This is a genomic window from Chryseobacterium sp. MIQD13 (assembly GCF_050496705.1).
GTDB lineage: Bacteria > Bacteroidota > Bacteroidia > Flavobacteriales > Weeksellaceae > Chryseobacterium.
In genome coordinates this window covers 1,037,375-1,095,045 of the sequence record NZ_JBNWAF010000001.1, presented here as the reverse complement: position 1 = coordinate 1,095,045, position 57,671 = coordinate 1,037,375, and the positions used below count along the sequence as shown (strand labels likewise).

The following is a 57,671-nucleotide window of genomic DNA, read 5'->3' as shown; positions in this document are numbered from 1 at the left end:
TATCTTCAGAGAAATAAAGATCGGTAATCAATATAAAATAGGGAATATTCAGCTGGGTGATCAGACTATCCGTGATATCCAGCTTGATCTGAGATCACTTGACAAGAATGTTACTTTAGTTATCATAAAATCTGCAAAAGTGGGAGAGAACCTGAAAGCTGAAGAAGTAGACAGAAAACTCAGAAAAATGTATAAAAAAATGCTGGCAGAAAAATTTAAAGCACTGTAAAAATGAAGATCCATCACATTGCCATTATTGGCTCAGATTATGAAATATCCAAGAAGTTTTATACTGAAATCTTGGGCTTAAATATTATCCGTGAAGTCTATCGGGAAGAAAGACAATCATACAAACTTGATCTTGCTATCGGAGATCATTATGTGATTGAACTGTTTTCGTTTCCTGATCCTCCACCAAGACCTTCCCGTCCCGAATCATGTGGTTTAAGGCATTTGGCATTCTCTGTAGAAAATGTACAAAGCAAAAGGGAAGAATTAGTTAAAAAAGGTCTTATCTGTGAAGATATTCGTATAGACGAATACACCGGAAAAGAATTTTTCTTTACCCAGGACCCGGATCAGCTTCCGCTGGAATTTTATGAAATGTAAAATTAAATTAGTGAGCGTAACCTGTAAAGAAGCTAACGGCCATAATAGCCAGTACTATTGAAGAAATGACTACATACACGTAGTCTTTTTCTTTTAAATACCCTATCAGTGCAAAAATGATTCTTACAAGAGGTGTGAAGATCAACAGCAATATTCCTAATTGGATAATAGCCATACCTTCTCCTTTACATAAAGAGCTCCAAAACATTCCCCATACTTTTTCAGAAGAAGAGCCCATGTCAAGAGAAGTATATTTTTCAGGCATTTTAAAACCTTCTGTAAAAAGCTTGATAAAACCTATCAATGACGTTATAACAGACAAAATAACGCCCAGTCTCAGAAGATTTCCTACCGAACGGTTCAGATCCACATCTGTAAAATTCTTTCTCATTATCTGAAGCTTTTATTGATACCGTTATACATCATATATACTGATAAGATGGTGATCACAATGGCAAAGAAGACTTTTAGTTTCTTTGTTTTGGATACCATCAGCGTTTTTGAACCAATGAAACTTCCTACTACCACACCAATCAATACCGGAGCTACAATTACGGGAATGATTTCACCTCTCTGGAAGTAAATCAGGGCGCTGGCTACAGCCGTTACACCGATCATAAAATTACTGGTCGTCGTAGAAACTTTGAATGGCAGCTTCATCATATTATCCATGGCAAGAACCTTCAAAGCACCGGAGCCGATTCCCAGAAGTCCGGACATGGCACCTGCAAACAGCATCATCAGGAATCCCGGAACTGTATTTCTTGCAGAATAGCTCTTTACAACTCCTTTATCCGGAAAAGTCCCGTACAGTTTCAGTTTTTCTTCAAGGCTTCCCTTTATCAGAGGTTCCTGGTGATCAGGTTTTCCCTTAAGGTTTAAAATAACCGTTAATAAAAGGATGCTGGCAAAAATAATTCCGATCGTATTGGGATTAAGCATTCCGGAAACCAGTGCTCCGATAATAGCTCCTGCGGTTGTCCCGATTTCCAGAAACATACCTATACGCATATTGGTAAAACCTTCTTTTACGAAAGCTACTGCGGCACCGGAAGATGTACCGATTACAGAAATTAAAGAAGCCCCAATGGCATAATGCATCGGAACGCCGAAACCCAGCGTCAGTAAAGGGATAATAATAACTCCTCCTCCCAAACCTGTAAGTGAACCTAAAAGACCGGCGGAAACTGCGCCGAGAAACAGAATGATGATTTCTGACATGCTACAAATATAAAACTATTGTAGTAGTCTGCCAAACGTTTAAAAAAGATAAATTTGACGTATTTTTGCAGATATGAAAAGTGAAATGAAATTATTTTATATCATTCTCGGTGCAACCCCCAAAGGAAGGAATATCGAACAGCATGACGTCTTTTTCGGAATAGCGGAAAATCTTAAAGATCTCGTTCCCGATATGAAAGATTTCTGGAAAGAAGCAGAAGGTAAAATTCATCTGGACTGCCATCAGGAAGTGAGATTTGCAGACGGATATGAGGTGAAAATTGTTGAAAAAACAAATCAGCCGTCTGAAGATCAGTTGTATTTTCTTAATCTGGGAGGGTACAAAAAAGGTTTTTTTGAAGAATTTCATGAACAGCATCTGATGGTTGGGAAATCAATGGGAGAGATTGTAAAGAGAGCAAAAGCTACGGAATTTTATGCCACAATGGGTTTTGAAGGAGCTGTAAGCCATATTGATGATAAACACGGTGTTGATATTGATGATATTCTTAATGTCAATGATATCCTTCCGGAAAAAATGAAAGAAAAATATTCCATTGTCCTAACAAAATCTGATGTTGAGAATCAGGAAAACCCAATTGGGCTTGGATATTTAAAGATTGATAAGGTTCAATAAACTTTCCTGCAAATAAATCTAATAGAAAAAATAAAAGTAAGAATGAAAATAGGAATTTTAGGAGGCGGACAGCTCGGAAGAATGCTGATACAAAGTGCACTGAAATATGATGACCAGTTTTATACGCTGGATCCGGCTTCTGATGCACCCTGCAACAGTATCTCACATTTTACACAGGGAAATTTCAACGATTATGATACTGTATTAAATTTCGGAAGAGATAAGGATGTTGTAACCATTGAAATAGAACATGTAAATGCTGATGCTTTGGCTGAACTAGAAAATCAAGGTATAAAAGTAGTTCCGAATTCTAAAATTATTAAAACAATTCAGCAAAAAATTCTTCAGAAACAGTTTTATAAAGCTCACGCTATTCCAAGCCCGGAATTTGAAGTGATGGACGGAAGTTCTGACGAAATTAAAATGCCGTTACCATTTGTACAGAAAATGAATACGGGAGGATATGACGGAAAAGGAGTTCAGGTAATCCGTACGGCTGAAGACATGAAAAATCTTTGGGTACAGGATTCTGTGATTGAAAAACTGGTAGATATCGACAAAGAACTTTCTGTAATTGTTGCAAGAAATGAGAACGGTGAAACAAAAGCTTTTCCTGTAACGGAAATGGTTGCCGACCCGAAGCTGAATTTGTTGGATTTCAACATCTGCCCGGTTTTCTTAACGGAAGAAATTCAAGGACAAATTAATTCTATCACAGAAAAATTCTTAAATGCAATTCATTCTCCGGGGCTTTTTGCTATTGAATTATTCCTTGATAAAAATGGAAAAGTATGGGTAAATGAAACGGCTCCAAGATTACACAATTCGGGACATCAAAGTCAGGAAGGTAATGCCAATTCCCAGTTTGAGCAGATGTACCGCGTAGTGAAGAATTTACCCTTAGCTGATACTGATACTCTTGGATACAGTGGAATGCTGAATCTTGTAGGAGCAGAAGGATATACAGGGAATGTAATCTATGAAGGAATGGATGAGGTACTTAAATTACCTAAAACATACGTCCATCTTTACGGAAAAACGGAAACCAAGCCCGGAAGAAAAATGGGACACATCAATGTGCTTGCAGATTCACGGGAAGAGCTTATGGAGAAGCTGGTGAAGGTAAAAAATATGGTGAAAGTTATTACTGAATAAACTTTAATATGAAAAAGATAGAAAAGAGCTGTAAAGATAATTACAGCTCTTTTGTTATTTTCAGAAAGAGAATATACACTTGCTTATGTCATACGCTTTATCAAATCAACTTGTTGTTGATTGTTTCTTTGCGTTCCTCAAATCTACAGTATGATAATTAAGCCTTTGTATGAAAAAAAATATCTCTCGCAGATTGAGCAGATTTTTTAAATGTAGGTTTAGATATTATTTTTTTAATTTTTCTATATGATTAAATGAAAAATATATTGATATTAAAATAAAATACGTATTTTCATAACGAAAAATCCTAAAATATAAAAATTAGGAAAAACATCAAAATACTATTTATTATGAAAAACTTAAAAAAAGTCTCAAGAGAAGCTTTAAAATCTGTAAAAGGAGGAATTACTCCGGAATGCGCACAATGGTGGAGCTCAGGGCAGCCATATTATTCAACTCAGGCAGCATGCCTTCAATCTCCAAACTTTGATCCTGAAATTAACTTTGGGTGTCATAATGCTTGCGGACGTTGGTATATACAATAAAGGTACCTGTTTGGTAGCTGAGGTCGGAAGATTTTTCTTCCGGCTTTTTTATTTAATGTCCTTTTCATCTGTTTTCTCAAAGACCTTCTTTTCTTCATTCCAGACAAAAGCCTTATAGTAAACACTTTCTTCTTCCGGAGACTCTTTACAGATACCTGCAATAAAAAGTCTGCTGCTTAGATCAAAAATTGCCCGGTCTTCTGCAAAGAGGCAGGAATTTTCTTCACCCAAAGGAAGGCTGTAAATTTTTCCATCGCGCACATCCATCATCATTCCCATGATACAGCTTGCCCCGCATCCGAAAATAACCGTGATATAATAGCTTGCAAAATCAGGAGTACCTGTTGCATAAGCTTCTTTAATTCTTGTTCTGAAATTGTATGCACCCTCATCACTGGAGAAATCCAGTTTTGCTTTTTTTATGAATTTGTAACTGGGTGAAGGGAATTTATTGAAAGTAAAATCATAAGCACCAACAGTAGGTTCTTTTTCCGGTTCTTCCGGCGGGGTATTTTCGGTTTCTTTTAAGCTGACTGTATCAGCTTTTATTTCTTCAGAAGCTTTAGCTGTAGCCGTATCTGTTGCAGAAAGCTGTGAAATCTTATTTTCAGCAGTATCTTTTTTTTCTTTGCATGAAAATAAGGTAAAAGCAACTATAGGTAATAGTATTATTTTGATTCTCATTGGTTGCATAGATTATGTTTTTTAGAAAGGCATAATGAGTGTTTTACCTTTATACTCACCCTTAACTATTTTGAAAAGAACAGCATATCCGCCGGCTCCATCAGAATTCACCATGTTAATATATAATGTTTCATTTTTCGGATCATAATAGCATGTGGCAAATTCAGTGTTGATATTGAACAGATTTTCAACCTCTTTTAGGGGAATTTGAAGTGTTTTTCCATTCATTTTTATGGAAATTAGCTTGTAATGAGTTTGAGGAATTGTTCCGTCGGTTCCCCATATATGCTGGCCCTTGAATTTATCTTCAATTTTTTGACCATTGTAGTCCGTGGAAGAAAAGAACTTCTTGTTTTCCTTGTAATTGAAGGGCTCAGATTCAATGATTATTTTGATATTTTTTGAATTAAAAACTGTCTTATTTTCACTGACAGCAGTTTGCGGAACAGATTCGTAGGATTCTAAAAACCGAATTCTTGAACTGTGAATATATCCGGAGAGCAGTTCCCCGTTTTTGTTTGTATAATCAGCATTTACCCAGTCTTTATTAGTTTCGTCAACGTTAAAAATATAAATAATTTCCTCTGAATTAATTTTTCCTACGATGCTGCTTTTCAGATCTGCATTTTTTCTCATATTCACATAGCCATCTTTGTCCACGATCTTTGCAAATTGGGAAAAAGACCACTGAAAGCTTAAAGCAGCAGCAAGCACAAATATTTTATCCGTTCTCAATATTTTTTTTATAAATTTAAACTAATTCTTATTATTTAAAGATCTTCTGAATCACATTCCCGATTTCCACAAAATCACCATGATTGCCTACAGAACGTATTTCCGGACTGTTTTCATCAAATTCTGAGAAAGGGAAAATCAACAGGTAGTTATTATCATTTAAATGCTTATTCAGCAGTTCGGGGATAAGTCTCATTCGTGGAATATAGGACTGCATACCTCGTTTGGCCATCAGAACAATCAAAGCTTCATCTTCTTTCAGTTTTGCAGCCGTTTTTTCACCGTCCTGCCAGGTGCTCATAATGATAAATTCTGCTTCTATATTGGCTTTTTTAATGATCCTCTGAAGAATATCCAAAATATTTTCAGGGGCATAAAATGTTATACTGGCACCGGAATTTCTTGCAATATTCCATACTCTCAGGAGAGCATGAAAGAAACCTGTTTCCTTATGGGCATTTTCCGGTATCATCACAGCATATTTTTTAATGGTGGAAAGAGGTTGTGCTGCATGATAAACCAATACGTTCACATCATCGTTCTGGAGATATCCGTTGTAAAGGTTGTAAACAAAAGAAGGAGAGAAGCCCTTTTCATCTTCCAGTCCGATGATAAGATCTGTAATATTCTGTTCCTTAATTACATTCTTCACTCCGTTAATCACATCATTATCATACCTTTTCAGGGCCTGTATTTTAACATCTGCGGCAGCGGCAGCATCTGTAGCCTGATGGAGAAGCTTTTCAGCATTTTTTACTGAAGATTCATTTTTGTCTTCGTTAATGACATTTAAGGCGAAGAGGTTTTCCGTATTCTCATGGGCTTTGATGAGGATACCCAGATTCACCATTCTTTCCACAGTTTCCTCATGATTGATGGCCAGAAGGATATTCTCTTCTTCATGGCTGTTTCCGGAAACGGTATCTTCATTATCACTTTCTGCAATCTTTTGTGCGCTTGCCATTGAAATAAAGGAAGATATTGTACAGGAAATAAGAATCAGAAGAATGCTTCCGTTCAGCACATGTTCATTTAGCAATCTTACCGGTTCACCAGTTTCGGTTTCGGAAAGAATAATATTGTATCCTACCATTACTGACGCCAATGTAGCTGCTGCCGAAGCTGAACTCAGCCCGAAGATGAGTTTTCCTTCGTCTTTGGTAAGTCTGAATGTTTTTTGAGTCATCACTGCTGAAAGATACTTCCCACCGATGGATGCAACAAGCATAATTCCTGCAACTTCCAGTGTCTCCCAGCTTTTAAAGAAAACTTTGAAATCAATAAGCATACCTACACTGATCAGGAAGAAAGGAATAAATATGGCATTTCCTACAAATTCCACACGGTTCATTAATGATGAGGTATGAGGAATAAGTCTGTTTAATGCCAGTCCGGCAAAGAATGCTCCTATAATGGCTTCTACTCCGGCAAGTTCAGCAAGCATTGCCGCCAGATAGATCATGACGAGAACAAAAATATACTGTGAAATTTTATCATCAACTCTTTTGAAGAACCAGCGTCCTATAATCGGGAATATGATCAGCACAATAAGGGCAAAGACAATAAAGGAAACGGAAAGTTTGATCCAAAATTCTGTACCTACATCCCCCTGTGACATTCCCACGATTACGGCAAGTACTAAAAGTGCCAGAATATCGGTAATCATCGTTCCGCCAACGGTAATATTTACCGCTTTATTTTTTGCAATTCCCAGTTTACTGACCAGCGGATAGGCAATCAGGGTATGCGAAGAAAAAAGACTGGCAAAAAGTATGGAAGTAAGAATCGAGAAATGAAGTAAATAATAACCTCCCAGATAACCCAGAATAAAAGGAACAATAAATGTGTAGAGCCCGAACGTAAGGCTTTTCCATTTATTCTTTTTAAAATCACCCATATCAATCTCTAATCCTGCAAGAAACATGATGTAAAGAAGGCCTGTGGTTCCCGTGACCACAATACTGCTGTCTCTGGCCAATACGTTGAAACCATTAGGTCCTATTACGGCTCCTGCAATGATGAGGCCCAGCAGATGCGGAACTTTAATTTTGTTTAAAAGCAGAGGAGCGGCAAGGATAATAACCAGTACCAACAGGAATTTTAAGACCGGGTCTTCTATAGGAAAACTCAGATTATGTATACTCAGTAAAATCATAGGTGTTTTTATTTGTTGGAACGTACTAATTCGACAGAAAATTTGGCTGTACAGCCATTATCGGTAATAATGGTTCTTGTTCCTTTCAGTTTGGTATCGGAAATATCATTAAGCAGAACATTCATTTCCACTTTTTTCTGCGAAGTGGAATCTGTTTTGAAGTTAAGCTTGATTTCGTTATTATCGAATTTTCCGGAATACACTCTCACCAGATTATTGTTATTGATGATTTTTGTTAAAAGATGAATAGAATCACTGTCGAATTCCCAGGTGTCCGTACGCTGATCACCCACTACATAATCACTGCAGTTGGATTCCGTACAGATGACTTTTCCATTCCACAGGCCTGAGATTTCTTCCGGCCACAATACGATCTTAACAGAATCTTTTTTTGAAAAAATGCTGTCTCTCATCTTTAAAAGAGACTGATATTCAGATTCTTTTTTTGCAAATATTTTTTCTTTTTCAAGTAGTTGTTTTTCCCTTTCCGTCAGATTTTTTTCCTTTTCCTTGTAATCACAACTGATCAAAAGTAGTGAGCCTGTAAAAAGAATGAAAAATGTGTTTTTAAGCATATTGTCAATGTTGAAGTAAACAATATAGTGAAAAATAGGGGAAATATAAAATTTACCTGTTTTGTGTACTTAATGGAGAAAATTTTTATTGAGATTGGGTTGTGTAAACCACCCCGTCAAAAATCCTTTGAATTTTTGCCACCCCTCCAAAGGAGGGGAATATGGAAGTAAATGTAATTACTTCTAGTTTCCGTTTTTTTATGCAATTTTCTGCTTTCTGAACATTTCCGGTTTATAGTTGATAATAAAAACCCCACAGATAATCATAATTGCAGCCAGAATAAATTTAAATGAAATCTTTTCATCCATAATCAGCCAACCCAGAAATATGGCAATAATAGTATTAACATAGGCTAATATTGAAACCTGTACCGGAGAAATTTTGGTTAGTGCGTAATGGAAGGCGAAAAATGCAGCAACAGAACCAAATACAGCCAGATAAAGCATTGCTGAAATACTTTTTAAAGTCCAGTTTTCAAAGTTATAGTTTTCTGAAAATAAAAAGGCGAAAATAACCTGTATAACTCCTGCAAACAGGAACTGATAAAAGAGATTCAGACTGATATTTCCACTTTGAATATTGAGTTTTTTCGTAAAAATAGTTCCCGAAGCCCATCCGGAAATAGCACAGAAAAGGAAGATCATTCCCATTCTGTATTGAGGGTTTGCAAGATCCTGTATGCCGTCCCAGAAAATAAAAATTATCCCACTAAAGCATAGCAGTACGCCTGCAAGAGCACGGAAACTGAATTTCTGTAAACCAACTGCAACACTTCCTAAAAATACTAAAATAGGGGAACAGGCACTAATTAATGAAGCCAGACTGCTGGATACGGTTTCTTCAGCAACAGTTGTCATTCCGTTTGCGACAACCAACATGAGTGAGGCAAAAATAACCTGATACCCCAGGTTTTTCCATCCAATCCATTTGAATTGCTTTTTTGAAAGAAGAATTGCAAGCATAATCATTGCTGCCAGAAACTGACGAATTCCCGCTACAAACCATGCCGGGATGGTTTCCACAGCTACCCGGATAGCCAAAAATGTTGTTCCCCAGACAACTGCAACAGTGAGAACGGCAAAAATAAGTTTATAATCTTTCAATGTGAATTTAGGTATAACGGACAAATATACCTGTTATGAAATAAAATGGATGGGTACAGTTGTTGCAATTTTTAAAGGTACAGAAGAGTTGATTATAGATTATGTAATTATAAAAAAAGAGTACATTAAAATGTACTCCTTTAATTTTTTAAGGTTGGAATCCTCCGCATGTGTCATAAGGGACGCATATCCATTTGCCGTTTCTAAAGCAAAGTTGGGATGAGCAGGCATCAATACCTCCTAATACTTTTTTTAGTTCTTCTTTTTTAAGCTTTTTTAAATTTTTCATTTTAAATAAATTTTATGTTGTTGGTAAAACAAATATTGGAAAAAAATAATAACAGTGTGTGAAAATTAACACAGTTTAACTCACTTGCCGGATATTTAATAAAGTGAAATATTTTTATCATTTATCAGTCTGTAAGAACCGGAGAGAAATGTATATTTTAAAAAAAGGTTATATTTCTTTATCTTTGACAATCTAATAAAAATTGAAGATGGTAGGAATTATTATGGGCAGCCAGAGCGATCTGCCAATTATGGAACAGGCTGCAAATTTTTTGAAAAGTCTAGATATTCCATACGAACTGACAGTAGTTTCGGCACACAGAACACCTGAAAGAATGTTTGATTATGCAAAGACAGCAAAGGAAAGAGGGCTTAAAGTAATCATTGCAGGAGCGGGGGGAGCTGCACATCTTCCGGGAATGGTGGCCAGCTGTACAACATTACCTGTGATAGGAGTTCCGATCTTATCCAGCAATTCTATTGACGGCTGGGATTCTGTATTATCTATTCTTCAGATGCCGGGAGGGATTCCTGTGGCGACTGTTGCTCTAAACGGAGCTTTGAATGCTGGAATTTTAGCAGTAAAAATTTTAGGAAGTGCAGATGAAGCAATTGCTGATAATCTTCAGAAATACCAGGATTCTTTGAAAGATAAAGTACTGGGAACTGTGGATGACATTAAAACGCAGCATCCTAATCAATATGATAAGTAGTAAAACAATGATCAATAAAAAACGCTCCGGATATGGAGCGTTTTTCTGTTATTCCTGAATCATATTATCCCTTGTATTTTTCTGAACGGAAATAGCTCCGAAAAGCGCGAGGAGAAACGCAAATGCATAAAACCCTTTTTCGCTTGGAAGTATGGTTGCATTCCAAAGCCCGATGGCAAGCAGTACAATAGAAGAAAGTGTTGCAAACCAACAGATACCATAATAAATGTCCGTAACCGGAATATTTTCTAACCTGTCACGAACAGCTTTCTGCAGGGAAACTACAGCAAACAAACCATAAAGAAGGATGGTGAAATAATATCCTTTTTCATTAAGCTGCATCTCTGCTCTGGCAAGACCAACAATAAAACCGATCATTCCTGCTCCCAATGCTACCCAAGATGCTGCTACGAATGCATTTGATACTCTTTGTTTTTTCATTAATTAAATGTTTTGTTTAAGGAGCTAAATATATTCATTTTTTCTAAGCTTAGTGATATTTATAGGAAAATATGGGTAAAATACGGAGATAAGATTGATAATAATGACTATCAGCTGGAAAGGTTTAAACCCGATAGGGTGTAAAAAGTGCTGAAAAAAAGACTCTTCAGAATTCTGAAGAGTCTTTTTATTATATAAGATTAAAAAATATTAATATCTGTAATACTCAGGCTTGAACGGCCCTTTTGCATCCACACCGATGTATTCAGCCTGCTCCGGAGAAAGAGTTTCCAGTTCAACGCTTAATTTTTTAAGGTGTAAAGCAGCTACTTTTTCATCTAAATGCTTAGGAAGCATATAAACTTCATTTTTATAAGCTGCAGAGTTGTTCCAAAGTTCGATCTGAGCAAGAGTCTGGTTAGAGAAAGAGTTAGACATTACAAAGCTAGGGTGTCCTGTTGCACATCCTAAGTTTACCAGTCTACCTTCAGCAAGGATGATTACTTCTTTACCTTCGATAGTATAGATATCAACCTGAGGCTTCACTTCAGATTTTGTCTGACCATAGTTTTTGTTTAACCAAGCCATATCGATTTCATTATCGAAGTGACCGATGTTACAAACGATAGCTTTATCTTTCATTTTAAGGAAATGCTCACCTCTTACAATGTTGAAGTTACCTGTAGTTGTGATGATAATATCAGCATTGTCTACAACTGTATCCAGTCTCTTAACTTCGTAACCGTCCATTGCAGCCTGAAGCGCACAAATTGGATCAATTTCAGTAACAGTAACGATAGAACCGGCTCCTCTGAAAGATGCTGCAGTACCTTTACCAACGTCTCCGTAACCGCAAACTACCACTCTTTTTCCTGCCAGCATAACGTCTGTAGCTCTTCTTACAGCATCTACTGCAGATTCTTTACATCCGTACTTATTGTCGAATTTAGATTTAGTAACTGAATCATTCACGTTGATTGCAGGCATTACTAAAGTTCCGTTCTTCATTCTTTCGTAAAGTCTGTGTACTCCTGTAGTGGTTTCTTCAGAAAGCCCTTTGATATCTTTTGTGAATTCAGGGTATTTATCGAAAACCATGTTCGTTAAATCTCCACCGTCATCAAGAATCATGTTTAACGGTTTTCTATCTTCACCGAAGAATAGAGTCTGCTCAATACACCAATCGAATTCTTCTTCGTTCAGACCTTTCCAGGCATAAACCGGAATTCCTGCAGCAGCAATAGCAGCAGCAGCGTGATCCTGTGTAGAGAAAATATTACAAGAAGACCAGGTAACTTCAGCTCCTAAAGCCACCAATGTCTCGATAAGCACAGCAGTTTGGATCGTCATGTGAAGACATCCGGCAATTCTTGCTCCTTTTAAGGGTTGGGATGGTCCGTATTCTTCACGGATAGACATCAGACCTGGCATTTCTGCTTCGGCAAGGGTAATTTCTTTTCTTCCCCATTCTGCTAGGGATATGTCCTTCACTTTGTAAGGAACGTATTGTGTTGTAGTACTCATATGTAATGAATAAATTTAAATTCAGTTGATAACGAAGTGCAAAATTACAATTAATAATTAAGATAAAAAAACGGCAGGCCAAGTTCTGGTTATGAGATTATACATGATTTAATATTATTTAGTCTTAATATAAATAATTATTTTTGTTCAGATAAATTTTATACTATGAATCATACAAATACTCAGGAAGAGGCCAACAGAAAAGCAAAGCCGGTTGCCCCAAAAGTAAAGGAGCTGATAGAACGTACCAAAAGTGTGATTTTGGCTACAACAGATGCTGAAGGAAATCCAAATTCAAGCTATGCGCCTTTTGTACAGGTAGATCATACATTATACATCCTGGTATCTTTTATGGCAAAGCATACTAAAAACCTTGCAGACGGGAGAAAAGCTTCTGTAATGTTTATTGAAGATGAATCTGCAACAAAACAGATTTACGCCAGAGAAAGATTAACAATCGAAGCTGCACCTTCACAGATAGAAAGAGATACTGAAACCTGGAATACAGTTGTTACCAGGTTAAAAGAAACACACGGGAAAGTGGTAGATGTCATTTCTGAAATGGGCGATTTTATTCTGATTGCTCTGCAACCTGTAAAAGGTTCTTATGTGAACGGATTTGGGAGTGCTTATTTCGTGGATCAGAATCTTGAAATTCTTGAGCATAGAAATGATGTGAACCATCAGACCAGATAAATAATGAAGAGGGAAGTGTGAAGATAGAAGTTTATAAAGAGTAAGTAAAGAAAATATCTGTTTTTAATACTTAAATTCTGTTTAATTAAAACCTAAAGCAGTTATTCGGCAGTCAGTAACCTCCATCTTCATGCTTCACGCTTCTGTCCTCTTTCAGCTTCCACATCTTTTCACTACTTTTATCGAATAAAAAAACGATGCCCCTTTACCGAGATTTTTCAGATGACAATGCCACAATTCTTGTATGGAAATATGATGAAAGTGAAGAACTTGATATCAATGAGCTGCTGGAGCCTGAAAATGCTGAAAAGGTAAAAGATTATCATCCCAAAAAGCTTCTGGAAGTACTCATGGTGCGTAAGCTTCTGAAGGGCTTAAAGCCTCATTCCAAAATATTATATAAAGAAAGAGAACCTTTTCTGTCACCTAAAGATGCGGAAATTTCCATTACCCATTCATTTCCTTTTGCTGCCATTGCAGTTTCCAAAAACAAAATAGGAATCGATATTGAAAAATTCAACCCGAAGATCTTAAGGGTTATTGATAAATTCACCTATGAAAATGAAAGAGGATTCATTCCTGAAGATCATTCTGCAGCATTCTATACTATTATTTGGAGTGTGAAGGAAAGTATGTATAAAATCCATCACTCAAAATACTGGTCCCTGAAAAAAAATTATGAAGTGAAGCCATTTGAGCTTAAGCATCTTCATAAGATAAGCTGCAGGGTTTATGACGATCAGTTTTCGGATGAGTTTAAAGCAAGAGTAGAATTTTTTGATGATTATTGTTTTACGATTGTGGAGGAATAGAATTGGTTTCGTTTCTGTATTTTTCAATTACTTTTCTCTGTTCTTTTGCTACATCATAGATAAGTTCCAGGATATCATGAATATTTTTCAGCTCTGTTAAATGTGAAATTTTATCAGGATCCCTTCTGTCAACAAGATCATTTTCTTCGATTTCCGTTTTTCTTTTCAGAAGCATATCTTCAATGGATGAATCTTCAGGCTCCAGACGGCTTTCCATCTTTAATGCTTCATTAATTTCATTTCCATTGAGTAAAACAGAGGTCTGCTGCATTTCTGCCTCTATCTTTCTGCTCCAGCTTTCGGCATCTATTTCAGGATATTTTTCGTTGTTTTTGGAGTATTGGGAAAGAGAAGCAGTATACGCTGTCATCAGGTGTGAAGTTGCTACAAACTGATGTACAACTTCCAGCTTTTTCTGTTGGTTTTTCGGCTCAGAGATCATTCTTTGAAAATTGTCCGAAAGATTGGCCAGTGAAATAATAGCATTTTTCCGTTTTACCTTATAATCCTCAATATCAAAATTTCCCTGTAAGAACTTGGAAATAACACTCTCAAAATAAATCAGATTATCTGTTGCAGACTTCTTCATTAAATCAAGATTCTGAGTGTGTTCCCACACGGGAAGTACAATATAGGAAACAGCAAAAGCAATCACTCCTGCGATAATAGTATCCAGAATTCTGTCTTTAAAGATTATATCTACATTTCCGGGACTTAAGAAATTAAAGCTGAGAAAAACATAGATTGTCATAAACAGCACAGCCCAGAAATAACGTCCTTTCAGAAAACTGAAACACATAATCATGCTCAAAAGCAAAATCGTAAATAAAATACCATTGATATGTATAAAATGTAAGATTGTATAGGCAATAACTGCTCCTGCAATAGTACCATAGAGACGGAGAAGGTTCCGCTTTTTGGTAATGGAGTAGGCGGGTTTCAATATCGCTGTGATGGTGATAAGTATCCAGTAAGTATGACCAAGCCCCAGGAAATCAAACATAGAAAAAAGATATCCTACAAGAAGGGCAGTAGTGATTCTTATTGCATGTCTGAAGTGAGAAGACGATAATGAAATATTATTCCTTAAAACTTTGAAATTAAGCTTCTCTTCATTAGGCATGAATTTTTTTAAATCTAATCCTGTGGAAAGACTTTTGGCCAGTTTCACATCCTGGGAAAATACTTTATAAATCTCATTGATCTCTTTTGTGATTTCGTTGATGCGCATCAGGATCTGACGGAGAATCATAAAATTTTCCAGGTTATCAGGATTCAGCTGTTTATTGCGTAACTCGAAATAATGATAATTCAGATTTTTCAGCTCAAGTTCCAGATCATATATGGGTTTGGCTCTTGTTCCTATTTGTAATGAAATTCCAATATTGGTAATTTCTTCGGCAAGCAGGTTGAGGTAATCGTGGATATTGACCAGGATCATGCTGTCTTCAAAACTCTGTTGCAGTTTCTGGTAATCACTTTCGGAAGTCATCAGTTTTTCATGAAGGTCCATAGAATTCAAAAACATCAGCATCAGTAGCCGGCTGGTTGTTGTGGACTCATTTACAATAGTCCTTGTTTTGAAGACTGTTTCTCTTGTTTCTTCCTGAAGGTTTTTGATACCAATCTGCTTGGCAATAACCTGAGTGGTTAATTTATCAAAGTCTGGATTTTTCTGATAATAGTTGGCTTTAATCTTTAAAAATTCAGCAAGCTGGAGATAATTTTCCCCAATCATCTGTCCTGCCAGTTTATAGGGCTGGATGGTCGTAACCACAAGGAAAATCAATAGAAACCAGATACAACCGGATGCGAAGATGAGCAGACTTTTAAAAATATTGCCTCCCGTAAGATGTCCATCGATAAAGATGGCAAGAACAACAAGAGACAATGAACCCACGGCAGCAAGCCTCTGTCCATAAACCCCGATGAGAGAAAAAAATATTCCGAATACAATGATCTCCGTTATGACCAGAACTTTAAAATTCATGACCAGACTGGCAATAAGTGCCACAAAAACAAAACAGACAATGGCAAATGTAAGTGCATTTCTCCTCCTGATAAATGGTCCGGGCTGATCACAAAGTGCTACGAAGCTGGTTCCGAGAGGAAAAAGGAAATATTCTTTCAGAATTCCAAAATGGGCGAGAACCAAACAAGGCAGAACAGTTGCCAGCGTAATTCTGATTGCAGAATATACGTATTGACTGGTAACGAATTTTTTGAGCTCTGCCGAATAGTTCATACTGCAAAATTAATTATTGGAAATAAGAAAAGCCTTATAAAAATGAGACTTTTGCAAACTTATCTATTATATTTCTGTAATAAATTGTCAATTGGTAATTGAGTAGTGCTCTAATGCAAATTTAATGCTGGAATTGTATTATTACCGTTGAAAAATGAATTGTAAATGTCAATAGTGAATTTATAGGGGTCTTAATAATTCATAACCAAAGCCAATTCACTATTGGCATAAAAAAAGCCTCATCATAATGAGGCTTTTTATACTGTATAATGTTCTTAATAATCTACATTAGATGTTTCATCACCAATGTTCCAGGTAAGACCGAAACGAAGTGTGTTATCTAAAGCTGTATTGATTTTTGACATATTGATCAGGTAAGAAACATCAAGTCCGAAAGAACGGTATTTTAACCCGATACCGGCTGTCGCAAACTGTCTTGCTCCCTGCTCTTCACTTTCGTGGAAGTAACCTGTTCTTACAGAAAATGCATTGTCATAAGAATATTCCAAAGCACCGCTGTACATGATACTGTTCTTATTTTTGAAAGATTTTCCAATTCCGGCAATAGGACCTACATTCGGAATTTCGTATCTAGGCTGTCTTGTATTTGGATCTATTCCTACATATTCCGATCCCGGAACCAGAATTTTTGAACCTTCCACACTAAGACCGATTCTGTTCATATCATCCAGGTACATATCATAACCAACCCCTAATCTGGCCATAGTAGGCAGATAAGATCTGGATTCTTCATTTCCTGTATAGTCTAATTTCGGACCTAAGTTCTGAATAGCGAAACCAGCATTCACTTTACCGTCATATCCTCCGAAGCTTGAAAATCTTGGAGAAGTATAGTATCCTGAAACATCTACTGCAAAACTGTTGGCAGCTTTAAGCGTAGTATCTGTGTTGAAACCTCCGGCTAAATCTGAACGGATGAATCTACCGGTAACAGCCATTGAGTATGAGTCAGAAAGTTTCAGACCATACGCAACGTCAATGGAAAATTCATTAGGTTTTGAGGTACCCATAGAAGTTACTTCTGAACCTACCAATTGGGTAAGGTCTACTTCACCCATATTGAAATAATAGATACTTGCAGAGATTGTAGATCTTTCTTCCTGTCCCAAAAATTTATGGAATGCACCATATAGTAAGAATACATCATTGGTAAGTTTTCCCATATATGGTGTATAGTTAAGACCTATGGAAGAACTTGTTCTGCTAAAAGGATATTTTGCCGCATTCCAGAATTGTGAAAATGCATCCGGTGAAGTTACCACCCCTTGGTCTCCCATACCTCCAGCTCTTGCATCTGGTGCAATTCTTAGAAAAGGAGCTCCGGTCAATACTGGATTTATTTTACTTAAATCTTGCGAATAGCCTAAAAAACCAGCACTTAAACCAAATCCCAAAAGCAGTTTAGTAGTTAAATTCATATGTTGTCTTTTATATATTATCAGTTTTTTATAAATATTATTATCTATGTATTATTTAATTTATTTCAAAAGTACCATTTTTTCTACAGCTGTAGCACTTCCTTTGCATTTTTCTTGATTTTGACTTTTTGCAAATATCTTAAAAATATACGTACCTTTTGCAACAGTTGCCCCAAAATCATCTCTTCCGTCCCATTCTATTGACTGGCGAGGTGTTCTAAAGCCCTGTAGGAACGGTTCTGCAACCACCGGCTGAGATAGTGTTCTTACTAATTTTCCTGTTATGGTATAAATCTGAACATTTACATCTAAAATATCATCGCAGTTATGTTCAAACTGGATGTATGTTTTATTGGTAAACGGATTCGGCCAGTTCAGCGGTCTGTTTATCACCAGATGTTGATCAGTTTCATCCTTAACTTCAAAATTTAACGTAGCAGTTGTGGAATTATTGTTTATGTCCCAAACTTTAAATGTTAATTGATGTTGCCCTATCGCAAGATTTCTGAAAGGGTAGGTTACATTTCCTTTCTGATAGTCGGCAAGACTTGGGCTCAGACATCCGTTTCCTTCTCCCGAAGTGAAGAAATCATTCAGTACAATAGTATTGATGATCTGGCCGTCAAGATAAACCGTAATATCGTGACCTACACCTGATCCGGTAGAGTTGATTCCTGTATCGTCCGTAACACAGGCTAAAAGCATAGGATTCTGGTTAGTGATTCCGCCGTCAGCAAAGTTGGTGTTATTCATATACAGTTTTACTTTTGGAGGTTCATTATCATTGATTCCGTTCGGGTTGATATCTCCCACCTGTACTGCCTGGTTATTGAATACATCTGTTGCCCTGTTATCTGCATATCCTAATATTCTTCCCTGTCCTACAGCATAGTTGATGTCTTTCGGAACATAGAATTCAACAGTAAATACTCCGTTTACAGCTGTTCCGGAAGCTTTAACAATAGCACTCCCTTCTTCTGTGTAATTCATAACAGGAGCTAAAACTCCGTCATTATTCAATGTTTTTTTATTTAATCTCTTATCAAAAATATTGATAGACACCCTTCCGTTGAAAGTTGTGTTTAATGTTCCGTTAGGATTGTTGATATGACCTTTCACCTTAATGAAATCCAATCCTCTGATCAATCCCGGAACGGGAGATTCAATATTATCTATAATAAGCTGTCTTTGAGGTCTGCTTAGTTTCATAGCCGGATCTCCAAGGAAATTAACCTTCAAGTGATCAATATTAGCTCCTTTTTGTTTTTTCGCAAGTAAATGGGCATATCCTAAAGTTTCAAAATCATCATTGGTCAGTTTGAAAATACTTTTGGTATAAATATCCGAGAAATTACGTCCGTAATCAACACCAATGGCACGGCTTGATGTGATCATAGCTGCGGCACCTCCCTGTTTAAGTTTAATGAACTGCTCTCCCGCAGAAGAAGTATTTGGCTCATCCCATAATGTAAACTCACAGGTAATGGTAGATACAAATGGAAATCTGCTGTATACATTGGAGAAGTTATTCGAATTCTGAATCTCAGTACTTGTAAGTACTCTTTCCTGAGCCCATCCGTTGATACCTCCGTGTCCGAAATAGAACAGGTAAAGACTGTTTCCTATATCATTTGAAATAGCCTGGGTCACCTGAGGAAATCTTTGTCCTGCAGCGGTACTTTGAGCAGGGAAAGCATCAAGATATAATTTTCTTACATTATATTCTTTAAGTTCCTGTTGGCCGGGCTGCTCAAAAATACTGGATAATGTATTATTGATTACTTCGTGGAAAGGGCTTCCGCCGTCTTTATCATCATCCACAACAAAATCAAGCTTCATACGCCATTCTCCGAAAGGAGAAGATTGCCCTGAAAGACCATTGTAATAAGCAAGGGTTTTACTGATCATATTGCCCGCCTCAGTTACGTTGGCAGCAGGAATTCTTCCTACAGGTATATCCGGTAGATTGTTTTCAATAGAAGATGAAGTCTGCGGCTGTGTCATTACAATATAATCATCCGTTACGAAAGAGCCGACAAAGTCTGCTGAATTTTCACCTTCGTAGCTGGAAACAACATTGGAATTACCGGAAATCCTGTTTTTGTAATCATAAGAAGCATCTCCTAAAATGAATACATATTTAAGTCTTCCGCTATTATTAAGTTTTGTTACAAAATCTCTTATTGCAGTAAGATCCCTGCTTCCGCTTCCAAATTCATTATAAATTTTGGCAGCATCTACGATCTCTACCGTAAAATTATTTCTGGTCTGGTGATAGCTTGCCAGTCTCTGAGCCTGTCCCATCATCTCAGGAACGGTAATGATCAGATAATCCACATTCTGCAATCCGGAAAGATCCTGGTTGGCAACTCTTTCTACAAACTGGGGATTGTAAGCTGCATCAGCGCGGAAAGCGACAAATTCATTATTAAAATTAAGATCAGAAGTAATATAACCGAAGTTAAAACTGCCTGCACCTGCTTTATTTACTCTTCTGTTGGCATTTGTAATATCTGTTACATCCCATACCTGCTCAAGATTTGTAGCATTGGAAATACCGAAACCGTAATCGGTATTGGTTCCACTGGTAAGCGAAAAATCTCTGAAACTCATCTGTGATCCGTTGAAAGTAAGGTTTTCTTTATACTGTACTTCAACATAATCAAAATGGAAAGCTCCGTTTGGATTTACAGAAATGTTGGGTGCATAATTAAGTGTAATCTGGTTTCCATTAAGGGTGGATATCGTGCCCTCATATTTTAACTGGTAATAATCAAACCCATAAGTAGGAGTATTAGCAGGAACAGTTTGTATGACCGGATTTTGGTTGTTTATCTTGAATTCCACAGAATTCTGCTGTGCTCTGTAACCTATCACCTGTGTTTTGTATTTAATGACATCACCTGCCTGAATAGGTGAGTTGGTGGTAAAAGTAACTACCTTGTCTGTGTTAAAAGGTGTACTTTCTACCCAGATTCTTCCTACTTTTAAGAGATTCAACTGGTCATTGTTGATCACCTGATAATTATCATACCTTGTTATTAAATTTCCGGCAGGTAAGCTGACGTCAACAGGCTGTACTCTTTTGCCGACACCTTTATCAAAATTAATGAAGTAATAAGAAAAATCGTCATATATATTTTTGAGGTTATTGCTTCTGTCTGTTCTTGTATCAATTCTTTTGTAGCCATTTCCGTTGGATGTATCATACAGATTGTATCCATCCGGTCCCTGAGCATAAAACAATGCATAATCTCCGTCATTCCATACACCATCTTCTTCACCTACTACCTGAATAGCATTTTCCTGAAGGGCGCTGTACTTTGTATCCAGATTGTATTCGGGAAGCATTACACCGCCATTTCCATAAATTCTGAAATTTTTGGGATTTACAGAAGCCGGATTGATCCCGTTATCTTTTAAAAACTGCGTTGTGATTTTAAATATTCCTGATCTGTCTACTTTAATCTTATAAAATCCACCGCTTGCAAGGGGATTGACAGTACTTCCCACTTTGTTTACATTTCCTGAGTTGAAATTGTTGGGAGCTGCTGTTTCAGAAATATTGAATGAGGAAAGTCTTTGGATACGTCCCTTCACATTCTTAAATAAAGCAACACTTATACTTGCATATCTTTCTCCCTCCAAAGTATAATAGGTTATATCTGCAGTTTCATAATCCGGCAGCCGGCCTTTGTCAAGATCATATAAATCCTTACCGGAAACACTTTCCCAGGCCATATCCGAAACTTTCAGCTGCTTTTCTCCTATTTTTTGTTTAGTTATGATAAAAACATTATTTTGGCTGAACGAAAAACCTTCATTTTTGAAATTTGGAAGATTTAATTTTGTGTCACCAAAATCTTGGATTTTAGAGCCTTCCCATTCTATGGCTTTTCTCTGGGCCCAAAGTGTTGATACAAAAGAGAATAGTAATAAAAAGGTGATTTTTTGTTTCATGTTTATTATTGAAATTTCTGAATTACAAATAAAATGAAAATTTTAGAATTAAATTGTGATACAATAAAATTAATTTGTTAACGTTTTTCAAAAAAATCAAATGTTTACTTGATTTATTGAATAATTTATTTTTTCTTTGTACTTTGAAAATATTTATATCGACTATGAAAAAACTAAAGTTGTTTTCATTAATAGCATTAAGTTCTACACTTGCATTAACCAGCTGTGGCGGATCCGGGACCAGCAAAGGAGGCGGTACTAAAAAATTTGTCAGCAAGACGGGTTGGAAACCAAACGAAAAACAAGGTTGGTTTTTTGCAGGAAAGCAACAAAAACAGAAGGGGTGGCCAGGAATGGTATATGTAGAAGGTGGAACTTTTACAATGGGATTAGTGAAAGATGATGTTATGCATGATTGGAATAACACACCTCGCAGAATGCAGGTAAGTTCATTCTTCATCGGAGAAACAGAAATTACAAACTATGAATACCGCGAATACCTTACATGGTTGAAGTACGTATTTCCACCAAGTGACCCTAGCTTTAAGGAGATTTACAACGGTGCTTTGCCGGATACTCTTTTATGGGACAACAAATTAGCTAGAAACGATTATAATGAGACGTATCTTCGTTCTCCGGAATTCGATTACTACCCGGTAGTAGGAGTTTCCTGGACTCAGGCGAACAGATACTGTGAATGGCTTACAGACAGAGCGAACGAAAAAGCTTTAATGCAGGCCGGAGTTATTGCTAAAGATTTGTATATCAACGAATCCAATAACCAGGGCGGAACAGCATTTAATATGGATAAATTCAAAGCGAATGATCCGGAAATGCAGGGATATATCAACGAGAAAAGAATGCAGCAAAAATCTGGTATGAAAACAACCAACCAGAGACTTCTTTCTGCAAACAGAGCTCCAAATGCTTCAATGGTTCAGAAGTTCAGACTTCCTACCGAAGTTGAATGGGAATATGCAGCTCTTGGTATGGCTAAAAACAGAGAATACAATCAGTACCTGGGTAAAAAACCGGAAATCGAAAGATTAAGAGGTACTAAAGGAAGAGATAAAGGAATGTTCCTTGAAAACTTCAAAATGGGTAGAGGTGACTATTCAGGTATTGCAGGATGGAAAAACGACGGAGCTGCACAAACAGCAGACGTAAGACAATATCCTTCTAACGACCTTGGAATCTACGGGATGTACGGAAACGTTTCCGAGTGGACTGCAGACGTATACAGACCTATCATTGATGAAGATTTCAACGACTTCAACTACTACAGAGGAAACATGCCTCAGGCTATCGTAAGAAACGGTGACGGAACTTACAAAATGATCGACGAGGGTACTATAAAATATGATACTTTAGCAGACGGAAGATTAGTATACAGAGGTCTTCCTGGTCAGTTTGAAAGAGAAACGGTTGCTGATCACAGAAACTACAGAGATGGTGACAGACAGTCTTCATTAGAATATTACAGAGCTTCAGATTCAGCTTCATCATTTGATATGTACAATGCTCCTCAGAGAAGATTTATTGTAGATGCTGGTGGAAGAGTGAAGCTTCAGAAAGATACTAAAGACAGAACTTCTGCAGTATCTAATGACGTAAGAGTTGTAAAAGGTGGTTCTTGGCAGGATACAGCATATTGGTTGGATCCGGGACAAAGAAGATACAAAAACCAGGACAGAGCTTACGGATGGATTGGTTTCCGTGTTGCACAAGATGCTAGAGCTAGCGATAAAGGCAGAACTAGAAGATAATATTTATCAAAAAATACTTACAAAAAACCTTCCGGATTTCCGGAAGGTTTTTTTATTTTTGAAGTATGAATATAGAACAGTTTTATCCTTTATTTTTACAATCAGATAAAGTGACAATCGACAGCAGAAAAGTCGGTAAGAATGATATTTTCTTTGCCTTTTCCGGTGAAAACTTCAACGCTGCAACTTTAGCAGAAAAAGCGGCCGATGATGGAGCTTTGGCTGTGATTGTTGAAAAGCCGGAGTTTGAAAATAAAGACAAAAACATCTTCTATGTTCCTTCCACACTGATATTTCTTCAGCAGCTGGCCATTCATCATAGAAATCAAATTAAAATCCCTGTTATCGGGCTTACAGGAAGTAACGGAAAGACGACTACGAAAGAGATTATCCATGCTGTTCTTTCGGAGAAATTCAATGTGCAGTATACCTCAGGGAATTTAAATAATCATATTGGGGTTCCGTTAACCATTCTTTCTATTAAACCAGAACACGAAATGGCAGTAGTGGAAATGGGAGCCAATCATCAGAAAGAGATTGAGCTTCTGTGTACTATTTCACAACCGGATTTTGGATATATTACCAATTTTGGAAAAGCTCATTTGGAAGGCTTCGGCGGATTTGAAGGAGTAATCAAAGGAAAATCTGAACTGTATGATTATCTGAAAAATCATCATCAAACTATTGTTGTTAATGAAAATGATCCCATACAGGCAGAAAAAACTGAAAACTATACACCCAAAATCACATTTGGAAAAGATAGCTCAGATTATCATTTCGGGTTGTTTTCCGAAGAACATTTTGTAGGATTGGAATATCAGGATGGAAAAGCAGTTTCCAAACTGACAGGAGAATATAACTTTACCAATTTATGTGCAGCAGCCAGTTTAGGACTGCATTTCGGAATCAGTTTTGAACAGATCAAACATGCCATTGAGAACTATACCCCGACCAATATGCGTTCGCAGGTGGTGAAAAAGGAAAACACAACATTGGTTCTTGATACATACAATGCCAATCCAAGTTCCATGAATGCCTCACTGCATAATTTTGTGACCTTTGAAGGAAGCAAAACCGTTATAATAGGAGATATGCTTGAATTGGGAGAAGAAAGTGAAAAAGAACATCAGAATATTTTAAATCTGGCCAGAGAATTAAATTTTGACCAGATCATTACGGTAGGCAGAAATTTTAAAATTGCAAACCTCTCAGCATTATCTTTTGAAAACACTGCAGAATTAATAGAATATCTTAAACTGAATAAAATTCATTCAGAAAATATTCTGTTAAAGGGCTCACGGGGAATTGCCCTGGAAAAATCTATCGAATTTATTTAATTTTTTGAACTCCAGAATTCTTTTACGATCAGTTTAATATTCTGGAAAGTGCTTGGGAAAACTTCATCTTCGATCTGAGCGGTGTTTTTCCAGGCAACCTCAGTAATTCCTTCCTCAATCTGTGGTTTTGAAGTATCTTCACCATTGAAGTTCATTTCAAACCAATGGGTGCATTTAAGGATTTTTTCACCGTTTCTTTCGATATAGATATGATATGTCGTATTGATGAACTGTACCAGCTCAACGTCTTTCAGTCCGGTTTCCTCTTCAATTTCCCTTACAGCGGATTCCTCACGGGATTCACCTTTTTCCATTTTGCCCTTGGGAAGATCCCACTTGCCTAATCTTTTAATGAACAGGAGCTCACCTGCGGGATTATTAACAAGACCTCCTGCAGCCTCTATAATTCTGAAAAGCTTTTGGAATTCATTCCAGATCTCTTCTATATTCTCACCGAAAACATTTAATTCTTTTACCGAGGTATTCTCCAAAAGATCCAATGCAATCTCTAAAGTTGTGAAACTTTCATACTTAAGCTCTTTTTCAAGATTCTCAGAATGCTTAGACACTAATAATTTTTTTTCGTTCACAAAAACTTTATACATTTGTAAGAATTAAGAATTTAAATACAAAAATAAAAAATGAATTTAGAAGGACGAAAAATTATTGTCAATAAATCATCTAAAGAACTGTCTGAAATATTAAAATACCCTGAGAACTATAAAGATTTTATGCCGGACGGTCTTCAGAAATTTGAAACAAGGGATAACGGCTTTAAATTCGGACTTCAGGGAATGCCGGAAATTGCTTTGAAAATAGATGAAGTGGACGAGCAGAAAGCAGTTTTGAAATCTGCAAGTTCGAGTCTGGATTTTTCATTAACAGCTACTTTGAATCCTGTAAGCGAAAACCAGACTGAAGTTCAGATGCTTTTTGAAGGAAAATTTAATCCTTTCATCAAAATGATGGTAGAAAAGCCGCTTCAGAACTTTATCAATACTCTTACAGACAAGATCGAAGCCTACAAATAATAAAAGTCCTGAATTTCAGGACTTTTTTCTTTTATGTTCAATAATATCCAGATGTATCACATTGGATGCACCCGGATGTATAGCTAAAGTCTCAAAAAAGTCATCATCCTCATCATATTTGGAACAGCTGATTGTGATTCCTTTTGGGGCTGCCGGATGAGAAAGGTTTTCCAGATGAAATTCATTAGCTCCGGCTTCAATAATGATTTTATGGGCTGTAATTTCCTGTCTGTTTCCATCCTTGTCAATAATGGTTACCTTATCAAAAGGTATGTCGCTGATAAATGAGTCCATTGCAGTTTGATATTAATAATCATAAAGATACTAACTTAAATGGCAGAATGACTGTTTATACGTAATTAATGTAATCAGTAAATCAGCAAATTAAACCGGAACTGTGGTCTTCTTTACAGCCGGTTGCAGAAGAAAGGACATTGATCTCATTATTCATCCTTAAAACACCCATAAAAGCAAAGATCAGTGCTTCTTTGTAATCAATAATTTCCTTTTCCGGAATGATAATCCCGAATTCCGTTTTTTCTCTGATCTTTTCGATAAGACAGGTATTGTAGCTTCCTCCGCCTGTGCAGAGAACATTTTGTAAAGTGTTTTGGTTAATGACATTTGAAATCTGTTGTGCAACATGCTCTGTAAAAGTCGCTATGGCATCTTCAGTTTTAATGTTCTCGAAAAGTGGAAAAACAGACTCATTACACCATTCAATACCTAAAGATTTAGGATGAGGCAGATTGTAGAATTCCAGGGAATTAAGCTTTGCCAAGAGATCGTTATTGAGTTTGCCTTTTCTTGCTAAATCCCCGTTTTCATCAAAATTTTTATTGAATTTCTGAGCAAGTCTGTTCAGAACGATATTTACTGGTGCAATATCAAAAGCTATTCTTTTGCCGTTCTGCTTTAAAGAAATATTTGAAAATCCGCCAAGATTCAGGCATGCATCATATTCAGAAAAAAGAAGTTCATCCCCGATGGGAACCAAAGGCGCACCGTTTCCGCCCATCAATACATCCTGGCTTCTGAAATCATAAATTACGGGAAGTCCTGTTTCTAATTTGATTGCTCTGCCATCTCCGATCTGAAGGGTAAATTTCTTTTTAGGCTGATGAAAAACGGTATGGCCATGAGAAGCGATCAGGTCAATATTTTCAAGACTATTTTTTTCAATAAATTCTTTAACTTTCTGTCCGAGATAAAAACCATATTCCGAATGAAGTTCCAGTAATTCTTCTGATGACAAATGAATTGAGTTTCTGAGCTTTTCTTCCCAGTTTTGATGATAGGGAAGGGTTTCTGCCTTTAAGATCTGGAAACTCCAGTTATCCTTTTTTTCAAAAACGGCAAAACATATATCCAGACCGTCCAGACTGGTTCCGGACATGAGTCCGATAGCCTGAACTCTCATATTACTGTGGTGTTTTTTTTTCTTCGAGTCTTTTTGTGCTGAAATCTCCTGAATTATTAAAGAAAGTATATTCAGAGAAATCATCTTTGGCTGTCATACCATTGGCTCCAACCAGAGTAGAGCCGTCTTCCATGGTTACATATACAGTATCTTTGGTATAAATCCTGTTTTTTTTCTGATCCCAGTATATACTCTGCATGGCAAATCGCTGTCCTTCATTGGTTGTAATTCTCACATCGCCTTTTGCTTCATAAAACTTTTTATACTCGAAAATACGGGCATACTTAGCGGTAATTTTACCGGGAACTTTAGGTTTCTTTTTGTCGTAAAATTCTATATTGATTCCTTTTTTAGCAACAACATAAGGACTGTCAATCAGTTCATATTTTTCAATAATAGGAGCTTTGGCTTTTAAAGATATAAAACCGGAATCACGCTGTATAATATTGGCATTATTGATGATCTGTGAAGGGAAGTTTTTGCTTTTGTTGCCGTTGGCTTTGGTAAGGTCTTCTTCACAGGATGTCAGTATAAAAAATATAGCACAACTAAAAAGGCATGCTATATTTTTATATGATATTTTTTTTGAAAAATTCATTTTAGTTGTAAAGATTCTTTCTGAACCATCTGTCAGCAAAATTGAAGCCGACCCTCAGATTGATGAAGTTCTGATTGATCAGATCGTTTTTAAGAGTTCCTCTCTTTCCAAGTTCCACACCCAGTTCAAGACCGCTCATCCTTGTAATACTGCTCGTTTTGAACGGAAGCAATACTCCGGCAGAAATCCCGAATTTATTGATGCTGGTACCATTTATTTTAAGATTTCCTCTTTCATAGAATGCTCCGTATCTGTAGGTTACCCTTGAGAAATAGCTTCTGAAATTGTTATAATTTGGCAAATACCATCCTCCGGCAGAAATTCTGTAGGTATCCTGGAAGTCAAAGGTTTTTCCGAAATAAGAAATATCTTCTCCTTTTTTATAATCAAGCTGTCCTGAAAAAAACCAATGGTTTTCGCTTCCATATCCAACTCCTAAAGATGCCTGTAGCGGAAGAAGATTTTTAGAACTGGTACTTTTCTGTTCTATAGTTGTTTCCAAAGCTTTTACTGTCTGTGCAACATCAGTATATATATAAGTGCTGTTTACATAATCAGTAGTCATATTACTGGTATTTCCAAATGTAACAGTAGCTCCGAGAGTTAACTTTTTGTCTGTACGGGTGTTCAGGCTCTGGTAGCTACCACCAAGCGTAAAGTTAAAGTTTTTAATGCTGTTTTTGGTTTCATAACCATCGATGTATTCAGCATTCTCAGCTCCGTTATTATCATAAGATCTCAGCTCGTTCAGATCATAAAGATTTCCGAAATATAGATTAGCTCTTAAACCTACTGCAAAGTTCTGATCTATCTTGTATGAAACAGCAGCCTGCGCAGTATTTAGAGTTCCGCTTCCTTTAAAACGGTTGGTATAATACCCGTCTTGTGTGACAACGTTATCTATAGTGGTGTATCTTGGAGTTCTATTTTCGATATCATAGCTTTTCGAGCTGTAAGGCTGATAGGAAAGTCCCATCTTTACCTTTGGAGACAAAGGAAAGGCTATTGCAATATTAGAAAGATACGTAGAATGTTTGGTAGACTTCGTATCGTTGTAATTTGTTTTGAAGTAATTGTTTTCGTTGGTAGCTTCCAGCCTGATGCTTGTAAGCTCGAAATTAGAGTTATTCGCAGGGTTTGCGAAATTGAAGCTGCTAGTGAAATCACTGATATAAGCAGTAGATATACCACCCATAGAGGCAGTTTCAATCGTATTATCATATTTTACATCTCCAATTCCATAAGTTGCATACGGAGAGTTACTTATACTCTGTGCATTTAGGAAGTATCCAACTGATATGAATGATACTGCAAAGATTTTTTTCATTCTTTATTTTTAAAACAATGCGCAAATATCTTAAATATTAATGAATTGTAAAAATTATATGTGGTTAAAGTTTGTTAAGGGCCTTTCCCTGCACGAAAAATGCAAATTTTCATTAATAAAAATAATAATCCTGTTATACAAAAAGACCATTCACGGAAGATGAACGGTCTTTTCTATTTTAAATTTATCAGTTATTTTACCTGAAGTACAGACCGGCTGTGGCTGAAATTTTCAAAACTGTACTTTCCATGGTATTTTCCCATTCCTGAAGTTCCCACACCACCAAAAGGCAAATAATGAGATCCAACATGAATGATGGCACTGTTGATTTCCGCATCACCACTTGTTGTACGGTTCAGAATATCATCTGCAAACTCCTGGCTTTCCGTGAAAACATATAATGCCAGAGGCTTAGGACGGTTGTTGATTTCTTCCAAAGCTTCATTAATATCACTGTATGTCATAATCGGAAGGATAGGACCAAAGATTTCCTGCTGCATCACCTGATCGTCCCAGGTTACATCATCCATAAGGGTTGCTTCAAAATGACGGGTTTCAAGATCATAGCTTCCGCCGTAAACTACTTTTTCAGGAGCAGCTTCCAGATAACCTGCAAGGTGTTTGATCTGGTTTTGATTAACAATTTTTCCTATTTTTCCCAAAGATCCGTAAGGGTAAGTGTTTTTTAAATAGGCTTTGAATTTTTCAACAAACAGCTCTTTTACAGACTCATGAATGTAGATATAGTCCGGAGCCACACAGGTTTGCCCGCAGTTGATCCATTTTCCGTAAGATATTCTTGCCACTGCCTTATCCAGATCGGCATCATGATGAACAATGGTAGGAGATTTTCCTCCAAGCTCCAGCGTTAAAGGAATAAGCTGTTCTGCAGCTGCTTTCATTACAATTTTACCGACATTCGGGCTTCCTGTAAAGAAAATATAATCGAAAGGCAGGCTTAATAAAAGAGTGTTTTCTTCAATAGCTCCCTGAACTACGGCTACATAAGATTCTTCAAATGATTCTTTGACAATATCTTCAAGTACTTTTGCTACGTGTGGAGTATTTTCCGAAGGTTTGATGATCGCTGTATTCCCTGCAATCAAAGCTCCGATAAGCGGACTGAATGTCAGCTGCACAGGATAATTGAAAGGCCCGATAATATAATTTACACCATAAGGTTCATATATTATTTTACTTATCACTTCAGCTCCTGAAGGATGTGGTTTTGATTCTACCGGAGTAGGTTTTGCCCAGTTATCTATATTTTCCAGCAGATAATCAAGCTCGCTGAGCACAATCTGAATTTCTACATATTCCGCTTCTTTTCTGCTTTTCCCGAGATCAGTTTCCAGAGCATCACAAAGAGCATCCGTATGGCTTGTAAATACGTCACGGAATTTTCTCAACTGTGTTTTTCTGAATTCAATATCTTTGGTTTGATTGATCTTGAAGAAAGCCTTCTGTTGTTGGAACACTGCTTTTATTTTCTCTTCTGATTCCTTGTTCATTTTTGAATTATTATGTGATTGAAATAGGTTATAATTGCAATAATAATTTAGCTAAAATTGGCTCAGCAAATGTATTGCTAAAAACTATATTGCACACAATTTAAATTGGAGATTTATTCGAAATAAATTATTGATGTTTCCTATAATAAGACCTGAAGTATATTATACATTAAGTTTTCTATTAAAACAGACTTAATTTTCTCCATTGAGATAAGATTTTTTATCTTTGGAACATGAATTGGGAGAACATCGCCGGACAGGAAAATCTGAAAAAACTTCTTCGGGAAAGCATTGCTGAAAACAGAGTGAGCCACGCCCAGCTTTTTTTAGGAAAAGAAGGATATGGAACATTTCCAATGGTATTGGCCTATGCCAAAGAGATCTTTAGCCGGGAAAATGAGCATGCTGCTTCAAAAGTAGAGCATTTGAACCATCTTGATCTGCATTTTAGTTTTCCTGTATTCACTGATAACAAAAATTCCTTAAGCAAAAATAAATTTGAGGACTTCCGGGAAATGATCATGGCTTCTCCTTATGCAAGCTATGATGACTGGACAGCCTTCCTTGAATCTGAAAACAAACAGCTTTTTATTTCCGCAGATGAGATTGATGACCAGAACCAGAAATTTGCCTTAAAAAGTTTTGAGGGCGGAACTAAAATCCTGATCGTATGGAGAGCTGATAAAATGAACGTTGCCGCAGCCAATAAATTCCTGAAATTTCTGGAAGAACCACCGGCAAAAACCCTTATTCTTCTGACCGCTGAAACTGCAAATGATATTCTTCCCACCATTCTTTCCAGAACACAGATTGTTGAAGTTCCAAGAATCAGTGATGAAGATCTGGAGAATTATTTTAAAAAGAATTTTCAGATCTCAGAAGAAAAAACAAAGGAAATTGTTCATGAAGCACAGGGAGACCTTAATGAAGCCCTGAAAATTTTAAATTCCGGGCATAAAAGCGATGAGTTTGAAAAGCTTTTTGTACAATGGGTAAGGGATGCATTCATGGTTAAAAAGAAACCTCAGTTCCTTAAAAGTATTATTTTCTGGGCCAGGGAAATAGCCGGCTGGAACAGGGAAAAGCAGAAAAACTTTTTGAACTACTGCTCTGAGATTTTCAGGCTTGCTCTTCTCCAGAACTATCAATCCGACAATCTTGTTTATAAAAAGATCAATGCAGACGGCTTCAACTGGGACGGATTTTCCAAATTCATTAGCGGGGCCAATATTGAAAGTATTCTGGAAGAGATCAATACGGCAGATCTTCACCTGACGAGAAACGGTAATCCTAAAATTGTCTGGACAGATCTGGGAATCAAATTATCGCGCTACATTCATAAAAATTCATAGAAATTATCATATCAGTCCGGACTTGCTCCGGATTTTTTTGTTTGTTAAGCCTTCTTAAAATTTTGTTATCTGATGGTATTAGTATTCAGAAGGTTATGTTGGCAAATATTAAAAATAGATTAAAAAATCAATCAATCGTTTGATTTGTTCGAAATCTTGTGTAAATTTGCGCCCTGAAAAATAGATAGCTATGGTTTCAAAAGAAGAAAATATATTATTTGCCGCAGAAAAGCTTTTTGCAGAAAAAGGTTTCGATGGTACTTCTACCAGGGAGATTTCCAAGGCAGCGAATGTAAATATCTCTATGATTTCTTACTATTTCGGTTCCAAAGAAAAGTTATACGAAAAACTAGTTGAATACAGAATGGCCGAAGGCCAGTTCTTTTCAAAAGACATTCTGGAAAGAACAGATATCAACGAATGGCAGAAAATAGAAAAGATCGTAGACCAGTTTTCGGAAAGAGTAAGGCATCACAAATGTTTTTACAGGATTATGCAGCGTGAACAGCTCCATACGGAAAATCCTCAGATTGTGGAATTTCTGAAGCAGACCAAGATGGGCTTTATCTCCATGTATTCACAGGTTCTTGACAGCGGACTGAAAAAAGGAATTTTTACCAAAAATCCTCCTATATACCTGCTTCATGCAACGGTAAGCGGAACTTTATTTTATGCATCCAATGCTAAAGAAATGTACAAGGAATTCCTGAACGATACGGAAGACGATGAAGTTTTTGATGAAAAATACTACACAGAACTTAATAAACATATAAAATATTTACTAAAAGACCTTTTAGGTTATGAAGAGAATAAATAACTCGGTGTTGGCATTATCCCTTTTTATGGGAATTGCAGCCATAAATGCTCAGGAGAAAAAACAGCTCACTCTTGATGAAGCCGTGCAGCTGGGAATCCAGAACAGTAAAAACCTTAAGATAGATGCTGCTAAAATTGAAGAAGCTACAGCAGATCTTCTGGAAGCCAAAAACAGGCAGCTTCCGGAACTGAAAGTGTCGGGCAGCTATATGTATCTTCCCCTTAAACCTACTGTTGACTTGAAGATTTCAGGTGTTTCCGGCGAAGGAGGCCCGGAGGTACATCAGGTTGCTTATGGATCGGTTAACCTTAGCGTTCCGGTTTACAGCGGTGGAAGAATCAAATATGGTATCCAGTCTGCAAAATACCTGGTGGAAGCATCAAAACTAAGCACTGAAAATGATAAGATAGCGATTGCCTATAATGTTGCTCAGGCTTACAATAATTTATTTAAAGCCAATCAGTCCATCAAAGTGTTGGAAGAAAATCTTACTGCTTCTCAAAAAAGAGATGAGACTTTTCTTAAGCTTGAAAATAATGGGATTATCGCAAGAAACGACCGTTTAAAAGCCAACCTTCAGACTTCAAATATCGAACTGCAGTTATTGGAAGCTAAAAATAACTACAATATCGCAAACATCAACATGGACCTGCTATTGGGTATTCCGGAAACTACAGAAATTGAGGTTGACCAGAATTATATTGAGGAAGGTTCCGAAGTGAAAACAGTGGATTACTACGTGAATGAAGCGAGAGAAAACCGTAAGGATCTGCAGGCTTTGGCTCAGCAAAGAAAAGCTGCGGAACTGGGAACAAAATCGGCCAAAGCTGAAAATCTTCCTTCAATAGCATTTACCGGAGGGTATGTGGCGGCAGATATTCCAAAATTCCTTACCATATACAATGCTGTAAATGTAGGCGTTGGAATCTCTTATAATTTATCCAATATCTGGAAAGAAAATTCTGCATTGAGACAATCTCAGGCAAGAGAAAAACAGCTGGCTGCCAACGATGAATTACTGAATGATAATATTAAGCTTGATGTGAACAGGGAATATCAGAATACAGATTACTCTAAAAAGAGAATCACAGTGTATGAAAAATCTGCTGAACAGGCTAATGAAAACTACAGGATTACCAAAAACAAATACGACAACGGTCTTGCAACCATGACAGAACTTCTGGATGCAGACGCTGCCCAGATATCAGCCAATGTAGGGGTGATCAATGCGAAGGCTGATGCTGCCTTAGCTTATAGAAAATTATTACAGACAACAGGAACTTTAACAATTAAATAATCAGACTCGTACCAAAATGGAAAATAATAATAAACCAACAATTGAACTTGAACCTAAAAAGAAAAAAAGTTTAGTTTTCCCTATCATTCTGGCCGCCGTAGTAATCGGTGGAGGAATCTATGGATACAGAGCTTTTACATACGGACAGTATCACGAAGAAACAGATGATGCACAAATTACTTCCAATATGGCACCGGTAATTTCTAAAATTTCCGGATATGTGGCAGAAGTAAAAGTAAAAGACAATCAGTTCGTAAAGAGAGGAGATACTTTGGTTATCCTGGACAACAGAGATCAGAAAATGGCCCTTGAGCAGGCTCAGGCGGCTTTATCAACAGCGAAAAGCAATATTTCAAATGCAGAAGCTACTACTACAGCCACTTCAAAAAATATCAGCTCTTCCGAGGCAGCGGTAACAACAGCCAATGCACAGATAGAAGCAGCAAAAGTAAATGTATGGAAAACATCACAGGATCTTAAAAGATATGCCAATCTTGTAAAAGATCATTCCATTACAGAACAGCAGTATGAGCAGGCTTTAGCAGCTAAACAGTCTGCAGACAGACAGCTTCAGGTTTTGGTGGACCAGAGAAACCAGATTGCACAGCAGACAACTATTGCATCTTCCCAGACGGCAGCAAGTTCTCAGCAGATCAGCGTTGCAGGTTCAGTAGCAAAACAGAGAGAAGTAGATGTGGAAAATGCTAAATTAAATCTTTCATATACAGTAATTCTTGCTCCGGAAGACGGATACGTAGGAAAAGTTTCTACTCAGGCAGGACAATATCTGCAGGCGGGATCACAGCTTTTTGCCTTGGTTAAAAATGATCAGAAATGGGTTGTGGCGAACTTCAAAGAAACGCAGGTAGATAAAATGGTTGAGGGACAGAAAGTGAAAATTGAGATTGATGCTTTTCCTGACCAGGAATTTAATGGAGTAGTAAGCTCATTCTCTCCTGCAACAGGCGCTACTTTTTCAATTCTGCCTCCGGATAATGCCAGCGGTAACTTCGTAAAAGTGGTTCAGAGACTTCCTGTGAAAATTGATTTTGTAAATCTTGACAAGAATATTGCAAAAAGACTGAGAACAGGAATGAACGTGAAGGCAGAAGTATCATTGAAATAGTATTAATGTATTTACGTACAATGTATTAATGACTGATTGAAAGATTGAGAATTTAAATATTCAATGGGGCGGACTTTAAACTGCTTATATAAAACAACTTCCAGTGGTTTTTAACCAAAATTCAGATCATTAATACGTTCTACATTTTACATTAATACAAACTATTCGTACAAAAATATTATGCAAGATTCATTAGTAGAATATGGAGCCCGGAGAGTGATCATTACGATTACGGCAATCCTTTGTGCTCTGCTTGAAATTGTAGATTCCACGATTGTGAACGTTGCCCTGAATGAGATGAAGGGTAACCTTGGAGCTACACTTTCTGAGGTAGGCTGGGTGATTACAGCTTATGCAATCGGTAACGTAATTATCGTACCGATGACGAGCTGGCTGTCACAACAGTTCGGACGTAGAAATTATTTTGCTGCATCCATTATTATATTCACTGTCTTTTCCTTTTTATGCGGAAATGCCACCAATATCTGGGAGCTCGTATTTTTCAGGCTGATGCAGGGGATAGGTGGGGGAGCACTCTTGGTGACTTCACAGACGATCATTACGGAATCGTACCCTATAGAGAAAAGAAGTATGGCACAAGCTATTTATGGATTGGGAGTAATTATCGGCCCGACTTTAGGTCCGCCACTGGGAGGATATATCGTTGATAATTTCAGCTGGCCGTATATTTTCTATATCAATATTCCAATCGGTATTGCAGCAACATTGATGACTTTACAGTTTGTGAAAAGTCCGAAGTATGCAGAAAAACGAAAGGTTTCAGATGTAGACTGGATAGGTATTGCTTTACTTGCAGTTACTGTAGGATCTCTGCAGTTTATCCTGGAAAGAGGTCATGAAGAAGACTGGTTTGAAAGCGGAATGATCGTAACATTCACAGTATCTGCCATATTAGGATTTATACTTTTCCTCTGGCGTGAACTTACCTTCAAATATCCCATCGTGGAACTCAGGGTACTGAAAAACGGAAACCTGAGGATCGGAACCGTTATGTCTTTCGTTTTAGGATTCGGATTGTATGGTTCCACATTCATCGTACCGCTTTATACACAGAGTATTTTAGGATGGACAGCTTTGCAGTCAGGAGCTTTGATGATTCCTGCGGCATTAACAACAGCCTTCATGATGCCAATTATCGGAAGACTTCTTTCAAAAGGGGCAAAACAGCAGATTCTGGTATCTCTGGGACTGTTTATCTTCTTTGTCTATAGTTTCTGGGGTTACAAGATCCTTACACCGGATACCAGTAAAGATGCCTTTTTCTGGATGCTGATCGTGAGAGGGGCTGGTTTGGGACTTCTGTTTATTCCGATCACTTCACTGTCATTAAGTACATTGAAAGGACAGGAAATTGGCCAGGGGGCGGCATTTACAGGGATGATGAGACAGCTCGGGGGATCATTCGGGATTGCGGCGATTACTACTTTTATTGCCAATGCAGGCCAGAAATACAGGCTTAACCTGATCTCTCACCTTGATGAAAACAGTTTTGATGTACAACAGCGTCTGAACGGATTAAAAGCAAGTTTTATAGCAAAAGGTATGACTCCCGATGCAGCTATGAATGCAGCTTATAAAATGTTGGATATGTCTGTAACAAAACAGGCTACGGTACTTTCCTATATGGATGTTTTCCTTTATTTAGGAGTTATATTCCTCGTATGCATACCGTTTATCCTCTTCATTAAAGAAAGAAAAAGTAAGGAAAAAATAGATTTGAGTGGTGTACACTAAATTTTATCTGAATTAATACAAAGCCTCCGAAATTTATCCGGAGGCTTTTTTGTGGGATATGATTTTATAAAAACCAAAGTTTTGCCTTACTACTAATCTTTGAGTATATAAGAATGCTTTGACTCCGCTCAGCATGACGACTCCAAAAATAGACGTAGAAGCAATTAGTATTGGAAATGTCATGCTGAGCGGAGTCGAAGCATCTAAACTTAATATTCTTAAAGGCTTAAAAATCCTTAATGGTTAAAATTATTAATCCTCGCTGTCCATTCAATACCACTTATATCGATAAGTTTCAGAGTATGGATTTCTTCTTTTTTTGCAGAAATATCATCCATATTCACTGTCAGATCAGCTTTTGCTCCAAGTGGAATCACCAGGCTTTGTTTTCCAGGTTTTACTTTGGCTACATAATGATTCCTGATATTTTCTTTCGAAAATTCTGAAAGTTGTTTATGATTCAGTTCTTTTACAATATTCCCGTTTTTGTCCAAAATATGAATGCCAATCAGAAAAGAGCCGTAAACATCCACACCTTCTGTTCTGTACACTTCAAATTTTAAGTCTGTATTGATTAAAGAAGCATTGGCAATTTCAATCTTCGGTTTTACGGATTTATTGTGAAGCGTTCCCCAAACCCCGCCATGAAAATATTGATTAGTATATAATGTAAGTCCGAAAATAAATACTGATCCTGCCAGTACAAATGTTTTCGGTTTTGATAAAGGAAGAATGCCTGAACCCAACCAGAGAAACCATTTCGTGTGAGTGAAATTCTTATTCTTTTTTAGGAAATAATGATCCAGGGAAAAAGAACTGCTTCCGGTAAGGAATAAAACAAATCCTCCTGCAATTCCCAGAACACCGATCTGCCATTCATCAAGGCAAGTCGTTCCGATCCAGCCGGAACCCAGCAGAATTCCCATAGCAAGACCAAAGACCCCGATGCTCATTAATCTAGTAAACAATCCTAAAATAATAAATAATCCTACGATGGCTTCAATAATGGTAAAAGTAAACATAGAAATATGTAAGGCATCCGGATGGGTAACCAGATATTCTATAAGAGGTTTTATACCCAGTGCGTTAGGCAGGAAATGATTGAATTTTTCACCGATATATCCGTTTTCTTCAGGATTTAATTTGTTTTCGAGAACAAGTCTGCGCCAGAAAGCTGAAAAATAAGTCCATCCGATAACAAGGCGTAGTGATAATGTGTATAGCCCGGCCAGGTCATAGGCCCGGCTGTCTGAAGTATGTTTCATTGAAATGATTTTGTATTAAAAAACTGTTGATTAAAAATTGATCCGGTTAAAACCTAAGCCAGATGTAATTTCAGTTTTTTAAATAAAATATATTTCGGAGGACTGTTCCCGGTAGAATGTCCTGAGTATTTATTGATGCTGGTTTTTTCTTCTCCGGAGCAGGGAACTGTATTTGAATTGAAAAGAAAGCTGTTGTCTTTAAGCTTTACATTAGTTTTTGAAAGAACTGTTTTTGAAGATGAATTTTCACCAGAAAAAATACAGGAAGATACAGCACCATTTGTAATTTTTACTTTATTTAAACCGCTGGTATGCTGAATATCAAAAATATTAAGAAAATCTCTTTTTACAGAACATGGAGATAATGAAAATGCCAGTATAAGCATTATAATGAATGCTTTGTAATTTTTCATATGGACTCCTGATATTGGCATTTTTACAAAACTACACTTTATTTTAAATGTAAGCCTATGAATTGCAGAAATTCATCCTGCTGGTCCACAAATAAGTAATGAGAACAATTGTTAATAAGCTTAAAATGATTTTTACCGGCTATATTTTTCATATCATTAAGCTGTTTATCTGAAAATATTCCGTCATCTTTTCCATAAACGGCGAAAACGGGAATTCCTCTTTTTTTGATTTCTTTCAAAACAGAAGTGTTGTCAAGATTATTTCTGGCTTCGTTTTTATAGAATTTCAAGGGTGATTCCGGATTTCTGAAATTGACAGCATAGAATTCACCGGATTCATATTCGGCTCTTAATTTTTGGCTTTCTGGAGTAGGAGAAGTCATGGTGAATAATTTCATGTCACTTGCTATATTGTAGCATCTTTTCCTGTAATTTGCGGAGTTTTTGCTTAAACCTTCAATCTCGGAGATTTCTTTCAGTTTAGCAGGATCATTTCTAAAATTTTCTTTAGCTTGCTTTAAAATATAATCATAAGTTTCCTGCTGGGAAAATAAAGCTCCGGCCATTGTCAGTGAACTTACCTTTTCAGGAAAGCTTTTTGTAAACAGGGTTCCGATAATTCCTCCGAAGCTGTGGGCAAGGATATTTGCTTTTTTAATTCCATAGGTTTTGTAGATTGTGTTGAGGTCTTCAAAACTTTCCTTAAAGGTCATAGAAGCATTTTCATCTTTGGATCTGCCTTCTCCGCGTCTGTCATATACAATTACATAAAATCCCTTTTCTGCAAGCTTTTGAGCTGTAGTTCCTTCGAATAAAGTAGTATTTCCGCCCGGTCCGCCATGAATGAAAATGACAGGTGTATCTTTTGGATTGCCGTAAGCTTTAGAATATATTCGTTGGGCATTAAAGGAAATACAGAGCATTGCAAAAAGGAAAGACAGTAAATATTTCATACATTGTTTTTTTGAAGGTTCTAATTTATAATGTTCTTTACAATTCCGCAGTATAAATTCTAAAATTAAAAACATTACTGACACACTATTGTCACAATCCTGCCTTATCTTTAACCCCTGAATTATTTAATCAAAACAGAAAATCTATTTAAATGAGTTATTGTTTAGCCATAGAAGGAATGAAGCCGGAAAGCAGAAAAGAACTTCATAAAAACTACCACGACAATCATTACGGATTCCCAATTCATGATGATAACGAACTTTTTGGAAGGCTGATCCTGGAAATCAATCAGGCAGGACTGAGCTGGGAAACTGTATTGAAAAAGGAAGAAAGCTTCAGGAAAGCATACAGTAATTTTAATATTCATGCTATTGCATCATATACAGAAGAGGATAGAGAAAGGCTGCTGAATGATCCGGGAATTATCCGGAACCGTCTGAAAGTGAATGCTGCTATTGAAAATGCAAAAACCATTACAGAAATACAGAAAGAATTCGGATCATTTGAAAAATGGCTGGAGCATCATCATCCTAAAACTCTTCAGGAATGGATGAAACTTTTCAAAAAAACATTCAAATTTACAGGAGGAGAAATTGTGAATGAATTTTTAATGAGTACAGGATATCTTGAAGGAGCACATGCAGAAAGCTGCCCTGTTTATCAACATGTATTGAAGCAGAAACCACTTTGGAAAAAGTAGGTCCGGGGAGGATAATTAAGAAGGAACAGTATTAAAATTTATCGGTCACAATAGCTTATTAAAATCACAGAACATTAACCATGAGCACTGAAATAAATAAGAAAATTGCTTGCTTCCCCTTCAATATAAAAATAGTCGAAATTAATCCCCAGCTGGTACTCATAAAGTTCTTCATTAACATTTTTGAAGTGGTAAATTCTTTTTCCTTCTGTCACTGATTCTAAAGAACGGTAAAAGCTTTCCACGCTTTCTCTATTTTCTGCAGGATCTGTATTGATATTTTTTGATCTTTCACATTCAAAAAACCAATTATATATTGCCTTCTTGAATTCAGATTCGTTTATTTCATCTGCAGTCAGTGTTTTATTATCTTTTAAAACAAAGTGAGCTCTCATAAAATCGGGAGCATGGATTGAGAGGTCAAATGGAAGAATCTCAAATTCATAGTAATAATTGGCACCGGGATTATTTCTTGAAGCTTGAGCAGATAAGATTTCCCTTAAAGAATCTAATGTAGCCATAGATCGTTATATATTTTTATTTCTCAAAAGAGGTTTGATGGTGAATGGGGATGCTTTGAACCACCCCGTCAAAAATTCTTTGAATTTTCGCCACCCCTCCAAAGGAGGGGAATAATCAGTTGTTCAATACAGATTGTTCTCTTTTTATTTTAATGAGAGTTCGTCACTTTTCTTATTCTTTTTTGAGGTAGAAGCAGAATCTTCGTTTTTCATGATTTCCTTATGTTCCTTGCCCCATTTTTCAAATTCCAGAATGATGGGTTTCAGTTTATAGCCAATCTCTGTGAGTTCATATTCTACGCGGGGCGGAACTTCAGCGTAAACAGTTCTGGTGATGATCCTGTCTTCTTCCAGTCTGCGGAGCTGTAAGGTAAGCATCCGTTCTGTAATATTATTCAGGCGCTTTTTCAGTTCGCCAAATCTCAGTTTACCGTTGATCAGGTAGCAACAGATTGCGAGTGCCCATTGTCCGCCGATTGTATTGGATGCATAGATCTCCGGACATTCGTCGGCAAGAGCTTTTTTGTTGGCAAAATTGGTTGATGTTTCCTTTATTTTAGTCATTACTTACATTTTTTATAGTACCATACAATTGGGTACTAATATCAGAAATGTAAGTTACGTATATTATTTTTGCTGTAGAAATTTAAAATAATGAAAACATTAATCATAGTCGTTCACCCGGACATAGAAAAATCGGTAATCAATAAAAAATGGATTGAGGAATTAAAAAAAACGCCTGAAAAGTATACCGTTCATTCCCTTTATGAAGCTTATCCGGATGAAAAAATAGATGTTGAGAAAGAGCAGAAATTAATGGAATCATATGACAGAATTGTTTTCCAGTTTCCATTCTATTGGTTCAGTAATCCGCCTCTTCTGAAAAAATGGTTTGATGAGGTACTTTTGTATGGTTGGGCATACGGAAGTAAAAGCGGATATAAACTAGGAGGAAAAAAAATGACATTGGCCGTTACAGCTGGAATTGACGAAGAAGGCTACAGTTCATCCGGAAAATATAAATATACTATGAATGAGCTTTTCCGCCCGTATGAACTGACTTTTGACTATATCAGAGCAGATTACAGGGAACCTTTCGTTTATTACGGAATAGAAAATGATCCTTCGGAAGAATGGGTGGAAAGAAGTGTACCGATGTATCTGGAATTTTTGGATGCATTGTAAGCTAATAGTTAATCAGAATATTAAAAATATAATTTTCAAGATTTTTAATTAAAAAGAATGCTTAGCTCCACAAATGTAACTTTTACTTAAACTTTGAAAATACTCAAAATTCCTTATCCCACTGTTTTCGTATCCTCTTCCTTCAAAATCTTTTTCTCCTTCATCGAAAGCAGCATTCTTTCATACTTGTATTTTTCCCAGTCAAACTGATTCAGAAAATCCAGGGCAGCCTGAAAACCTCTGTTGAAAAGATCCTCTTTTTCCTCTTTTTTCATAAAGAAATTCAGCCAGCTGCTTGTTCCGCAGTTTACCGTCTGAATACTGTATAGGCGATAGAAACTGTGTTTGGTTAAAAATGTTTTGTCATTAAAGCCCTTTAAGGTACTGATGATATTCCCGGCATAAGAAAAAGGTGTTTTGAGAATTTCTTCACTGGTTTTCCCTTTTTCTGAAAGAATATCCGAATCACTGGTAAGCTGTACCCCGAAAAGCGGCATTCTCGGATAAAACACATCGCTGGCGTGGAAAATATCAATTGGAAAATTGGAAATACTGCCGCCATCAATAAAAATTCCGGCTGGGTAAATATCTTCCGGTTTTGTGTTCATCCAGAATTTCCAGGCATACTTCACAGAATCATCATCCTTATTGATTCTTTTCTGAAACGGTTCAAAAAAGAACGGGACAGACATGGAAGCTCTTACGAATTCAGCAGGGCTGATGTGTTTCAATTCCTCTTCCGACCAGTATAAATTGGCCATCGTAGGAAGTTCTATTTTTATCTTGGCATTAATATCCGTAGTAATCACAACATATTCCGATCGGAGCTGATAAAACGGATTGTTCTTATAATAATCATTGTTAACGGCACTTTCATAGAATATCCTGTAGCGGGTCTGATCAATATGCTCAAGATTTTTCTCTTTAATCGCTTCTATACTTTTCAGGGCAATTGAATAGTATTCCTGAGTGTTTCCGTAGCGGTAATTGAGGTTGAGATCATATTCTTTCTGAATGAATTTTTCATTAAGATTAGCTACTGTTTTAATGCCGAAACTGTCCAGAACACTTTCCATTGTATTTAAAAATGTATTTCCGGGATTGAATCCGCTGTTCTGTTTTTTGAAATCATTATAAAATTTCTTGATACAGAAAAAAGCGATGATTACGGGAATCAAAGGAATCAGGAAAAGAAGCTTTGCGTTAAGTGTTGTTTCAGGCCGGGCGACAAAAGGAATAGTAACAAGGATAATCATAACGACCGCCACAATAATGGCATTGATCTTAAAAAAATTCTTATTGTTCAGAATAGCATGAATAGTTGTTTTAACATAGGTTTTTCCATCCATGAAATCTGAAAAATTCCAGCTGAAAAGAATATCCTTGATTACTTCACTCTTAGCCTCCTCTTTAGTTTTGCAGGCTGCAATAAGCATTGTATTGATTGCTCCTGCACTTGTTCCTGCCACCTTCAGAAAACGGATTCCGAAGATTTCCAGACCATAAAGATATCCTACCAATGCACTTCCCCAGACACCGCCTCCTTCCTGAACAAATTCTACATACTGATTTCTCTGGGCATCAAGCAGGTCGGAAAACTCTTTGGATGAAATATTTCCGTGCAGGGCAGAAAGTTTCTCTTTAGATTCTGGAGAAAGAACATTTTCCTCAAGAATTTTGTTTAAAATTTCGGTTTTCATGGTTGGTTTGGTGTTTAGCTGCTTTTGATTAAAGGCAAGGGCTCAATGTTTTTTCTATTGTTAAACATACAAAATAACTCAAGAGTTTTCTGTCACCATCATCCGAAACCTGTCCAATTTAATTATATTCCCCAATTACCACTGCTTACGTCTTGCATAAATAAATGTACAGATCACAACCAGAGCCATAATGCCTACTGTTATAAAGTATCCGTATTTATGATGAAGCTCAGGCATATTATCGAAATTCATCCCATAAACACCTGCAATAAAGGTAATCGGTAAGAAATAGACTGAATAGATGGCCAAAACTTTCATCACCTGGTTGGCCTTCTGATCCGAAAGTGCCAGGAACATCGAAATAAGGTTGGTAATCTGGATATTCAGATGATCAAAATCCGCTACAACATCTTTGTGTTTATCTTTTAAATCGACGATTTCGGAATCCTGAAGATTTAATAATTTGAATTTATCTACAGCATCCGTAGAAATTGTCAGCACCCTTGAGTTCAGTCCCGACTTTCTTTTCAGCTTATAAAGCCTTCTGATCTGGTTGGTATGGTTTGTATTTTTAAGGAAAATTTCGTTTTCGATATTGTCCATGGTTTCCAGAAGACTTACAGATTCATCATCGAAACTTTTCATAATCAGCAGGGCAATCATTAAAGCTATTTTTGAAGGCGGAACTTCTGCCTGCATATCAGTGAGCTGTCTTTTCGTCTCCGAAATGCTTCTTGCTTTCATTCTGTGGATCGTAATAATTGTATTTTCCAACAGAAAAATTCCGATTTTTGTACTGATATCACTTATCGTATTCAGGTTTTTACGTTCCAGTTCCGTACTTTCCCGGAGAAGAAAGAATTTTATATTGCCATCCTCTTCGTACTTCGGAAGGTGGTTTGGATCCATCGTATCTTCAAGAAGAAGATTGTTGATTTCATATCTTTCATGAAGGAATTTCAGGTCTTCCGCTGTGGGAGCCTCTACATCTACCCATTCACACTGGGAGTCTCTGTATATCGTGTCGATTGGCATACAATAAAAATACTAATATTTTGAAAAACTATGTTTTAAATAATTTTATCTTTGCCAAAATTAAAAAAACTATATGATTAAAAGTACAATAAAAGGGATTGGATTTTATGTTCCAGATAATGTTGTTACGAATGATGATTTAGCAAAGCTGATGACCACCAATGATGAATGGATTACGGAAAGAACGGGCATCAAAGAAAGAAGACACAGAAGAAACAGAAATGATTCTCAGGAAACCACAGCTTATTTAGGTTTCAAAGCCTCTCAAAAAGCTCTAGAAAAAGCAGGTCTTACGGCTCAGGATATAGATTATATTGTTTTTGCAACGCTTTCTCCGGATTATTATTTTCCGGGTTGTGGTGTTCTGCTTCAGGATATGCTGGGTTGTGACACGATTGGTGCTTTGGACGTAAGAAATCAATGTTCGGGATTTGTTTATGCTGTAAGTGTTGCCAATGCTTTTATCAAATCTGGGACTTATAAAAATATCTTGGTAGTAGGAGCAGAGATCCATTCTTTCGGATTGGATTTTTCCGATGAAGGAAGAGGTGTTTCTGTTATATTTGGAGATGGGGCAGGAGCTATTGTGCTTTCTGCAACGGAAGATGAAAATGCAGGAGATATCTTAGCTGTGAATATGCATTCCGAAGGGAAATACGCAGATGAATTGTGTACACAGTTCCCTGGTTCTAAATTCGGATGGAGCGACAGAATGAGAAAAGAACCGGAAAATGTAACGGATAAAGAAGTTTATCCTATCATGAACGGTAATTTCGTATTCAAACATGCGGTGACAAGATTCCCTGAAACCATGCAGGAAGCTTTGGATAAGGCAGGGAAAACCATTGAAGATCTTGATATGTTCATTCCACATCAGGCAAATCTTAGAATTGCTCAGTTTGTACAGCAGAAATTCGGACTTCCTGATGAGAAAATTCATAATAATATTCAGAAATACGGAAATACAACGGCAGCTTCCATTCCTATCGCTTTAAGTGAGGCCATTGAGGAAGGAAAGATCAAAAGAGGAGATCTTGTGCTCCTTTCAGCATTCGGAAGCGGATTTACATGGGGAAGTGTCCTGTTTGAATATTAATTTTTCATAGGCGAAAACATAAAAATCACGAAATAGTTAAATAACCAACTGATAATTCCCCTCCTCCGGAGGGGTGGCAGATCGGAGATCTGACGGGGTGGTTAAAAATAAAGGGGATCGGCCGAGCAAAGCTCGGCCGATCCCGTTCTTATATAGTAATTATTGATTAAAGACTCTTCAATAACTTCTCAGTATCCGTAGAATCCTGTCCCGTACTTTTAGCCAGCTGAACAGACTTTTCCGCCCAGATCTTAGCATTCTTCTTATCTCCGATTTTGTTGTAAAGATTAGCTAAAGTATCTGTATTGGCATAATTGGTATCTTTTTTTACAGATTCCTGCGCCCAGGCTACTGCTTTTTCCAGGGAAGTTTTATTGTTGACATTTTCAAAAAAGTTCCATGCCAGTGAATTTAATTCTTCCGAGCTTGTTGCTGAAGTATCCTTATAGAGTTCCAGCGCTAATTTTTCATAGGTTGGGATGTCCTTATCCTTTAAAGCTCTGCTTGCTTTTGCTCTTTTTAAGATTTTTTCAGCTTCATCCTTGGTCAGAAATTTTTGTGATTCTGTCAGAAAATAGTTGTCGTTCCAGGATTTTGTATCTGCGTTGTAAGACTTTTTAAGAACAGTATTCACTTTTACATTTTTATCAAATTTTCCATATCTGTCTTCCGGAAAAATTTTAATGATCTCAGGTTTTCTACTCTGGAATATCTTATATAATGGGCTTTCTGTACTTTGAGTTCCTGAAAGAAGCATTTGTACATCTTCCTTATCAAGTTCGGTTTTTTGCTGGAAATAACGGTCCAATACTTTTCCTGCAAATTCAGAATCATTATAGATAGTAAGTTCTGCAAGATTCTTTAAAAATTCAGGATCTTTTTCTCCGTTTTCAAATTTTTGCTTTAATGCGGTAAGCCTTTTACTTGGGTCTTCAGCATCTTTGGCAAACTGGATAAAATCTTTTTCTTCCACATAGCCCAATGTTCTGTGTACCTCCTCTCCGTCACCATTGATGAAAAGATAAGTAGGAAATGCTTTTACATTGTATTTCTTGGCAAGACCTATTCCTTCTCCTTTTTCCATATCTATTTTGGCATTGATAAAATGAGAATTGTAAAAATCTCCAACCGTCTGAAGTGGAAAAATATTTTTTACCATCAGCTTGCAGGGTCCACACCATGATGCATAAGCATCTATAAATACAAGTTTATTCTCTTTCTTTGCTTTGGCCAGTATAGCAGAGAAGTTACTGTCTTCAAATTTAATCCCCTGCGCCAATGCCAGAGCACTTATAAATAGAGAAGAAAATATTGCTAATTTTTTCATAAAAACTTTTTATTGATTACAAATGTAATAATTATGTTAACACATAAGTCGGTGCAGAAAGAAAATAGTTACGGATCTTTTATTTTAATATATAATAAATCTATTTAAGGTGAGAATTATTAATGGAGTGTTGTTAAAATAAACAATATTTGTATTTTTAATTAAAAAAATTAAATAATACAAGAATATTTTAATAAAATATAAAATATTAGTAGCTTTGTAAAAAACAAAAAGACACCCCATGAGAATGATGAATTATTATAAAATCAAAATAATAATTTACTTTTTTTATGTCTAGAAGTCTGCTGAAACTTTTGTTTTTGTTCATTACCGCTGTCCCCATTCTGGCTCAGAAAAAATATAATTTTGACCAAGTCTGTGAAAGAGCATCTGTTCAGGTGGCTCAAAAAGATATTCCTAAAGCCTTAAAAACGGCTGATTCTTTATACATGACGGCGCAAAAGCCTCTGGCCAAAGTAAAAAGTCTCTTACTTTCTGCTGAACTTTATCATTCTTCAGGCGAATACAAAAAATCCATATGCTATGGTGAAAATGCTCATTCTTTACTAATTCAGATTGATGATGCAGAATGGACTTCCCGTGTCAACGGATTTTTAGCTAAAGAATATCGGTTAGTCGGTCTTTTTGAGAGATCTAAAAAATATACTCTGCAAGGTATAGAAGTGGCAAAAGGCATCAGTGATGTGCAAAAAAGAGGTGAAGTACTTGGATTACTGAATCAGGAAATGGCCTATTATGAAATGGAGCAGGGTAGCTATCCTGAAGCAGTGAAATTTATTGAACTTTCATTAGATTCTTTTGCAAAAGATAATATTAAGGATAATGAGCGGGCTGTTGCAGCTTCTTACCAGATTCTTGGTGATATTTATTTTAAATTAAAAGACTATACAGCTTCTGAAAGCTATTACCGGAAAGCAGAATCCCTGCTTAAAAATAAATGCTGTATTCTGGGTTTGGTATATAATGGCTTGGGAGGCATCCGTCTCAAACAGAAAAACTGGAAAGATGCTGAAATCTACCTGAAAAAAGCCGAAAATATTGCCGATAGTTCCCGGAGTCTTAAATTAAAGAAAGCGGTATATTCTAATATCAATGATTATTATGAAGGAACCGGAGATAATTTTAAAGCTTCTCTTTATGCTGTAAAATATGTAAGAGCTTATGACAGTTTAACTGCCAGAAGTCGTGGATTTGCACTTAAAAATCCTGAAACTCTGGTAAAATCAAATAAAAAAAATGCTCAGATCAGTATTGTTAAAAATACAGCAATTATTGTATTGTTTCTTTCTCTTATTGCACTCGTTGTTTTCTTTAGAACAAAACAGAGGAAGCAAAGGGCAAAATTCAGAAATATCATAAGAACACAGTTACAGATGATCGGTTCACGAAATGAATCTTTCCGCATAAAAACAGAAATTTCTGATTTTTCAAATATTTCAGTAGAAGAAGTAGATGACAGGGCAGGAGAAACTGATAAGCGAAGAAACGAGTCTCTGATGACATCCGAAACAGAATCAAAGCTTCTGGAGCTTCTCGAGGAATTTGAAAAAGGAGAATTGTATAACAATAAGAATATGTCCCTGTCCTTTTTGGCGGCAGAACTGAATACCAATACAAAATATCTGTCGTATGTGATCAACCGGCATAAAAGTGCAGATGTTAAAACATATGTCAACCGTTTAAGGATTAATTATATTGTAGACAAACTCATCAATGATGATAAATACAGACAATATAAAATAAGTATTCTTGCTGAAGAATGCGGATTTTCTTCACACAGTAAATTTGCTTCGGTATTTAAAGCGGTAACAGATTTTTCTCCCTCCGCCTATATTAAATACCTGGATGAAAATTAATCTGATCAAAATATTCATTTTCCTGAAAATAATTAAGAAATAGATGTTTTTATCCATTCTGTCTTTTCATTTTCATGAAAATGGCTAACCTATTGTTTTACGTAAGGCCTTCACATCTATATCTTTGCGCCAGCTTTACAGGAACAGGCATACTGCATGTCACTCATTTTTAATCTTCGGTTCTTATAAGGCAGAGCTGCGTTCAATCTTAAATACTAAAAATTAATAAGCGGTGTAAAGTATCACCGATTATTTATAAACCATGAAAACTTTTAACTAATAAACTAAACGGAGGAGAAAATCTCTAACGGTCGTATCGGCATATGTATTTCCATACTGCCTTTGGAAAGATCAATGCAGCTATGCCGATTGCGACTTTATGAAAGAAAAAATCTGCAAATGTGGAATACTCATCTTAAAGCCACCACATTTTACAATACAATCGGGGTTGATTGCCCGGTTTTTTTCAGTCAAGTTTTTTTAAGTGCAAATCCGCAGTGAGGCTGCGGATTTGTTTTTTTTATTTAGTTTTTAAACTGTCGGTTTTTACTTTGGCAGTATCCTGGGTAACGGGAGCCGGTTCAGAATTGGCAACCGCTGAATCCCCCATCTTATTTCTCAGGGAATCCTTATTGTGCTCATCTTTGAACTCTTCCCTTTTTTCTTTATTCTGGGCACAGCTTCCCAAAAACAATATTCCCAGAACAGCTCCTATCCATAATTTTTTCATAATAGTTAATTTTGATGTTTAATTACTATCAAATATAAAAAAATATTAAACTATTTTTATTATTGTAGACTGTTATTCTGTTAAAATTCTAATTTAATGTAATAATTAAGTTTAATATTGATTTTAAAAGAAATACTGAGTAACAAAAAATCCACAGAACTTTCATCTGCGGATTTTCCATATTAGATTAAACTTTGTTTGTATCTATTTAGTTGGAGGTACGGTAGCCGTCGAATCTATTTTTATCTTGGCTGTATCGGTGGTCATCTTTGTTGAATCCGTTGTACTGGGCGTTACAGTTTTAGTATGGTCTACCGCAGTGGAATCGGTATTACCGGATGACATTGAAGATTCTTTGGTTCCGCAACTCACAGCTACTATTCCTAAACCTATAGCTGCTATCAAAAACTTTCTCATAATATTTTATTTTTAGTGTTGCTTATAAAGTTCAATAATTATTCCTAAGCAGGATAGTGAAATATTAAAACATAGATAAAGTTTGTTAAAAGGTGTTATAAAATAGATAGTTAGATAGTGGGTGGCAGATAATAGGCTGCAGGTAAATCAGGTTAAGATCTACAGGTTTTGAGCTTTAATTTCAAACTTAATTTTAAATATCATCCTCACTATCATTTATCATTCATCAATTATCATTTATAAAAAAGCCCCGAAAATATAAATTTCCGAGGCATATGATTATTCATTGCTCATCATTGATCAATGATCATTTATTCTTATCCTAAGTACGGATATTTGTAGTCTTTTGGAGAAACAAAAGTTTCTTTGATGCTTCTTACAGACGTCCATCTTAATAAGTTCATTTTAGAACCAGCTTTGTCATTCGTACCTGAAGCTCTGCCTCCTCCGAAAGGCTGCTGTCCTACTACTGCACCTGTTGGCTTATCATTGATATAGAAGTTACCTGAAGCATTTTCCAGAGCTTTGAAAGCCTCATTGATTGCATAACGGTCTTGCGCGAAAACAGAACCTGTTAACGAATAAGGAGAAGTGGAATCTACCAGTTTCAGAGTTTCTTTCCAGTCCTTATCTTCATATACATATACAGATAAGATAGGTCCGAAGATTTCTTCCACCATACTTTCATAATGAGGATTTGTAGTTTCAATTACAGTAGGGTGTACAAACCATCCTTTAGAATCATCAACTTTTCCACCGATTGCCACTTGAGCATCACCGGAAGCATTCGCTCTGTCAATATAACCTTTACATTTCTCAAAAGAGTTTTTATCGATTACTGCATTCACGAAGTTTGAAGGATCTTCAGGAGAACCAATTTTAATTGAGTTAATCTGAGTTTCCATTACTTTTTTCACATCAGCCCAAAGAGATTTAGGAACATATGCTCTTGAAGCCGCAGAACATTTTTGCCCCTGATATTCGAAAGAACCTCTTACCAAAGCAGTTGCCACAGCCTCTACATTAGAAGAAGGGTGAGCGATTACGAAATCTTTTCCACCTGTTTCTCCAACGATTCTTGGATATGTTCTGTAATTATGGATATTATCACCGATCATTTTCCACATTCCCTGGAATACTTTTGTAGAACCTGTGAAGTGAAGACCTGCAAAATCAGGATGTGCCAATACTTTTTCAGCAGTTTCTTTTCCGTCTGTGAAAACCATATTGATAACACCAGCAGGAAGACCTGCTTCAATCAATACATCCATGATCACTTTAGCAGAGTAAACCTGCTTGTCTGAAGGCTTCCAAACCACAACGTTCCCAAGCATTGCCATACATGTAGGTAAGTTTCCTGAAATGGCCGTAAAGTTGAATGGAGTTACCGCAAAACAGAAACCTTCCAATGGTCTGTACTCTACACGGTTCCAGATTCCGGCATCAGAAACAGGCTGCTCAGAATACATTTCAGTCATGAATTCTACGTTGAATCTTAAGAAATCAATAAATTCACAAGCAGAATCTATCTCAGCCTGGTGTACGTTCTTAGACTGTCCGATCATCGTTGCTGCATTGATCACATCTCTGTAAGGTCCTGCCAAAAGATCAGCCGCCTTTAAGAAAATAGCTGCACGCTGTTCCCAGCCCAGTTCGTTCCATTCTTTTTTAGCTGCCAGTGCCGCGTTGATAGCGTCATCTACATGCTGCATGGTACCTTTATAGTAAAATCCGAAATCATGGGCATGATCCTGAGGAGACTGAAGCTGAATTTTCTCGTCAGTCTTCACTTCCTTTCCATTAATGATCATTGGAATTTCTGTCTTCTCAGCCCACATCTTTTTGTAGGTAGCGATAAGGCTTTTAACTTCTGGAGATCCCGGTACATAAGAATTTACCGGCTCGTTTACTGCAAATGGTACTTGCGAAATTGCTTTTGACATATTATGTTGTATTATTTAAAAATTGATAAATATGTTGGTATACAAATTTACAATAATTAACGCAAAGAAAAAACACTGCTCATCTTCATGAAATGAAACCTATTACTGTTTTATTTTTAAAAGAATATCATTTTAGTGACGTATAATGAATGATTTTTAACATTTTTTAGATTGATTTTTTAAATTAAATTTGAAGATAATCAGTTTTAAAACAATTATATAAATCAAAACATTAAAATATTTGTTGCAATAGAAGACTTTAATATTAAATTATTAAGTGTCTGTATGAAAGAAGTTTACCAATAAGCTATAATTGAGCAATGATTATACTTGTCTCGATTTTGAACATTTTAAATGATCTTTTTGATAGCTGAGGCCTATAGGATTGTCTAATTTTATCCCATCAATGACTGATATGAAAAATAGAATCCTATTATTCTCTTTCGTAATGTTTTTCACCGCTTTATGTGCAGGTTTTTTTGCAGGTAACGGGAAGGCTCAGTCATATCTTGGTGACTCCTCAAAAATACATTTCTTCAAACATGTAGACCAGCAGGGTCAGCCTGAGATTTACAATGTCTCGGATGATCAGGATGCACAGGACTCCGGTGATTTTGAAAAAGTAAAATTTGATTACGCCGTTATCACACAGCAATGGCTGAACTTTTTTTTCACCGACTATTCTTATAATACCCAAACCGTGGCTGTTCAAAGCTGCGTTTATATTACAGCACCCAGATACATTCTGTATCATTCTCTGCAAATTGCAGGCTGCTAACCATTTTATTCAATTTTGAATGATTCGTCGTATGATTTGTACATAGGTACAGATCCGTAAGATTCATTTCCTGTTTTCAAATATTTTCGAGTATGTCTATTTGCCTTTTTATGGGGCAGACAGGATACCCAATATCCAATTTAAAATAAAATACAATGCATTTAACACCGAGAGAAACGGAAAAGCTCATGCTATTCCTTGCAGGAGAGCTTGCCCTGAAGAGAAAGGGCAGAGGTCTTAAACTTAACTATCCAGAATCCATCGCACTGATCAGCCATTTTCTGCTTGAAGGGGCAAGAGACGGAAAAAAAGTTGCTGAACTGATGCAGGAAGGCGCTAACCTTCTTACCAAAGATGATGTAATGCCCGGAGTATCAGAAATGATCCACGATGTACAGATTGAAGCAACTTTTCCGGACGGAACCAAACTGGTAACCGTACATAACCCAATCCGTTAATACCTATTTCTATTATGATACCAGGAGAAATATTTGTAAAAGAAGGCACAGTTATCTGTAATGAAGGCAGAAAAACTGCAAAAATAAGAGTTGTTAATACAGGAGACCGTCCGATTCAGGTGGGATCGCACTTCCATTTCTTTGAAGTGAATAAAGCTATGAGCTTTGACCGTGAAGAAGCCTTTGGAAAAAGACTGAATATAGTGGCAAGTACTGCAGTCCGTTTTGAACCGGGAGAAGAAAAAGAAGTGGAATTGGTGGAAATAGGCGGAACAAAAAAAGCAATGGGTTTCAATAATCTTGTGGATGGGCAAACAGACTCTGAAGATCAGAAAAAAGCAAGCCTTGCAAAAGCTGAACAATTAAACTTTAAAACACACTAAGATGAGCTTAAACGTAGACAGAAAACAATATGCCAATATATTAGGGCCTACAGCCGGTGATAAAATCAGACTGGGAGACACTGAAATTATTATTGAAATAGAAAAAGATTTCACCCATTACGGAGACGAAGCCGTTTTCGGAGGAGGAAAAACCGTTCGTGACGGAATGGGCCAGAACGTTACTGCCAAAAGAGATGAAGGCGTTCTTGATCTTTGTATCACAGGAGCTGTGATCATCGACCATTGGGGAATCGTGAAAGGAGATATCGGAATCAAAGACGGTAAAATTGTAGGTATCGGAAAAGCCGGAAACCCGGATACAATGGATGGCGTTTCACCAAACATGATTATCGGTGCTTCCACAGAAGTTCATGGAGGAAAAGGCTATATAGTAACTGCAGGAGGAATTGACACCCACATTCACTATATCTGCCCGCAGCAGATCGAAACCTCTTTATACAGCGGAATCACCACAATGATCGGTGGAGGAACGGGACCGAATGACGGAACGAATGCAACCACAGTTACTCCGGGAAAATTCAACATGCAGAAAATGCTTGAAGCTGCCGAAGAGTATCCTATGAACCTGGGTTTCTTCGGAAAAGGAAACTGTTCAGCAGAAGCGCCTATTGAAGAACAGGTGGAAGCAGGAGCTTTGGGTGTGAAGATCCACGAAGATTGGGGAGCAACTCCCGCTACCATTGATGCAGCATTAAAAGTTGCCGATAAATATGATGTTCAGGTGGCCATCCACACAGATACCCTGAATGAAGGAGGTTTCCTGGAGGATACGATGAGGGCTATTAATGGAAGAGTAATTCATACGTTCCATACAGAAGGAGCAGGAGGAGGCCACGCCCCGGACATCATCAAAGCCGCTATGTATCCCAATGTACTTCCGGCTTCCACAAACCCGACACGTCCTTATACGGTAAATACGATAGATGAGCATCTGGATATGCTGATGGTATGTCACCACTTAAGCAAAAACATACCTGAAGATGTAGCTTTTGCCGATTCACGTATCCGTCCTGAAACCATTGCAGCAGAAGATATTCTTCATGACATGGGTGTTTTCAGTATTATGAGCTCAGATTCACAGGCTATGGGAAGGCCTGGAGAAGTTATTACGAGAACATGGCAGACGGCAAGCAAAATGAAAGAGCAGCGAGGAAATCTGGAAGAAGACAAAGAAGGTGGAAATGATAACTACAGAGCCAAAAGATACGTGGCGAAATATACCATCAATCCGGCTATTGCCCATGGTATTTCAGAATATGTAGGATCTCTTGAAGAAGGAAAACTGGCTGATCTTGTGATCTGGAAACCTGCATTATTCGGAGTGAAACCGGAAATGATCGTAAAAGGAGGATTTGTGATTGCAGCTAAAATGGGTGACCCGAATGCATCTATTCCTACACCCCAGCCGGTTATTTACAGAAATATGTTTGGTGCACACGGAAAAGCAAAATTCGGAACCTGTGTGAACTTCGTTTCCCAAATCTCCATTGATAACGGAACAATAGCATCATACAAACTGGAAAAAACAATCCTGCCAGTGAAGAACTGCAGAAATATTTCTAAAAAGGATCTGATCCACAACGATAAAACACCTGTAATTGAAGTGAATCCTGAAAACTACAAAGTAACGGTAGACGGTGAATACATTACCTGCGAACCTGCGGAAACACTTCCTTTAACACAGTTGTATTACTTGTTTTAATCTTGAGTTTAGGCTCGGTAAAATGCCGGGCCTTTTCAAAAAATGAATGATATAACTAACACTGAATAAATTAGAATGAAATACTTAAATAAAACTGTTCTTCCTCTTGCTGTAGCCGGGATGTCCATGTTTTCTGGACATTTGGGCGCTCAGTTTCTGGGAGGAAGCAGATTGAAAAATGATGAGGACGGACCCAAAGGACAATTTATGGTTTACGGTTCATTGGACTATTCAAAAATAACAACCCCTTCAAGCAGCTCCAGCACAGTTTCAAGTGCGCCTATTGGATTGGGATATTTTATTAATAATAATGACGTTATCGGAGTAAATTATGCTTACTCACAAAACGCTGTGGATCATAATGTCGTGTATAAACAAAATGAAGCCGGAATCTGGTACAGCCCGTCATTGACACTTGGAAAATATTTCCTGCTGATTGCTCAGGTAGATGCCCATTACGTATGGGGACAGCAAGTGTCAGGAACAGCAGACTCAATGGAAAACTTTAATGGTTACCGTCTTCGTGCTTATCCTTTGATCGGGATTGTTCTGGGTGGAGGCTGGGCGCTGAAATTCAAGTTTGCAGAGCTTTCAATGCTTCAGACGAAAACAAAACAGGAAGGCTGGACGAAAAGCTATGTGGCTGGAATCAGCGGTTCAACCTTCGGAGTGGGAATTTCCAAGAATCTAGACTTCAGAAAAAAATCAAAAAAAGATGATAATTAACGAAGCAATTGGCAATCTTTTCCAAAATCCAGCGACAAAACCTGTTGATTTCCTTGATCTGGAATGGTTTGAAACCACAAAAAGAATTCAGCGCAAAAAAACAAGACAGGGAACTGATGTCGCGATAAAATTCCTCCGCGAAGGACAACGGCTGCGTGAAGGAGATATCCTGTTTGAAGATGAAGAAAAGGTGATTGCAGTAAATGTTCTGGAAACAGAAGCTATTATCATGTCGCCGGATTCCCTGCTGGAAATGGGAACCGTTTGCTATGAAATCGGAAACAAGCATATTCCGCTTTTTATTCAGGATGATAAAGTGCTTCTTCCCTTTGAAATGCCGATGTTCAGATGGCTGGAAGCAAGCGGATTTAAACCGGAAAAAGAGACCGTAAAACTGCTTAATCTCCTTAAATCCAATGTGGAACCTCACGGACACGGAAGTCTGGGATCTTCAATTTTTACCAAAATCTTAAAAATAGCAGCTCCAAAAGATGAATAATATGAATTTAAACTTCCTGTCGGGCCTGCTTCATCTGTCTGATCCAACCCTTCCGATAGGCGGATATACCCATTCCAATGGACTTGAAACCTATGTACAGCAAAAAATTGTAAATAATTTGCAGACGGCTAAAGAGTTTGTTCAAAACATGCTTCAGTACAATATCAAATACAATGACGGAGCTTTTGTTAAACTTGCCTACAATGCTGCAGAAAATAATGATCTGGAACTGCTGTTAAGCCTGGATAATGAATGTAACGCAATAAAATGCCCGAAGGAAATCCGCCAGGCCAGTCAGAAACTGGGATTGAGGTTAATTAAAATTTTTAAAAGGAGAGAACACTTTCCCTTTATGGAAGCATTTGAAAAAGCAGTTCAGAACCGTGAAGCCAATTCACACTACTGTATCGTATTCGGGGTGTATGCTTATTTGATGAAAATTCCTTTATATGAAGCACTTTTGGGATTTTACCACACCTCTGTAGCCGGAATGATTACCAATGCGGTAAAACTGGTTCCGCTGGGACAGCTGGACGGCCAGGACATCCTGTTTTCACTATATCCTGTCATGGAAAAAACAGCCAATGAAACCATGGAGCTGGACAGGGATATGGTTGGGCTCTGTAATACGGCTTTTGATATCAGATGCATGCAGCATGAAAGGCTTTATTCCAGATTGTATATGTCTTAAAAAAGATGATAAATAAGCCGGTTTGTAAAAAAATAAAATAAAAAAATGGAAAATAGAAAATATATAAAAGTAGGAGTTGCCGGACCTGTAGGTTCAGGGAAAACAGCATTACTGGAACGTTTAAGCAGAAAATTATTCGGGAAATATGATCTTGGCGTGATCACGAATGATATTTACACAAAAGAAGATGCCGAATTTATGGCAAAAAATAGTCTTCTGCCTCATGACAGAATTATCGGAGTGGAAACAGGAGGATGCCCGCACACTGCCATCCGTGAAGATGCCAGTATGAATCTTGAAGCAGTGGACGAGCTTGCAGCACGTTTTCCGGATATCGAACTGGTATTGATTGAAAGCGGCGGTGATAATTTATCG

General features: G+C 37.0%; 58 protein-coding genes and 1 pseudogene (2 of these 59 running past the window's edge). 29 read left to right on the top strand and 30 right to left on the bottom strand.

Features of this window, described 5'->3' with window-relative positions; all coding sequences use genetic code 11:
* Together ACQWU4_RS05180 and gloA2 are read left to right on the top strand one after the other, a co-directional pair.
* A protein-coding gene (locus ACQWU4_RS05180; protein WP_429934699.1) for a hypothetical protein crosses the window boundary here: on the top strand, positions 1-229 show its end. The gene continues 572 nt to the left of window position 1, outside the view; the window shows 229 of its 801 coding nt (coding positions 573-801); the start codon falls outside the window, past its left edge; the stop codon is at positions 227-229.
* Positions 230-231: 2 nt separating this feature from the next.
* The gene (gene gloA2, locus ACQWU4_RS05175; RefSeq protein WP_429934698.1) at positions 232-609 is read left to right on the top strand and encodes an SMU1112c/YaeR family gloxylase I-like metalloprotein; all 378 of its coding nucleotides are present in this window, start codon (positions 232-234) and stop codon (positions 607-609) included.
* 7 nt (positions 610-616) lie between these two features.
* On the opposite strand, the gene ACQWU4_RS05170 is transcribed toward gloA2, so the two are convergent.
* Complete coding sequence (locus ACQWU4_RS05170; protein WP_429934697.1) at positions 617-1,000, bottom strand: DUF1634 domain-containing protein; 384 nt, start codon at positions 998-1,000, stop codon at positions 617-619.
* Positions 1,000-1,830, bottom strand: a complete 831-nt coding sequence (locus ACQWU4_RS05165) for a sulfite exporter TauE/SafE family protein (RefSeq protein WP_429934696.1) — start codon at positions 1,828-1,830, stop codon at positions 1,000-1,002. The genes ACQWU4_RS05170 and ACQWU4_RS05165 overlap by 1 nt, the downstream gene beginning before the upstream one ends.
* An 85-nt stretch (positions 1,831-1,915) precedes the next feature.
* Between ACQWU4_RS05165 and ACQWU4_RS05160 the strand changes: the two genes are divergently transcribed.
* The 3 genes from ACQWU4_RS05160 (at position 1,916) to ACQWU4_RS05150 (ending at position 4,167) form a co-directional block, all read left to right on the top strand.
* On the top strand, positions 1,916-2,467 hold the full coding sequence (locus ACQWU4_RS05160) for a DUF1543 domain-containing protein (RefSeq protein ID WP_429934695.1): 552 nt from the start codon (positions 1,916-1,918) through the stop codon (positions 2,465-2,467).
* Positions 2,468-2,509: 42 nt separating this feature from the next.
* Entirely contained in the window at positions 2,510-3,622 is a 1,113-nt protein-coding gene (locus ACQWU4_RS05155; protein WP_429934694.1) for a 5-(carboxyamino)imidazole ribonucleotide synthase, read from the top strand.
* 350 nt (positions 3,623-3,972) lie between these two features.
* Entirely contained in the window at positions 3,973-4,167 is a 195-nt protein-coding gene (locus ACQWU4_RS05150; RefSeq protein ID WP_429934693.1) for a bacteriocin-like protein, read from the top strand.
* A 48-nt stretch (positions 4,168-4,215) separates the two neighbouring features.
* Here the strand turns inward: ACQWU4_RS05150 and ACQWU4_RS05145 are convergent, their stop codons facing one another.
* The 6 genes from ACQWU4_RS05145 to ACQWU4_RS05120 all read right to left on the bottom strand — a co-directional run bounded on the left by ACQWU4_RS05145 (position 4,216) and on the right by ACQWU4_RS05120 (position 9,709).
* Entirely contained in the window at positions 4,216-4,851 is a 636-nt protein-coding gene (locus ACQWU4_RS05145) for a hypothetical protein (RefSeq protein ID WP_429934692.1), read from the bottom strand.
* Between the two features lie 21 nt (positions 4,852-4,872).
* On the bottom strand, positions 4,873-5,586 hold the full coding sequence (locus ACQWU4_RS05140; RefSeq protein ID WP_429934691.1) for a hypothetical protein: 714 nt from the start codon (positions 5,584-5,586) through the stop codon (positions 4,873-4,875).
* Between the two features lie 31 nt (positions 5,587-5,617).
* Complete coding sequence (locus ACQWU4_RS05135) at positions 5,618-7,741, bottom strand: cation:proton antiporter (RefSeq protein WP_429934690.1); 2,124 nt, start codon at positions 7,739-7,741, stop codon at positions 5,618-5,620.
* An 8-nt stretch (positions 7,742-7,749) separates the two neighbouring features.
* Complete coding sequence (locus ACQWU4_RS05130) at positions 7,750-8,316, bottom strand: hypothetical protein (protein ID WP_429934689.1); 567 nt, start codon at positions 8,314-8,316, stop codon at positions 7,750-7,752.
* Positions 8,317-8,514: 198 nt separating this feature from the next.
* On the bottom strand, positions 8,515-9,420 hold the full coding sequence (locus tag ACQWU4_RS05125) for a DMT family transporter (protein WP_429934688.1): 906 nt from the start codon (positions 9,418-9,420) through the stop codon (positions 8,515-8,517).
* 148 nt (positions 9,421-9,568) lie between these two features.
* A complete protein-coding gene (locus tag ACQWU4_RS05120) occupies positions 9,569-9,709 on the bottom strand; it encodes a bacteriocin-like protein (RefSeq protein WP_429934687.1) in 141 nt (46 codons plus the stop codon).
* A gap of 208 nt (positions 9,710-9,917) precedes the next feature.
* Between ACQWU4_RS05120 and purE the strand changes: the two genes are divergently transcribed.
* Complete coding sequence (purE, locus tag ACQWU4_RS05115; RefSeq protein WP_429934686.1) at positions 9,918-10,421, top strand: 5-(carboxyamino)imidazole ribonucleotide mutase; 504 nt, start codon at positions 9,918-9,920, stop codon at positions 10,419-10,421.
* A 48-nt stretch (positions 10,422-10,469) separates the two neighbouring features.
* Here the strand turns inward: purE and yiaA are convergent, their stop codons facing one another.
* Both yiaA and ahcY read right to left on the bottom strand, forming a co-directional pair.
* On the bottom strand, positions 10,470-10,862 hold the full coding sequence (yiaA, locus tag ACQWU4_RS05110) for an inner membrane protein YiaA (protein WP_429934685.1): 393 nt from the start codon (positions 10,860-10,862) through the stop codon (positions 10,470-10,472).
* A gap of 210 nt (positions 10,863-11,072) precedes the next feature.
* Complete coding sequence (ahcY, locus tag ACQWU4_RS05105; RefSeq protein ID WP_429934684.1) at positions 11,073-12,386, bottom strand: adenosylhomocysteinase; 1,314 nt, start codon at positions 12,384-12,386, stop codon at positions 11,073-11,075.
* A 165-nt stretch (positions 12,387-12,551) separates the two neighbouring features.
* On the opposite strand from ahcY, the gene ACQWU4_RS05100 reads away from it, so the two are divergent.
* Complete coding sequence (locus tag ACQWU4_RS05100) at positions 12,552-13,082, top strand: HugZ family protein (RefSeq protein WP_429934683.1); 531 nt, start codon at positions 12,552-12,554, stop codon at positions 13,080-13,082.
* A gap of 197 nt (positions 13,083-13,279) precedes the next feature.
* Positions 13,280-13,894 (top strand): 4'-phosphopantetheinyl transferase superfamily protein, encoded by a 615-nt coding sequence (locus ACQWU4_RS05095; protein WP_429934682.1) that lies wholly within the window; start codon positions 13,280-13,282, stop codon positions 13,892-13,894.
* On the opposite strand, the gene ACQWU4_RS05090 is transcribed toward ACQWU4_RS05095, so the two are convergent.
* From ACQWU4_RS05090 to porU, 3 genes are all read right to left on the bottom strand, one after another.
* Positions 13,875-16,139 (bottom strand): FUSC family membrane protein, encoded by a 2,265-nt coding sequence (locus tag ACQWU4_RS05090; RefSeq protein WP_429934681.1) that lies wholly within the window; start codon positions 16,137-16,139, stop codon positions 13,875-13,877. The two genes, ACQWU4_RS05095 and ACQWU4_RS05090, sit on opposite strands and share 20 nt — an antisense overlap.
* A gap of 275 nt (positions 16,140-16,414) precedes the next feature.
* Positions 16,415-17,578 (bottom strand): type IX secretion system outer membrane channel protein PorV, encoded by a 1,164-nt coding sequence (gene porV / locus ACQWU4_RS05085; RefSeq protein WP_429934680.1) that lies wholly within the window; start codon positions 17,576-17,578, stop codon positions 16,415-16,417.
* 60 nt (positions 17,579-17,638) lie between these two features.
* On the bottom strand, positions 17,639-21,538 hold the full coding sequence (gene porU / locus ACQWU4_RS05080) for a type IX secretion system sortase PorU (RefSeq protein ID WP_429934679.1): 3,900 nt from the start codon (positions 21,536-21,538) through the stop codon (positions 17,639-17,641).
* 164 nt (positions 21,539-21,702) lie between these two features.
* On the opposite strand from porU, the gene gldJ reads away from it, so the two are divergent.
* Complete coding sequence (gldJ, locus tag ACQWU4_RS05075; protein ID WP_429934678.1) at positions 21,703-23,304, top strand: gliding motility lipoprotein GldJ; 1,602 nt, start codon at positions 21,703-21,705, stop codon at positions 23,302-23,304.
* A gap of 65 nt (positions 23,305-23,369) precedes the next feature.
* On the top strand, positions 23,370-24,641 hold the full coding sequence (locus ACQWU4_RS05070) for a UDP-N-acetylmuramoyl-tripeptide--D-alanyl-D-alanine ligase (RefSeq protein WP_429934677.1): 1,272 nt from the start codon (positions 23,370-23,372) through the stop codon (positions 24,639-24,641).
* Here the strand turns inward: ACQWU4_RS05070 and ACQWU4_RS05065 are convergent.
* Complete coding sequence (locus ACQWU4_RS05065; RefSeq protein ID WP_429934676.1) at positions 24,638-25,210, bottom strand: NUDIX hydrolase; 573 nt, start codon at positions 25,208-25,210, stop codon at positions 24,638-24,640. The two genes, ACQWU4_RS05070 and ACQWU4_RS05065, sit on opposite strands and share 4 nt — an antisense overlap.
* Positions 25,211-25,282: 72 nt before the next feature.
* On the opposite strand from ACQWU4_RS05065, the gene ACQWU4_RS05060 reads away from it, so the two are divergent.
* Positions 25,283-25,672: an SRPBCC family protein gene (locus ACQWU4_RS05060; RefSeq protein ID WP_260543467.1), complete on the top strand. Its 390-nt coding sequence runs from the start codon at positions 25,283-25,285 to the stop codon at positions 25,670-25,672.
* A 15-nt stretch (positions 25,673-25,687) separates the two neighbouring features.
* On the opposite strand, the gene ACQWU4_RS05055 is transcribed toward ACQWU4_RS05060, so the two are convergent.
* The 5 genes and pseudogenes from ACQWU4_RS05055 to mdlD all read right to left on the bottom strand — a co-directional run.
* On the bottom strand, positions 25,688-25,966 hold the full coding sequence (locus ACQWU4_RS05055; protein WP_429934675.1) for a hypothetical protein: 279 nt from the start codon (positions 25,964-25,966) through the stop codon (positions 25,688-25,690).
* Between the two features lie 82 nt (positions 25,967-26,048).
* Positions 26,049-27,092 carry an anhydro-N-acetylmuramic acid kinase gene (locus ACQWU4_RS05050; protein ID WP_429934674.1) on the bottom strand — a complete coding sequence of 348 codons (1,044 nt, stop codon included), beginning with the start codon at positions 27,090-27,092 and terminating at the stop codon, positions 26,049-26,051.
* A 1-nt stretch (position 27,093) separates the two neighbouring features.
* Positions 27,094-27,690: an LPS export ABC transporter periplasmic protein LptC gene (gene lptC, locus ACQWU4_RS05045; protein WP_429934673.1), complete on the bottom strand. Its 597-nt coding sequence runs from the start codon at positions 27,688-27,690 to the stop codon at positions 27,094-27,096.
* 1 nt (position 27,691) lies between these two features.
* On the bottom strand, positions 27,692-29,017 hold the full coding sequence (locus ACQWU4_RS05040) for a hypothetical protein (RefSeq protein ID WP_429934672.1): 1,326 nt from the start codon (positions 29,015-29,017) through the stop codon (positions 27,692-27,694).
* A 191-nt stretch (positions 29,018-29,208) separates the two neighbouring features.
* Positions 29,209-30,534, bottom strand: a pseudogene (mdlD, locus tag ACQWU4_RS05035) (NAD(P)-dependent benzaldehyde dehydrogenase MdlD); the annotation flags it as partial.
* 227 nt (positions 30,535-30,761) lie between these two features.
* Here mdlD and ACQWU4_RS05030 point away from each other — a divergent pair.
* The 6 genes from ACQWU4_RS05030 to ACQWU4_RS05005 all read left to right on the top strand — a co-directional run bounded on the left by ACQWU4_RS05030 (position 30,762) and on the right by ACQWU4_RS05005 (position 37,122).
* Positions 30,762-31,880, top strand: coding sequence for an ATP-binding protein (locus tag ACQWU4_RS05030; RefSeq protein WP_429934671.1), 1,119 nt, complete (start codon positions 30,762-30,764; stop codon positions 31,878-31,880).
* A gap of 190 nt (positions 31,881-32,070) precedes the next feature.
* Positions 32,071-32,697, top strand: a complete 627-nt coding sequence (locus ACQWU4_RS05025; protein ID WP_429934670.1) for a TetR/AcrR family transcriptional regulator — start codon at positions 32,071-32,073, stop codon at positions 32,695-32,697.
* A complete protein-coding gene (locus ACQWU4_RS05020) occupies positions 32,681-33,994 on the top strand; it encodes a TolC family protein (protein WP_429934669.1) in 1,314 nt (437 codons plus the stop codon). The genes ACQWU4_RS05025 and ACQWU4_RS05020 overlap by 17 nt, the downstream gene beginning before the upstream one ends.
* A 16-nt stretch (positions 33,995-34,010) precedes the next feature.
* Positions 34,011-35,120, top strand: coding sequence for an HlyD family secretion protein (locus tag ACQWU4_RS05015; protein WP_429934668.1), 1,110 nt, complete (start codon positions 34,011-34,013; stop codon positions 35,118-35,120).
* A gap of 180 nt (positions 35,121-35,300) precedes the next feature.
* Positions 35,301-36,875 (top strand): DHA2 family efflux MFS transporter permease subunit, encoded by a 1,575-nt coding sequence (locus ACQWU4_RS05010; RefSeq protein WP_429934667.1) that lies wholly within the window; start codon positions 35,301-35,303, stop codon positions 36,873-36,875.
* Positions 36,876-36,993: 118 nt separating this feature from the next.
* A complete protein-coding gene (locus tag ACQWU4_RS05005) occupies positions 36,994-37,122 on the top strand; it encodes a hypothetical protein (protein ID WP_429934666.1) in 129 nt (42 codons plus the stop codon).
* Here the strand turns inward: ACQWU4_RS05005 and ACQWU4_RS05000 are convergent.
* Genes ACQWU4_RS05000 through ACQWU4_RS04990 form a run of 3 tightly spaced genes read right to left on the bottom strand, consistent with a single transcriptional unit; the run spans position 37,112 to position 39,506 of the window.
* Entirely contained in the window at positions 37,112-38,140 is a 1,029-nt protein-coding gene (locus tag ACQWU4_RS05000) for a TQO small subunit DoxD (protein ID WP_429934665.1), read from the bottom strand. The genes ACQWU4_RS05005 and ACQWU4_RS05000 overlap by 11 nt on opposite strands.
* Positions 38,141-38,193: 53 nt before the next feature.
* Positions 38,194-38,553 carry a hypothetical protein gene (locus ACQWU4_RS04995; RefSeq protein ID WP_429934664.1) on the bottom strand — a complete coding sequence of 120 codons (360 nt, stop codon included), beginning with the start codon at positions 38,551-38,553 and terminating at the stop codon, positions 38,194-38,196.
* A 38-nt stretch (positions 38,554-38,591) separates the two neighbouring features.
* Complete coding sequence (locus tag ACQWU4_RS04990; RefSeq protein ID WP_429934663.1) at positions 38,592-39,506, bottom strand: alpha/beta hydrolase; 915 nt, start codon at positions 39,504-39,506, stop codon at positions 38,592-38,594.
* 152 nt (positions 39,507-39,658) lie between these two features.
* On the opposite strand from ACQWU4_RS04990, the gene ACQWU4_RS04985 reads away from it, so the two are divergent.
* Positions 39,659-40,207 (top strand): DNA-3-methyladenine glycosylase I, encoded by a 549-nt coding sequence (locus ACQWU4_RS04985; protein ID WP_429934662.1) that lies wholly within the window; start codon positions 39,659-39,661, stop codon positions 40,205-40,207.
* 74 nt (positions 40,208-40,281) lie between these two features.
* Here ACQWU4_RS04985 and ACQWU4_RS04980 read toward each other — a convergent pair whose 3' ends face one another.
* Positions 40,282-40,728 (bottom strand): hypothetical protein, encoded by a 447-nt coding sequence (locus ACQWU4_RS04980; RefSeq protein WP_429934661.1) that lies wholly within the window; start codon positions 40,726-40,728, stop codon positions 40,282-40,284.
* A gap of 144 nt (positions 40,729-40,872) precedes the next feature.
* Positions 40,873-41,292 carry a winged helix-turn-helix transcriptional regulator gene (locus tag ACQWU4_RS04975; protein ID WP_429934660.1) on the bottom strand — a complete coding sequence of 140 codons (420 nt, stop codon included), beginning with the start codon at positions 41,290-41,292 and terminating at the stop codon, positions 40,873-40,875.
* Between the two features lie 90 nt (positions 41,293-41,382).
* On the opposite strand from ACQWU4_RS04975, the gene ACQWU4_RS04970 reads away from it, so the two are divergent.
* Entirely contained in the window at positions 41,383-41,913 is a 531-nt protein-coding gene (locus ACQWU4_RS04970; protein WP_429934659.1) for an NAD(P)H-dependent oxidoreductase, read from the top strand.
* Between the two features lie 113 nt (positions 41,914-42,026).
* Here the strand turns inward: ACQWU4_RS04970 and ACQWU4_RS04965 are convergent, their stop codons facing one another.
* A complete protein-coding gene (locus ACQWU4_RS04965; RefSeq protein WP_429934658.1) occupies positions 42,027-43,613 on the bottom strand; it encodes a patatin-like phospholipase family protein in 1,587 nt (528 codons plus the stop codon).
* Between the two features lie 135 nt (positions 43,614-43,748).
* Positions 43,749-44,648, bottom strand: coding sequence for a magnesium transporter CorA family protein (locus ACQWU4_RS04960; RefSeq protein WP_429934657.1), 900 nt, complete (start codon positions 44,646-44,648; stop codon positions 43,749-43,751).
* Between the two features lie 73 nt (positions 44,649-44,721).
* Here ACQWU4_RS04960 and ACQWU4_RS04955 point away from each other — a divergent pair, with 73 nt between their 5' ends.
* Positions 44,722-45,744: a 3-oxoacyl-ACP synthase III family protein gene (locus tag ACQWU4_RS04955; protein WP_429934656.1), complete on the top strand. Its 1,023-nt coding sequence runs from the start codon at positions 44,722-44,724 to the stop codon at positions 45,742-45,744.
* A gap of 166 nt (positions 45,745-45,910) precedes the next feature.
* Here ACQWU4_RS04955 and ACQWU4_RS04950 read toward each other — a convergent pair whose 3' ends face one another.
* The gene (locus ACQWU4_RS04950) at positions 45,911-47,071 is read right to left on the bottom strand and encodes a thioredoxin family protein (RefSeq protein WP_429934655.1); all 1,161 of its coding nucleotides are present in this window, start codon (positions 47,069-47,071) and stop codon (positions 45,911-45,913) included.
* A gap of 290 nt (positions 47,072-47,361) precedes the next feature.
* Here ACQWU4_RS04950 and ACQWU4_RS04945 point away from each other — a divergent pair, with 290 nt between their 5' ends.
* Entirely contained in the window at positions 47,362-48,948 is a 1,587-nt protein-coding gene (locus ACQWU4_RS04945) for a helix-turn-helix domain-containing protein (protein WP_429934654.1), read from the top strand.
* 520 nt (positions 48,949-49,468) lie between these two features.
* Here ACQWU4_RS04945 and ACQWU4_RS04940 read toward each other — a convergent pair.
* From ACQWU4_RS04940 to pruA, 3 genes are all read right to left on the bottom strand, one after another.
* A complete protein-coding gene (locus tag ACQWU4_RS04940) occupies positions 49,469-49,678 on the bottom strand; it encodes a hypothetical protein (protein ID WP_429934653.1) in 210 nt (69 codons plus the stop codon).
* Positions 49,679-49,882: 204 nt separating this feature from the next.
* Entirely contained in the window at positions 49,883-50,095 is a 213-nt protein-coding gene (locus ACQWU4_RS04935) for a cytochrome C551 (RefSeq protein ID WP_429934652.1), read from the bottom strand.
* 317 nt (positions 50,096-50,412) lie between these two features.
* Positions 50,413-52,038: an L-glutamate gamma-semialdehyde dehydrogenase gene (pruA, locus tag ACQWU4_RS04930; RefSeq protein ID WP_429934651.1), complete on the bottom strand. Its 1,626-nt coding sequence runs from the start codon at positions 52,036-52,038 to the stop codon at positions 50,413-50,415.
* 415 nt (positions 52,039-52,453) lie between these two features.
* On the opposite strand from pruA, the gene ACQWU4_RS04925 reads away from it, so the two are divergent.
* The 8 genes from ACQWU4_RS04925 to ureG form a co-directional block, all read left to right on the top strand.
* Positions 52,454-52,816 carry a hypothetical protein gene (locus ACQWU4_RS04925; RefSeq protein ID WP_429934650.1) on the top strand — a complete coding sequence of 121 codons (363 nt, stop codon included), beginning with the start codon at positions 52,454-52,456 and terminating at the stop codon, positions 52,814-52,816.
* A gap of 155 nt (positions 52,817-52,971) precedes the next feature.
* A complete protein-coding gene (ureA, locus tag ACQWU4_RS04920; protein WP_429934649.1) occupies positions 52,972-53,274 on the top strand; it encodes an urease subunit gamma in 303 nt (100 codons plus the stop codon).
* A 14-nt stretch (positions 53,275-53,288) separates the two neighbouring features.
* On the top strand, positions 53,289-53,657 hold the full coding sequence (ureB, locus tag ACQWU4_RS04915; protein ID WP_429934648.1) for an urease subunit beta: 369 nt from the start codon (positions 53,289-53,291) through the stop codon (positions 53,655-53,657).
* A gap of 1 nt (position 53,658) precedes the next feature.
* On the top strand, positions 53,659-55,380 hold the full coding sequence (gene ureC, locus ACQWU4_RS04910; RefSeq protein WP_429934647.1) for an urease subunit alpha: 1,722 nt from the start codon (positions 53,659-53,661) through the stop codon (positions 55,378-55,380).
* A 75-nt stretch (positions 55,381-55,455) separates the two neighbouring features.
* Positions 55,456-56,106, top strand: coding sequence for a hypothetical protein (locus ACQWU4_RS04905; protein WP_429934646.1), 651 nt, complete (start codon positions 55,456-55,458; stop codon positions 56,104-56,106).
* The gene (gene ureE, locus ACQWU4_RS04900; RefSeq protein WP_429934645.1) at positions 56,096-56,605 is read left to right on the top strand and encodes an urease accessory protein UreE; all 510 of its coding nucleotides are present in this window, start codon (positions 56,096-56,098) and stop codon (positions 56,603-56,605) included. The genes ACQWU4_RS04905 and ureE overlap by 11 nt, the downstream gene beginning before the upstream one ends.
* Position 56,606: 1 nt before the next feature.
* Positions 56,607-57,296: an urease accessory protein UreF gene (locus ACQWU4_RS04895; RefSeq protein ID WP_429934644.1), complete on the top strand. Its 690-nt coding sequence runs from the start codon at positions 56,607-56,609 to the stop codon at positions 57,294-57,296.
* A gap of 45 nt (positions 57,297-57,341) precedes the next feature.
* Positions 57,342-57,671 carry the 5' portion of an urease accessory protein UreG gene (gene ureG / locus ACQWU4_RS04890; protein WP_429934643.1) on the top strand. 309 nt of this gene lie beyond the right edge of the window, so only the first 330 of its 639 coding nucleotides appear in the window; the start codon lies at positions 57,342-57,344; its stop codon lies off the right edge, out of view.

Coding starts and splice junctions, on each gene's coding strand:
- gloA2 (WP_429934698.1), top strand. CDS start 232: ATGAAGATCCATCACATTGCCATTATTGGCTCAGATTATGAAATATCC.
- ACQWU4_RS05170 (WP_429934697.1), bottom strand. CDS start 1,000: ATGAGAAAGAATTTTACAGATGTGGATCTGAACCGTTCGGTAGGAAAT.
- ACQWU4_RS05165 (WP_429934696.1), bottom strand. CDS start 1,830: ATGTCAGAAATCATCATTCTGTTTCTCGGCGCAGTTTCCGCCGGTCTT.
- ACQWU4_RS05160 (WP_429934695.1), top strand. CDS start 1,916: ATGAAATTATTTTATATCATTCTCGGTGCAACCCCCAAAGGAAGGAAT.
- ACQWU4_RS05155 (WP_429934694.1), top strand. CDS start 2,510: ATGAAAATAGGAATTTTAGGAGGCGGACAGCTCGGAAGAATGCTGATA.
- ACQWU4_RS05150 (WP_429934693.1), top strand. CDS start 3,973: ATGAAAAACTTAAAAAAAGTCTCAAGAGAAGCTTTAAAATCTGTAAAA.
- ACQWU4_RS05145 (WP_429934692.1), bottom strand. CDS start 4,851: ATGAGAATCAAAATAATACTATTACCTATAGTTGCTTTTACCTTATTT.
- ACQWU4_RS05135 (WP_429934690.1), bottom strand. CDS start 7,741: ATGATTTTACTGAGTATACATAATCTGAGTTTTCCTATAGAAGACCCG.
- ACQWU4_RS05130 (WP_429934689.1), bottom strand. CDS start 8,316: ATGCTTAAAAACACATTTTTCATTCTTTTTACAGGCTCACTACTTTTG.
- ACQWU4_RS05120 (WP_429934687.1), bottom strand. CDS start 9,709: ATGAAAAATTTAAAAAAGCTTAAAAAAGAAGAACTAAAAAAAGTATTA.
- purE (WP_429934686.1), top strand. CDS start 9,918: ATGGTAGGAATTATTATGGGCAGCCAGAGCGATCTGCCAATTATGGAA.
- yiaA (WP_429934685.1), bottom strand. CDS start 10,862: ATGAAAAAACAAAGAGTATCAAATGCATTCGTAGCAGCATCTTGGGTA.
- ahcY (WP_429934684.1), bottom strand. CDS start 12,386: ATGAGTACTACAACACAATACGTTCCTTACAAAGTGAAGGACATATCC.
- ACQWU4_RS05100 (WP_429934683.1), top strand. CDS start 12,552: ATGAATCATACAAATACTCAGGAAGAGGCCAACAGAAAAGCAAAGCCG.
- ACQWU4_RS05095 (WP_429934682.1), top strand. CDS start 13,280: ATGCCCCTTTACCGAGATTTTTCAGATGACAATGCCACAATTCTTGTA.
- ACQWU4_RS05090 (WP_429934681.1), bottom strand. CDS start 16,139: ATGAACTATTCGGCAGAGCTCAAAAAATTCGTTACCAGTCAATACGTA.
- porV (WP_429934680.1), bottom strand. CDS start 17,578: ATGAATTTAACTACTAAACTGCTTTTGGGATTTGGTTTAAGTGCTGGT.
- porU (WP_429934679.1), bottom strand. CDS start 21,538: ATGAAACAAAAAATCACCTTTTTATTACTATTCTCTTTTGTATCAACA.
- gldJ (WP_429934678.1), top strand. CDS start 21,703: ATGAAAAAACTAAAGTTGTTTTCATTAATAGCATTAAGTTCTACACTT.
- ACQWU4_RS05070 (WP_429934677.1), top strand. CDS start 23,370: ATGAATATAGAACAGTTTTATCCTTTATTTTTACAATCAGATAAAGTG.
- ACQWU4_RS05060 (WP_260543467.1), top strand. CDS start 25,283: ATGAATTTAGAAGGACGAAAAATTATTGTCAATAAATCATCTAAAGAA.
- ACQWU4_RS05055 (WP_429934675.1), bottom strand. CDS start 25,966: ATGGACTCATTTATCAGCGACATACCTTTTGATAAGGTAACCATTATT.
- ACQWU4_RS05050 (WP_429934674.1), bottom strand. CDS start 27,092: ATGAGAGTTCAGGCTATCGGACTCATGTCCGGAACCAGTCTGGACGGT.
- lptC (WP_429934673.1), bottom strand. CDS start 27,690: ATGAATTTTTCAAAAAAAATATCATATAAAAATATAGCATGCCTTTTT.
- ACQWU4_RS05040 (WP_429934672.1), bottom strand. CDS start 29,017: ATGAAAAAAATCTTTGCAGTATCATTCATATCAGTTGGATACTTCCTA.
- ACQWU4_RS05030 (WP_429934671.1), top strand. CDS start 30,762: ATGAATTGGGAGAACATCGCCGGACAGGAAAATCTGAAAAAACTTCTT.
- ACQWU4_RS05025 (WP_429934670.1), top strand. CDS start 32,071: ATGGTTTCAAAAGAAGAAAATATATTATTTGCCGCAGAAAAGCTTTTT.
- ACQWU4_RS05020 (WP_429934669.1), top strand. CDS start 32,681: ATGAAGAGAATAAATAACTCGGTGTTGGCATTATCCCTTTTTATGGGA.
- ACQWU4_RS05015 (WP_429934668.1), top strand. CDS start 34,011: ATGGAAAATAATAATAAACCAACAATTGAACTTGAACCTAAAAAGAAA.
- ACQWU4_RS05010 (WP_429934667.1), top strand. CDS start 35,301: ATGCAAGATTCATTAGTAGAATATGGAGCCCGGAGAGTGATCATTACG.
- ACQWU4_RS05000 (WP_429934665.1), bottom strand. CDS start 38,140: ATGAAACATACTTCAGACAGCCGGGCCTATGACCTGGCCGGGCTATAC.
- ACQWU4_RS04995 (WP_429934664.1), bottom strand. CDS start 38,553: ATGAAAAATTACAAAGCATTCATTATAATGCTTATACTGGCATTTTCA.
- ACQWU4_RS04990 (WP_429934663.1), bottom strand. CDS start 39,506: ATGAAATATTTACTGTCTTTCCTTTTTGCAATGCTCTGTATTTCCTTT.
- ACQWU4_RS04985 (WP_429934662.1), top strand. CDS start 39,659: ATGAGTTATTGTTTAGCCATAGAAGGAATGAAGCCGGAAAGCAGAAAA.
- ACQWU4_RS04980 (WP_429934661.1), bottom strand. CDS start 40,728: ATGGCTACATTAGATTCTTTAAGGGAAATCTTATCTGCTCAAGCTTCA.
- ACQWU4_RS04975 (WP_429934660.1), bottom strand. CDS start 41,292: ATGACTAAAATAAAGGAAACATCAACCAATTTTGCCAACAAAAAAGCT.
- ACQWU4_RS04970 (WP_429934659.1), top strand. CDS start 41,383: ATGAAAACATTAATCATAGTCGTTCACCCGGACATAGAAAAATCGGTA.
- ACQWU4_RS04965 (WP_429934658.1), bottom strand. CDS start 43,613: ATGAAAACCGAAATTTTAAACAAAATTCTTGAGGAAAATGTTCTTTCT.
- ACQWU4_RS04960 (WP_429934657.1), bottom strand. CDS start 44,648: ATGCCAATCGACACGATATACAGAGACTCCCAGTGTGAATGGGTAGAT.
- ACQWU4_RS04955 (WP_429934656.1), top strand. CDS start 44,722: ATGATTAAAAGTACAATAAAAGGGATTGGATTTTATGTTCCAGATAAT.
- ACQWU4_RS04950 (WP_429934655.1), bottom strand. CDS start 47,071: ATGAAAAAATTAGCAATATTTTCTTCTCTATTTATAAGTGCTCTGGCA.
- ACQWU4_RS04945 (WP_429934654.1), top strand. CDS start 47,362: ATGTCTAGAAGTCTGCTGAAACTTTTGTTTTTGTTCATTACCGCTGTC.
- ACQWU4_RS04940 (WP_429934653.1), bottom strand. CDS start 49,678: ATGAAAAAATTATGGATAGGAGCTGTTCTGGGAATATTGTTTTTGGGA.
- ACQWU4_RS04935 (WP_429934652.1), bottom strand. CDS start 50,095: ATGAGAAAGTTTTTGATAGCAGCTATAGGTTTAGGAATAGTAGCTGTG.
- pruA (WP_429934651.1), bottom strand. CDS start 52,038: ATGTCAAAAGCAATTTCGCAAGTACCATTTGCAGTAAACGAGCCGGTA.
- ACQWU4_RS04925 (WP_429934650.1), top strand. CDS start 52,454: ATGAAAAATAGAATCCTATTATTCTCTTTCGTAATGTTTTTCACCGCT.
- ureA (WP_429934649.1), top strand. CDS start 52,972: ATGCATTTAACACCGAGAGAAACGGAAAAGCTCATGCTATTCCTTGCA.
- ureB (WP_429934648.1), top strand. CDS start 53,289: ATGATACCAGGAGAAATATTTGTAAAAGAAGGCACAGTTATCTGTAAT.
- ureC (WP_429934647.1), top strand. CDS start 53,659: ATGAGCTTAAACGTAGACAGAAAACAATATGCCAATATATTAGGGCCT.
- ACQWU4_RS04905 (WP_429934646.1), top strand. CDS start 55,456: ATGAAATACTTAAATAAAACTGTTCTTCCTCTTGCTGTAGCCGGGATG.
- ureE (WP_429934645.1), top strand. CDS start 56,096: ATGATAATTAACGAAGCAATTGGCAATCTTTTCCAAAATCCAGCGACA.
- ACQWU4_RS04895 (WP_429934644.1), top strand. CDS start 56,607: ATGAATTTAAACTTCCTGTCGGGCCTGCTTCATCTGTCTGATCCAACC.